We start from the raw sequence: 57,671 nt of genomic DNA, 5'->3' as shown, positions 1-57,671 counted from the left end.
GTACACCGGTCGGTCTACTAGCTGAATCAACGGCTGCTCTTGCATTTGTGCCATTCGGGCCATCTCGAGGTTCTGTACCAGCTGGGAGAGCATGGCTTGGTTCGCCTCCGCAGTAAACTGAGCCTCTTGAGCTGGCACAACACGTTGACTCTGCCGTGTCGGGTTCAGGTTTGGGGTGGCGTCCGAAACCCGGGCCGCCGAGTAAATAGCCCCGGTCATCACGGTTCGTACCGAGTCGACTTTGGCTTCCAAAATGGCAATATTATCTGTAGACTTCTTCGTTTTCGTCCGAATATAAAAATCATTCACCCGCCGCACCAAGTTTTCATTGAGTGCCTTCGAAAATGTTTCATCCGGCGAAGTCACCTCCACTTGGATAATCGACAAGTTCTTATCGGGCTTACTTACGTTCAGCAGGTTATTATTGATGGACGTTACGAATCTAGTAATGATGCTGTCACGAGTCCGCAAATTTTTGGGACTCAATTCCGAAGGATCCTTTCGGAAATCCAAAGTCGCCAATACGGGGTCACCTGCCCAAGCCTCGTCTAATCCATTATAAGCAATGTAGCGCTCAATCAACAGCTCATCGGCATGGGGCGCTGTTTTAGACAATAACGTTTGCTCCAGCATGCTGCGGGATTTGTAGAGTTCCAAGATGTTATCGCCCTGAAAAAGCCCACCACCACCACCAAGACTGATGCCTACCATGGCGGCCATGCCGGCATATTGTGAAAGGCCACTCTTACTATCCCCGCCTTCTAACACAAACGTGGTCGTAGCCGTGTATAATGGCTTTTTCCATAGCGAATAACCCAGACCCGCAATGCTGCCAACGATACCGGCAATAAGCAAGATTTTCCATTTTGACCACAAATAGCGTATCCACTCTTGGATATTCAAAATCAATTCCTTGACTGATAATTCGTCGTCTTCGATATGGGGAGTCGGTTCAGTTGCCATCTTTTCTTACCTTAATAAGCTTACTACCACCGCTGCCAACGACGTCGCCACACTCGCCATACTAAGCCACGCTTGTACACTCAATGGCTCGCGCTCGGGCTTCGCCGGGACAATAATCTCGCTGCCCGGCTGCACACCTGGGTATCCCCAACCGCTGCCTTCTACCGCCCCATTGGCGTGTTGGACAAACGTTTTCTTCTTATGCGCATTGGCCGTAAAGCCGCCGGCTTGGTTGATGTAGTACTTCAATGATTTCCCCGGTTGATATACCACCCGGTTCGGGTTAAGCACCTGCCCCCGTACCATTACCGTACGCAACTGCCGCGGTACGATAATCACGTCTTCGTCTTCCAATGGAATATCGTATTTTTGATTACCGTCGAGTATCTTATCCAACTTGATGCCTACATAGTCACTAAAAAAGAGACTAGTACTCGTTCCTTCCTCTGTTGTATTGGCTAAAACGGCCTCTCGAACGTCGGCCTGCTCCTCTTCCAGCTCGGCCAGTTCGCGCTTCGACTGTCCCGATAAGGCCGTATGACCTTGGGCCACCATGGCATCCGATGCCTTGCGCTGCAGCGATGCCCCGGGTAGGTAAGCAAACTCCGTAACACCACCGGCACGGCGGATAAGGTCCGAAATGGTCTCGTCTTTTTTAAGGATGGCGTATTCACCGGGATACATCACCTCACCCTCAATGCGCACCATGCGCTGCACTTGGTAGCCCGTGCTGGTGTGCACGCTCACGATGTCAAACGGTTGCAGCACGAAGCCCGATTCCAACGCTTCCTCACGACTATCGAAATTCACCCGAACAAGCTCCGAAACCACTGAATCTTGTACGTTGGTGTTACGCCGGATACGCCGGGCAATATCCACCTGCTCAATGTTGGCCGCCTCGGCCAGGCCGCCACTCATCTGGATGAGGCTTCCCAAAGTCATATCTTCAACATACGGGAACTGTCCCGGCCGCCGTACCTGCCCGCTGATTGATACCGTGTACTCCTCGCGGAGGTCGAAAATAGACGAGATAATCACCCGATCCTCCCGCTGCAACACGTGGTTGGCCTGCTCATTGCCGGCCATCAGGTCGTTGAGGTTTACCGTTATCAGCTCTTGGGTATTGTTTGGCTTCAACCGGTTGATGTAAGCCCGGGCCATGAAGGCGTCTTCCTTCAGGCCCTCGGCCTGCTGGATGAGCTGGCGCAACGTAAGGCCCTCGCTAAGGGCGTACTTACCGGGCCGGAATACGGCACCTTCAATCTCCACCCGGTTGGCATACCGGTCTAATACCTCTTCCACAATATACTGGTCGCCGTTCTGCGGGGTGTAGCTGGCGTAATCGTCGGCATAGACATCGGCTACGCTGCGCTCCCGGTCGGTGATCTGCAATACTTTTACCTTGGCGGTATAGGCCTCCGGCGTGAATTCGCCGGCAAAACGCAGTACGTCGGCGAGCGACTCGCTGGGCAACGGCTCAAATATAGCGGGATTGTTTACCAACCCTTCCACGGAAACGTGTCGGTTGAACACGGGCACGTGGATCACATCGCCCTCTTCCAACCGCACATTGCCGGGCTGCAGGCCCTTGGTGAGGAAGTCGTACGTATCGATGGTTTCGATTACCTGGTTATTGCGGATGAGCTGGATATTCCGGTAGGTACCTTTGGCCGATGGACCGCCGGCGGCATACAGCGCGTTGAATACGTTGGCCAGCGAGGGCAGTGTGTAGGTGCCGGGCTTGGTGACGAAGCCGGTGAGCGTAACCTGGATGCTGCGGATGTTGCCCAACGTGAGCGACAGCCGGGTGCCGCCCGAACGTAGCTGCGGGTAGGTACCGCCCATCTGGTTTTTTAGCTTACTGGCAGCATCTTCTATCGTGAGGCCGGCTACGGGGATGATGCCCACGTAATCCACATTAATGGTGCCCTCGGCCGATACTGTAAGGCGGTAGCTCACTTCGTTGTCGCCGGTGAGGTCCAGCAGCAGCTCGTCGCCCGTGCCGATGACGTAGTTCTTCGGGGTGGGGATATTGAGGTTGGGTGTAAACGTGATGTTATTGTTGCGGAAGAGGCTGGAGCCGAACACCACCAGGCCGGTATCAACCGGTTGGGGTTGCGGCTGTTCGACACCATCCAAGAGGTCTACCCCGCCGGTGACGGTCCGGCCCGTATCCTCGGGGCGGGTGGCGATGTCGTTCGCCCGCGCGCCGCCAAGCTTCTGCTGCCGTACCGTGGTGATGCGGTTGCGCAGCTTCTGCTGCTCGCCGGCGGCCATGCCACGCTGGCCGAGTTCCTGGAGGAGCTGGTCGTCGCTTACCCCCCGCTTCTCGGCTTCGGTGATCATCCGCAACACCTGCTCGTCGGTAAGCTGCTCTACACGGACTTTGGAAACGTCTTGGATTTGGGCTTCGGTGGTGGCCAACCAGAAAAATCCTACCAGCAATATGAGGTATCGCTTCATCGATTTGTTCGCTATTAATATGTTATGCAACGTTTGAATGGGGCAAAGGTACATTTTTGCCGCTATTTTACCGCGTTTACAGCGAAAACCAGGCCAATTTTTTTAACCGGCGTTAACCCAGCGAAGCGGTGATGAGCCGCAGGAACTCGTTGCGTGTGCGTTCTTTGGCAAACTCGCCGGTAAATGCCGAGGTGGTGGTTACCGAATTCTGCTTCTGTACGCCGCGCATGCACATGCAGAGGTGTTTGCACTCGATGACCACGGCCACCCCCGCAGGGGTAAGCGTTTCCTGGATGCAGTCGCGGATTTCGTTGGTGAGCCGCTCCTGCACCTGCAGCCGGCGGGCGTAGATATCGACCACCCGCGGGATTTTGCTGAGGCCCACGATATGGCCGTTGGGGATATAGGCTACATGTGCCTTGCCGAAGAAAGGCAGCATGTGGTGCTCGCACATGGAGTACACCTCGATGTCTTTTACCACCACCATCTGGCTGTACTCTTCTTCAAACATGGCACCCCGCAGGATGGACGCCGGGTCGAGGTCGTAGCCGTGGGTGAGGTACTGCAGGGCCTTGGCCACCCGTTCGGGGGTTTTGAGCAGCCCCTGGCGCGTGGGGTCTTCGCCCAGCAGGGCCAGGATCTCGCTGTAATGCGACGCGATGCGGGCCACCTTCTCGGGGTTGTAGCGGTCTATTTTCACATAGCCGTCAATCTCTTCCTCGTTGAGTGGGAAATTATTGTCCATAGTCGTATTTTTAGCTTTTGGCACTACTCATCGCCAAAATATTCCACGGAATTATTTTCAGTTTCAACTAGTTTGACGGCATGCAGCAGGGCCCCGTGTGCTTCAACATGGGGTTTCAGCTGATTGAAAATCTCGATGGCCAGCACTTCGGTGGAGGCCATCTTGCCCTGCATGAAGTCTACATCGAGGTTCACGTTGCGGTGGTCCAGCTTTTCGATCACGTGGGTTTCGATGATGCTTTTGAGTTCTTTCAGATCAATCACGAAGCCCGTTTGCGGGTCTACCTCGCCCTTTACCGTAACGAATAGCTCGTAGTTATGGCCATGCCAATTGGGGTTGGAGCACTTGCCGAAGACGGCCTCATTCTGCTCCTGGCTCCACTCCTTGCGGTATAATTTATGTGCCGCGTTAAATCGTTCGCGCCGTGTAAGGTATATCATAGCGCGCAAAGATACGTTATAATCTGTACTTTTGCGCGGTGGAAACTTCACGCAACCGGTATTTTTTGGAAATCGCTTTCGATGGCGGCGCCTACCACGGCTGGCAGGTGCAGGCCAATGCGCTGACCGTGCAGGAGGTGCTCGACAGGGCGCTGACCACGCTGCTGCGCCAGCCTACCGCCACGGTGGGGTGCGGCCGCACGGATACGGGCGTGCATGCCCGCCAGCTGTTTGCGCATTTCGACTGGGTGGGCACTGCCTTGCCGATGGACGGGCGCAGCTTCATACACCGCCTGAATGCGCTGCTGCCGCACGACATCGCCGCCAAGCGGCTCATTGCCGTGGCGCCGGACGCCCACGCCCGCTTCGATGCGGTAAGCCGGGCGTACGAATACCACGCGCACCTGCGCAAAGATCCCTTCCTGCATGGCCGATCGTGGCTGCTGCGCGATGTGCCGGATGTGCAGGCCATGAATGAAGCCGCCAAGCTGCTGTATGGGTATGAAGATTTCTCGTGCTTCAGCAAGTCAAACACCCAAGTGCATACCAACATCTGCCGCATCACGCACGCCGAATGGCGGTGGGTGGGAACCGACCGGCTGGTATTCCACATCTCGGCCAACCGCTTTCTGCGCAATATGGTGCGGGCCATCGTGGGTACGCTGATGGAAATCGGCCGTGGCGAGCAGCCTCCCCGGCACATGCATACCGTAATCCAAAGCAAAGACCGCTCGGTGGCCGGCGCTTCCGTACCGGCATGCGGCCTCTACCTCTCCGCGGTGGCCTATCCCTTTATCGACATAACCGTATAGATGTGGCCGTAAAATTGTACTTTTGCAGCTGCCCATGAGCGAGCCGAAGGTAACCGGAAAGACGTATGATGCGCAGCTGCTACGCAGAATGCTGCGCTATGTAAGGCCCTACAGGGGTATTTTTGCCCTGTCGGTGGTGCTCACCATCCTGATGGCCGTGGTGGCCCCGGCGCTGCCCATGCTGGTGGAGTATACGCTCGACCGGTTTATCCTCAGCAACGACATCGGCGGCCTGCAGCTGATGCTGCTCTCCATGCTGGGCCTGCTGGTGCTGCAAACTGTGGTGCGCTATTTCCATACGCTGATGACCAACACGCTGGGGCAATCGGTGATCCGCGACCTCCGCATCAACGTGTTTAACCACATTACGGGCCTACGCCTCAAGTATTTCGACCATACGCCCATCGGCCGCATCATTACCCGCACCATCTCCGACCTTGAAACCATCGCCAATATCTTTTCGGAGGGGCTCATCCAGATCATCGGCGACATCCTGCAGCTGGTGGTGATACTGGGCGTGATGTTTTATACCGACTGGAAGCTCACGCTCATCGTGCTGATACCCATGCCGGTGATGATAGGGGCTACCTACGTTTTCAAGGAGGCGATGAAGTCGGCCTTCCAGGATGTGCGCAAGTGGGTCGCTAACCTCAACACGTTCCTGCAGGAGCACATCTCCGGGGTGAGCATCATCCAGTATTTTGCGCGCGAGGCGCAGGAGATGCGCAAGTTTAAGGCGGCCAATGCGGAGCACCGGAATGCCCACATCCGGGCCAACTGGTATTTCTCCATCTTCTTCCCGGTGCTGGAAATCATCATGGCCGTATCGCTGGGGCTGCTGGTGTGGTACGGCTCCAAGCAGGTGCTGGCCGATACGCTCTCGCCGGGGGTGATTGTGGCCTTCATCATGTACATCAACATGATCTTCCGGCCCATCCGAGAGCTGGTGGATAAGTTCAACACGCTGCAGATGGGGATGGTGAGCGCCGAGCGGATTTTTGCGGTGCTGGATACCGACGAGCGGACCCCCAACACGGGCGTGCACCAGCCGGAGCACATCCGCGGCGAGATTGTCTTTGACGGTGTATGGTTTGCCTACAACGATGAGCAGTGGGTGCTGAAAGACATCAACTTTGCCGTGAAGCCGGGCGAGACCCTGGCGCTGGTGGGGGCCACCGGGGCGGGGAAGTCGTCGACCGTAAACATACTGAGCCGCTTTTATGAGGTGAACAGGGGTTCCATCCGGCTGGATGGGGTAGACATCAGGGAGTATGAGCTGAACTACCTGCGCCGCACCATAGCCACGGTGTTGCAGGACGTGTTTCTGTTTTCAGACTCGGTGGCGAGCAACATCAGCCTCAACGATCCGGCCATCAGCCGCGAGCAGATGGTGGAGGCCGCCAAGCAGGTGGGGGCCCACGAGTTCATCATGCGGCTGCCGGGGGGCTATGACTATAAGGTGCAGGAGCGGGGGGCCACCCTCTCATCGGGGCAGGCGCAGCTGATCTCGTTTATCCGCGCGCTGGTGCACGACCCGAAGATATTGGTGCTGGACGAGGCCACCTCATCGGTAGATACCGAGTCGGAAGAGCTCATCCAGCAGGCCATCGACAGGCTGATGGCGGGCCGTACCTGCATCGTGATTGCCCACCGCCTCTCTACCATCCAGAAGGCCGACCGTATCATCGTGCTGGATAAGGGCGAAATGAAAGAAATGGGCACGCACCAGGAGCTGCTGCGCCTAGACGGCTACTACAAGCGGCTGTACGACCTGCAGTTCCACTCGGCAGGGATATGACGCTTGCCGCAGCGACCGCCTGCGGTCAACGCGATTAATCCAATCCACGTTTCCGCATGAGGTGCACCGGATCCGGGTCTGCACCGCGGAATTTCCGATACAGCTCGGCAGGTTTTTCCGTTCCTCCTTTTTCGAGGATGTTGTGGCGGAATGCATCGGCCGTGGCCTTGTCATACAAGCTGGTTTCCTTGAAGGCTGCGAACGCATCGGCATCCAGCACTTCTGCCCAGATGTAGCTGTAGTACCCTGCGGAATAGCCGCCGGAGAAGATGTGGTTGAAGTAGGTGCTGCGGTGGCGGGGGATGATCTCGTCGATCAGCCCGGCTTTGTCCATCGAGGCCTTTTCAAACTCGGCTGCGCTCACGGTGATTGGGCTGGTGATGGTGTGGTAGTCGAAATCGAGGATGGCCGACGCGAGGTACTCTACGGTGGCAAACCCCTGGCCGAACGTGCCGGCACTTTCGAGCTTGGCGATGAGCGCATCGGGGATGGCTTCGCCGGTTTCGTGGTGCTTGGCGTACGACTTCAACACGGTGGGGTCTTCGGCCCAGTTTTCCATCACCTGCGAGGGGAGCTCCACGAAGTCGCGCGATACGGACGTGCCCGACAGGCTTTGGTAGGTGACATTAGACAGCAGGCCGTGGAGTGCGTGGCCGAACTCGTGGAACAGCGTGTTGGCCTCATCGAAGGTGAGGAGTGCGGGCTGGTCGCCCACGGGCGCCGTGAAGTTGCACACATTGACGATGACGGGGGCCATACGCTCGCCGTTTTCGGTATACTGGCGGCGGAAGGAGCTCATCCATGCGCCGGGGCGCTTTGACTCGCGGGGGAAGTAGTCTACGTAGAAGATGCCCACCAGCGTGCCGTCGGCTTCCGACACTTCATACACCTCCACTTCGGGGTGGTAGATGGGCATGCCTTCCAGCTGCTTGAACTGGAGCCCGTAGAGCTTATTGGCCACATCGAAGGCGCCCTGGCGCACGCTGGCGAGGCTGAAATAGGGTTTCAGCTCTTCTTCGCTCAGCGAGAAGCGCTGCTGGCGGATTTTCTCCGAGTAGTAGCGCCAGTCGTACGGGGCGGCCTGGAAATCCTGGCCGCTGGCTTCGATTTCTTTTTGGATATCATAGGCCTCTGCCTTGGCTTTGGCGATGGCGGGCTTCCAGAGGTCGCCCAGCAGTTTCCTTACGTTGTCGGGGTTTTCGGCCATGGCCTCTTCCAGCACGTAGTGGGCGTGGGTGGGGTAGCCGAGCAGGTTGGCCTTCTGCAGGCGCAGGTTGGCTATTTCTACCAGGATATCGCTGTTGTCGTTTTCGTTGCCGTTGGCGCCGCGGTTTTTGTAGCCTTCCCAGAGCTGGCGGCGCAGCTCGCGGTTATCGGCATACTGGAGGAACGGCATGACGCTGGAGTTTGACAGGGTGAACACCCACTTGCCGTCGTGCCCTTTGGCGCTGGCGGTGTTGGCAGCGGCGGCCTTCAGGCCGTCCGACAGGCCGCCGAGGGCCTCTTCGCTATCCACCACGAGCTCAAATGCGTTGGTTTCGGCGAGCACGTGCTGGCCGAACTGGGTGGTGAGTTCCGCCAGTTGGGCGTTGACGTCCCGCAGGGTGGCTTTATCGGCATCGTTGAGGTTTGCGCCGTTGCGCACGAAGTTCTTGTAGCTGCGTTCGAGCAGCATCAGCTGCTCGCTGTCCAGGCCGAGGCTATCGCGCTGGTCCCACACGGCCTTGACGCGGCCGAACAGCTTATCGTTGAGCGTGATGTCGTCGCGGTGGGCCGCCAGCTTCGGCGCCAGCTCGGTATCGAGCGCTTTGAGCACATCGTTGGTGGTGGATGAACTGAGGTTGGAAAACACGTATGATACGCGTGTAAGCAGCCCGCCGGCGTGTTCGAGTGCCAGGATGGTGTTTTCGAACGTGGGAGCTTCGGTGATGTTGGCAATTGAGTCGACCTCGGCGCTGTGCTGCCGGAGGGCCTCTTCATAGGCCGGTTTGAAGTGCTCGTCTTTGATTTTATCAAAGGGGGGTACGCCGAACGGTGTGTCGTAGGCGGTCAGAAACGGGTTGTCCGTTATTTGCTTGGTGTCGTCGCACGACACGATGAATGCGGTTGAGATCATCAGTAGGGGTAAAATTCGCTTATTATTCATGTTGTCCTTGATGGATTGGTGCAAGGGGGCAAAGATAAGGAATTGTTGGGTATTGGGAAAGCGGGTATCACAGACCCTAACTCGGATTTGGTTTCGCCTCAGTGTTTCAGTATCTTTACCGTTCAAAGGAATTAAGATATGTCAATTCAATACGTTTCTGATAGTAAGGGAAAAACGACCGGAGTCTTTATACCTGTTAAGGAATGGGAAAAGCTCAAGGAAAAATATGAGGGCCTTGAAGAAGCGACGGAAGCAATGCCGGGGTGGCATAAGGGCGTAGTGCGAGAGCGTCTTACTGAATATAAAGCAAATCCTCATACTGCTGTCCCTTTTGAAGAAGCGTTGACAGCTTTAGAGAACGAATGAAGCGCTATAGTACAGTCATCCTACCTGCCGCCCTAGACGACATCCGAGAGGCAAAAAATTGGTATAATGAACAACAGCCCGGTTTGGGCGCACGCTTTACAAAAGCGGTACGTGCTTTGGTTAAGCGAGTTGCTCGATACCCGCATCATTATGCCGTTCGGTACAGCCAAACCAGAATGGCTCAGTTAACCGTCTTTCCTTACCTTATCCACTACTATATTGATGAAGCTCGAACGTCGGTGGTAATAATTGCTATCCTAAGCGCGTCAAGAGACCCGAAGGTTTGGGAAACTCGGCTTTAACTAAGCCTGGCGCATAGCTCGGCTTCGTTGAGCTTCCATTGCTCGCCGGTGCGCATGTCTTTCAACGAAAACTGGCTGGCTGCGATTTCTTCCTCGCCGACGAGCACCACGTAGGGGATGCTTTTGTTGTCGGCGTAAGCCAGCTGCTTTTTCAGCTTGGCGGCAGCGGGGTAGAGCTCGGTGGCCACGCCGGCGGCACGTAGTTTCTGGAGCAGCGGTAGGGCATACAGCTCGGCGAGCTTATCGAAGTTGGTGATCAGCACTTGGGTGGACTGCGCGGTGGACTGCGGGAAAAGGCCCAGCTCTTCGAGTACGTCATAGATACGGTCGGCACCGAAAGAGATGCCCACGCCGGTGATGCCTTTAAGGCCGAACATGCCGGTGAGGTCGTCATAGCGGCCGCCGCCGCCGATACTGCCCATGGCCACCTCGTTTGTTTTGACTTCAAAGATGCAGCCCGTGTAGTAGTTGAGGCCGCGGGCGAGGGTGATATCCACTTCCACGAACCGGTTGAGCAGGTCGGTACCGGCCGAGAGCTTCTCGACGTACCCCAGCACGGTCTCCAGCTCGCCGATGCCGGCGAGGCCGATGGCTGAGGGCTGCAGGACCTGCTTCAGCTGCTCGATTTTGGCAGCGTTGGGCCCTTCCAGCTTGATGATGGGCGCCAGCTGCTGCAGATCTTGGGTGGTAAAGCCGCGGGCGAGCAGCTCATTGTTTACGCCTTCGAGGCCGATTTTATCGAGCTTATCGATGGCTACGGTCATATCCACGATGAGCTCGGGCTTGCCCAGTATTTCGGCAATGCCGGCCAGCAGCTTGCGGTTGTTGAGCTTGATGGAGAAGTCGCGCAGCCCCAGTTTGGTGAGGGCTTCGTGGTAGATGAGCACGAACTCGGCTTCGTTGAGCAGGCTATCCGACCCCACCACATCCACATCGCACTGGTAGAACTCGCGGTAGCGCCCCCGCTGCGGCCGGTCGGCCCGCCATACGGGCTGTATCTGGAACCGCTTGAAGGGCAGGGTGAGCTCATGCTGGTGCATCACCACATAGCGGGCGAACGGGACGGTAAGGTCGTAGCGCAGCGCCCGCTCGGTGATATAGGGGATGAGTGGGCCCGAGGCTCGCGCTTCGAGCAGCTCAGCAGGGGCCTTGGCCAGGTAGTCGCCCGAGTTGAGTATCTTGAAAATCAGCTTATCGCCCTCATCGCCGTACTTGCCGGTAAGGGTTTGGAGGTTTTCAAAAGAGGGGGTCTGGATTTCGCGGTACCCGTATTTGACGAACACCGATTTAACGGTATTGAAGATGTGGTTGCGTTTTTCCATTTCCGCGGGCGAAAAATCGCGGGTGCCCTTGGCCAACGAAGGTTTGATTACTGCCATGGGGCAAACTTAGCTATATTTGCGTGTATAGGCAAGGCAGATATGAGATGTGAGATGTGAGACACGAGATATGAGATATGAGACGTGAGACGTGAGACGTGAGATGTGAGACACGAGACATGAGACGTGAGATATGAGATGTGAGATGTGGGATACCGAACAACTCAAAGCACACTGAGTGCTTCGCAGGCCTTTTCGGCGGCGATTTTCTCGGCGCTTTTCTTGTTGTAGTCGCGGCCGGTGCCGCACACTTCGCCATCCACCACGGCATCGATGGTAAATATCTTGACGCTGTCGCCGGCGGCATTTTCGGCTTGGATGAAGCTCACTTCTTTGCCGGCCTGCTGGCACCACTCGATGAGGCGGCTCTTGAAGTTGGTTTCGGTTTGCTCCAGCAGCTGGATATCGACATGGGGCTTGATGATGCGGTTGATGAGGAAGTTTTTCACGAATGCGTAGCCTTTGTCGAGGTAGACGGCCCCGATCAGCGCTTCGAAGGCATCGCCCAGGAGGGATCCCTGCTTATTGGGGTAGTGCACCATGCGTGAGTCGTACTGGATAAGCTCATTGAGGCCCAGCTTGCGCGACAGCTGGTTGAGGTGTGCGCGGCTTACGATTTTGGATCGCATTTCGGTGAGGAACCCTTCCCCTTTGTAGGGGTACTTCTTGAAGAGCAGCTCGGCCACTACCGAGCCCAATACGGCATCGCCCAGGAATTCCAGCCGCTCGTTGCTGTTTTTGGTGCCGTCTTTGACGGGTACGGCCACCGACTTATGGCGGAATGCCAGCTGATAGAGGTGCAGATTGCCCGGAACGAAGCCGAGCATGTTCTTGAGCGCCCTCACATAACGCCGGTGGGGTGAAAAATACAGTTTGTAAATCTTCAAAATAGGCATCTGACTACTAACTGATAACCACGCCAAGGGGATTTTCTCCTGTGGTATGGAATGCCTTTTCTTAAACTATCCTTCGAATTTCTTGAAAACTACCGTAGCGTTGTGGCCGCCAAACCCGAAGGTATTGCTCATGGCCGCATTTATGGTTCGCTGCTGTGCTTTATTGAATGTGAAGTTTAATTTCGGATCAAGATTCGGGTCGTCCGTGAAATGATTGATTGTTGGCGGCACCGTGTCGTTTTTTACGGCAAGGATAGACGCGATGGATTCCACGGCTCCGGCAGCACCCAGCAGGTGGCCGGTCATTGATTTGGTGGAGCTGATATTCAGCTCGTAAGCGTGTTGTCCGAACAGCTCCAGGATGGCCTTGATTTCACTGGGGTCGCCCACGGGTGTGGAGGTGCCGTGCACGTTGATGTAGTCAATGGCATCGCTGGTGAGGCGGGCATCTGCTATGGCATTGCCCATGGCCAGGCGTGCACCCAGTCCGTCGGGGTGCGACGCTGTGATGTGGTATGCGTCGGCGCTCATGCCCGCTCCGGCGAGTTCGGCATAGATTTTTGCTCCCCGTGCCAGGGCGTGTTCCAGACTTTCAAGCACGATGGCGCCTGCGCCCTCACCTGCCACGAACCCGTCGCGGTCTTTATCGAACGGGCGCGATGCGGTCTGGGGGTCGTCGTTGCGCGTAGACAGTGCATGCATGGCATTGAACCCGCCGATGCCGGCTTCATTGATGATGGCCTCGGAGCCCCCGCTGATGATGATATCGGCGTGCCCGGTGCGGATGTAGTTTAGTCCGTCTATCAATGCATGTGTGGACGACGCGCAGGCCGACACGGTTGAAAAGTTGGGGCCATGCAGCCCGTAGCGCATGGAGATATGGCCGGGGGCGATGTCTAAAATCATTTTCGGGATGAAAAACGGGTTGAAACGGGGAGTTCCGTCGCCCGCGGCGAAGTTGGTCACTTCATCCAGGAATGTCTTTAGGCCACCGATACCGGAGCCCCATATCACACCGATACGGTTGGTATCTAATTCATCGAATACGAGCGATGCGTCTGCAACCGCTTCGTCTGTTGCGGCCAATGCGTAGTGTACAAATGGATCTACTTTGCGGGCTTCTTTGCGCTCCATGAAGTCTTCGGCGTTGAACCCCTTCACTTCACAAGCAAAACGCGTCTTGAATTTCGACGCGTCAAACCTAGTAATTGGAGCAGCGCCGCTTACCCCTTTAACGAGGCTGTCCCAAAACTGAGGGACAGTATTCCCGATAGGAGTAAGCGCGCCTAACCCTGTTACTACTACTCTTTTAAGCTCCATTTATAATGATTGGCCTAATGAATTTAGTTAACGTTTTTTTCTAAGTAAGCGACTGCTTGTCCTACCGTGCTGATGGTTTCAGCTTGGTCATCGGGGATGGCGACGTTGAATTCCTTCTCGAATTCCATAATCAACTCCACGGTGTCGAGTGAGTCGGCGCCCAAATCGTTTGTGAATGAAGCCTCAGGGGTTACTTCATTTTCATCTACACCTAGCTTTTCAACGATGATTGCTTTAACTCTTGATGCGATATCAGACATGATTCTATAGTTTAATTGTTTAATAAATCTGTGCAAAGAAAAATAAATTTCGGCAAATAGTAAAACATATTTGATTTTTAGCGCATTATTCAGGTTTTTACGTCGCTATCAATGCATTACCTTTGACATATTTTCCCTGCCTGTTTTTCCTATAACCGGGCAGCGGCGAAACCGGTATAGCTGCTGTGTTTTATGTGCAATACAGCAAATTTACCTAAGTTTGCGCTGAATATAGAAAAATACTTTGAATAAACTTGTATTAAAATATGAATTAGACCTGGATTTTGTGCTGATAGCGATTACCTCGCCGCTCCGCGACTACCGGTTGTGCTACTTTATCAATAAGGCCACGGGGTTGAACCTGCATAAGGTAGCCGACCATGAGATCGGTATGCCGCCGCTGGGGCTGGTATCTTTCAGCCGGTACGCCGATTTTGACGAAGCTGCTGAAACGGAGTACTACCTGCTGGCAAACCGGGGGGTAGAAAGCGGTGTATTGGTACCGGAAATGCGGCACTCGGACTATTTCATGATCATCAAAAATTTTATCGACGACGAGGACCTGGAGATGCTATTGGAGCACATTGTGGCCATCAATGAGGTGGTTGCGGCCAGCGAAATCTCACCGGAAAAATTGAAATCCAAAGAAAATCTAATATTTTAGTGCTATATTTACGTAAAGGGTGGCTTCTTATTATCTGCAATTCGGGTACATGGCATGTAAAAGAATTTATCTAAGTTTGCCGGAGTGTATCAAAGTGTATCAATCACACCATAAGACTAGGAAACAAACAGGGCGCTCCTGAGGGGTACGCCATAGAAACATAATAACAAACAGTAATCAATGGAAAAGGTTCAAAAACGAACTAAAATCGTGGCCACACTGGGGCCCGCATCTGCGAAGAAAGAAATACTCACGAGCTTGATCGCTAAGGGCGTGGATGTATGCCGGCTGAATTTCTCGCACGGCAGCCAGGAAGACCACCTGGAGGTAATCAATACCATCCGCGAAATAAACCGCGAATACAACATGAATGTTGGCATCCTGGCTGACCTGCAGGGCCCGAAAATACGGATAGGCAAGATGAAAGAGGGCGGTGCCGTGCTGCTGAACGGGGCACAGGTGGAGATCACCACCCAGGAGCTGGTGGGCGACGAGCAACGGATTTATATTACGTATACCGACTTCCCGAAGGATGTGAACGAGGGCGAAATCATCTTGCTGGACGACGGGAAGATACAGCTGCGCGTGCTGCAAACCAACCGGAAAGACACCGTAGCCTGCGAGGTGGTGCACGGCGGCGTGCTCACATCGCGCAAGGGGGTAAACCTGCCGAATACCAAGGTATCTATACCGAGCCTCACCGATGAGGACCTGGACAACCTCCGTTTTGTGCTGCAGTATGACGTGGAATGGATAGGGATGTCTTTTGTGCGCCACGCGGAAGATATCATCCGGCTGAAGGACGTGATCCGCGAGGCGGGGAAATCATCGCGCGTGATTGCCAAGATTGAAAAACCGGAGGCCATTGAAAACATCGACGCCATCATTGAGGTTACCGACGGCATTATGGTGGCGCGTGGCGACCTGGGTGTGGAGGTGCCGATGGAGGATGTGCCGGTGCTGCAGAAAATGATTGTAAATAAGTGCCGCAACGCTTCCAAGCCGGTGATCATAGCCACCCAGATGCTGGAGAGCATGATTACCACCCCGCGCCCCACACGGGCCGAGGTGAACGACGTGGCCAACTCGGTACTGGATGGTGCCGATGCGGTGATGCTGAGCGGCGAAACATCGGTAGGTGAGTTTCCGGAAATCGTGATCGAGACGATGAGCAAGATCATCGTACATGTGGAGCGGACTTCCTACCCCTACTACAGCGCCAAGAAGGCGGAGCTGGCCGAAGACTCGGTTATACCCGATGCCATCTGCAGCTCGTCGGTGTACCTGGCCGAAAAAACCAGCGCCTCGGCCATTGTGGCCATGACCTACTCGGGCTATACGGCGTTTGAAATATCGAGCCACCGGCCCGATGCAGACATCTACATCTTTACAGGCAACCGGACGCTGCTCAATACGCTGACCCTGCTATGGGGCGTGAAGACCTTCTACTACGACAAGTTTGAAAGCACAGACGGCAGCATCCACGATGTGAACACGCTGCTGAAATCTAAAAAACTGGTGCAGCCCGGACAGATCGTTATCAACACGGCTTCTACCCCGCTGCATAAAAAAGGGAAGACCAACACGATCAAGGTGACGGAAATGGAATAGCAAATGACTAGACGCGGGGCGCCGCCCTGTTGTTAAAATTTGTTAAAAGCTGGCGTTTGCTTCGTAGCTTATGTATTTTTGTAAGGAATGAAGCACAAAAAAAGTATTGGTTTGATCATCGGCCTGATGACGCTGGCCCTTTTGGGGGTGGTGGCCATGCAGTACTTTTTCATCCGCCAGTCTTATGTGCTGAAAGCCCAGCTCTTTGATGAGTCTGTGAAAGCCGCGCTCAATGCGGTGGCCGCCAAGGCGGAGAAACGGGAGGTGATGGAGCTGGCCCTCGCACAGCGCAAGAACAAGGAAAAGCTGGAACGCGAGCAGCGCAAGCTGGAGGAGCAGCTCCGGCTGAAAACGGAAATCGAGCACCTGCGCGAAAAACAGGCCGACCTGCACCTGGCTTTCCTGCACCAGGAAGAGGAACTCAACAAACAGTTCCCCATTGTTATTCCCATTGAAAACGACTTTTACGAGACGTATATCAACAACCCGCTGCACCGGGACCTGGTTTCCATCAGCTACCAATCGAACGTGGTTATCGATAATGGATTCCAGCGCAATGACAACTCGATAGGGCTCTCGGCGATCCGCAGGGTTCCGATGGTGGGGGCGAAGGACGATAGCGTGCGCTACTTCATCCCGATGGGCCCCGATGCCTTCAACACGACGCGGTTGAAATATGCGATCAAGGCGTTCGGCCCCCGGCAGGACCTCAAGGTGAACCGCGAAATTGCCCGCAAGGAACGGGAGCTGCAGTTGCTGCAGGCCAACACCTTGATGGACACCATAGCCATCATCAGCGGCAAGAACCCCTTGATGGTGCAGGGCTTTGAGGCGGAGATGGAGCTGTATAAACGCCCCCTGAGCGAGCGCATCAATGTAGGCTATATACGTACAGAGATGGAGAAGGAGCTGCAGGCCAGGGACATCAAATCGCCCTTTGACCTCATGATCAAAGACCGGAACACTACGCTGTATGCCTCGTTTGCCAACTTTTCGGATACGGAAGAGCCCGACGCGGAGAGCCTCTACACCACGGAGCTGTTCCGGGCAGACAACAGGAGCTCAACCGGCCGCCTATCGGTTTATTTCCCCAATAAAGACGATCTGCTGATGGGCAACATGACGGTGATGCTGTTCTCGTCGGTAGCCCTGGTACTGGTACTGATCGGGTCTTTTACGTACACCATCTTTACGATGCTGCGGCAGAAGAAAATATCGGAGATGAAGACCGACTTCATCAACAACATGACCCACGAGTTTAAAACGCCGGTGGCCACCATCATGATTGCCAGCGAATCGCTCAAGGATGCGGAGATAGCGGCCGACTCGGCCCGGGCCGCGCGGCTGGCAAACATCATCTACGATGAGAACGTGCGCTTGGGCAACCACATCGAGCGGGTGCTCAACATAGCCCGCCTGGAGAAAGACAACCTGAAGCTGGAGCGCCGCCCGGTAGATATGAACGACCTGGCACAGGCGGTGGTTGACAGCATGGAGCTGCAGCTGCTCAAACGCGGGGCTAAGGTAAACATGCAGCTGGATGCTACGGAGGCCGTGGTATCGGGCGATGAGCTGCACCTGTCTAATGTATTGTTTAACCTATTGGACAACGCGATAAAGTATAGTGAGGAAGCGCCCGACATCACCATCAAAACGAAGAGCGACGGGAAGCAGGTGCACCTTACGGTGGCCGATAAAGGTATCGGGATGAACCGCGACCAGCTGTCGAAAATTTTCGACCAGTTTTACCGTGTGCCCACGGGCAACCTGCACGACGTGAAGGGTTTCGGCTTGGGGCTGAGCTACGTAAACGACATTGTGAAGCGGCTGGGGGGGAAAGTACATGTGAAGAGTGAAAAAGACAGGGGGACAGCATTCGACATCGCGCTACCACTCGAACGATAGAGAGACCATTATGCAGAAGATTTTATTAGCAGAAGACGACCCGAACCTGGGCGATATCCTGAAAGACTACCTGGAGCTGAAGGGCAAATTTGAGGTGGCGCTGTGCAAGGATGGCGAGGAGGCGCTGCGGCAATTCAACAAGGAGCCGTTCGACCTCTGTATCCTCGACGTGATGATGCCCCGCAAGGATGGCTTTACGCTGGGTAAGGAAATACGCAAAATAAATGCGAATATCCCCATCATCTTTGCTACGGCCAAGGGGATGATGGAGGACAAGACCGAGGCTTTCGGCCTGGGTGGCGACGACTACATCACCAAGCCTTTCCGCGTGGAAGAGCTGCTGTTGCGCATCAATGCCCTGCTGAAACGCGCCTCACGCGATAAGCAGGAGGAGGTGTATGCCGATGAGTTTGACATCGGGAAATACCACTTCGACTATGTGTCGCAGCTGATCAGCTACGACGGGCACCAGCAAAAGCTATCGACCAAGGAGGCTGAACTGCTACGACTGCTCTGCATCAAGAAAAACGATGTGCTGACACGCGAGGAGGCCCTGCTGAAAATATGGCACGACGACAACTACTTCAATGGCCGCAGCATGGACGTTTTCCTGAGCAAGCTGCGCAAATACCTACGCGATGACCCCAGCGTGGAAATTGTGAACGTGCATGGCAAAGGGTATAAACTGCTGGTGAGTTAATTAATTTTGGATTTTCCAGTCTAAATCCCGACCTTAGCGGCCGCTTATGGAGAAAGGCAGAGGGAATGGACCCTGTGAAGCCTTAGCAACCTGTCTGCCCGCTGGCAAACAAGGTGCTAAATTCTACTCCCGCCCGCGCGGCAGGAGAAAAATAAGCCGACACAACTTACCCTTGTGCCCTCTCCCCGAAGCATCCAGAAAAAGATTCCCGTTGCCTGCATGGCAGGGGCTTTGATGAGTTGTACATTAATTTATTCATAAAATATCATGTTAAAAACCAACAATTTGGGTTACCCGCGTATCGGAGCCCTTCGGGAGCTGAAAAAAGCTAACGAGGCCTATTGGGCAAAAAAGATCAGCCAACAGGAGCTGCTGGAAGCAGGGCGCACCATCCGCGAGGGGAATTGGAAAACCCAAAAGGAGGCAGGCATCGCACTCATCCCATCCAACGATTTTTCGTTTTACGACCAAGTGCTCGACCTGACGCTTACCGTGGGTGCGGTACCGGCCCGGTATGAGGGCTTTGCCCTGGAAGGCAAATCTTCTTACAACCTCGACCTGTACTTTGCGATGGCGCGCGGTTTCCAGCAAGATGGGCTGGACGTGACGGCCATGGAAATGACCAAATGGTTTGATACGAACTACCACTATATCGTTCCGGAATTTGTAAAAGACCAGCAGTTCCGCCTCACCTCGGAGAAGGTGATCAACGAATTTAACGAAGCCAAGGAGCTGGGCATTGCGACCAAGCCGGTGCTGCTGGGGCCCATTACCTACCTGCTGCTGGGCAAGGAGAAAGAGGCTGGGTTTGACCGGCTGGACCTGATAGAGCGCCTGCTGCCGGTTTATGAAGAATTATTGGGTAAGCTGGCCGCAGCCGGTGCGGAATGGGTGCAACTCGACGAGCCGTTCCTCGCCTTGGATATAGACGACCGGACCCGCGCCCTTTACCAAACGGTGTACAACCGCTTGGCGGCTGCCGCAAAAGGCACCAAGGTGCTTGTGGCCACTTACTTCGAGGCGCTGCGCGAGAATGCACAGACCGCCCTTGGGCTGCCGGTGCAGGCATTGCACATCGACCTGGTGCGTGGCGAAAACCAGCTCGATGAGCTGCTGGGCAGTGTGCCGGCCGGGCTGACGCTATCCCTCGGGGTGGTAGACGGCCGCAACATCTGGAAAAACGACTACGAAGCTTCGCTTGCTAAAATCAAACAGGCGGTTGACGCACTGGGTGCCGACCGGGTATGGGTGGCGCCATCCAGCTCGCTGCTGCATGTGCCGTTCGACCTGGACCTGGAAGACAACGAAGAGTCGCTCCCCGCGGAAGTGAAAAACTGGCTGGCTTTTGCCAAGCAGAAGCTTACGGAAGTAACCGACCTGGCTGCACTGGCGACGGGCGACGCGGACAGCGCCGTAACGGCCCGCTTTGAGGCGAATAAAGCGGCACAGGAAAGCCGCCGCACGTCGGCGCTCATCCACCGCGAAGCAGTGAAAACACGGGTGAAGAACATTACGGACGACGACGCCAAGCGTACCAGTACGTTTGCCGACCGCAAGGCGAAACAACAAGCCAAATTTAACCTGCCTGCTTTTGCTACCACGACGATTGGCTCATTCCCGCAGACCAGGGATGTGCGCAAGTGGCGCGCTGACCTGAAGAAGGGTGCTATTACGCAGGAAGAGTATGATAAGCTCATTGCCGAGGAGACGGAGCGGGCGATACGCCTGCAGGAGGACCTGGACATCGACGTGCTGGTACATGGCGAGTTTGAGCGCAACGACATGGTGGAATACTTCGGCGAGCAGCTCTCGGGCTACGCCTTTACGAAAAACGGCTGGGTACAATCGTACGGCTCGCGCTGTGTGAAGCCGCCCATTATCTATGGCGATGTATCGCGCCCGAGCGACATGACCGTGCGTTGGTCGGCTTATGCGCAAACGCTGACCGACCGGCCGGTGAAGGGCATGCTTACCGGGCCGGTAACCATCTTGCAGTGGTCGTTCGTGCGCAATGACCAGCCGCGGTCTGAAACCACCTACCAGATTGCATTGGCGATTTTGGATGAGGTGCAGGCGCTGGAAAAAGCCGGTATCAAAATCATCCAGATAGACGAGCCGGCGATCCGCGAAGGCCTGCCGCTGCGCAAGGCAGACCATAAAGCTTACCTGGACTGGGCTGTGCGTGCTTTCCGCGTATCTTCATCAAACGTAGAAGACGACACACAGATACACACCCACATGTGCTACTCAGAGTTTAACGACATCATCGAGCACATTGCGGCCATGGATGCCGACGTGATCACAATCGAGACGTCGCGCTCGCAGATGGAGCTGCTGGACGCATTTGCCGACTTCAACTACCCGAACGATATCGGCCCGGGTGTTTACGATATCCACTCGCCGCGCGTGCCGAGCAAGGAGGAGATGGTGAAGCTGCTTGAAAAGGCGAAAGCGGTGATCCCGGCGGCGCAGCTTTGGGTAAACCCCGACTGCGGCCTGAAGACCCGCGCTTGGCCCGAAACGAAGGCCGCGCTGGAAGCGATGGTTGATGCGGCGAAGACGCTGCGCGGCGTAGCGGAGGCCGTGTAGCCAGCTGCACTGATATATTATCAAGCCCCGTTGCCAGCCAGGCAGCGGGGCTTTCTTGTGGAAAAAAAGACGATATTGAGACGGAATAATTGGCACGGTTATGATTATAGTATTCTCCAGGAGTAGATGCCACCGGGGATATCAGAGAACTTACATTACCACGAAGCGGCGTGCCAGGAGTTTACTTGATAACCAATTCGTCCGGATTCTGCTTACAAGGCCATAATGTATGGATGACTAAGTCTTCGTTGATAAATTCGTAAAAGACGATATAATCTTTGACGATTAATCCCCGAACTCCTTCAACAGTAGTTTTGACACCAAGCTCCGGATGCTTAAGAAGTAACTTGGTATTCTTGGTAAAAAGTCTATATAATTTGGTAGAGTAGACTGCATTTCCATTACGCTCAGCATAAAACTCCATAATCTCGTAAAGCTTAGTTCGCGCTTTATGAGACCATATTATCTTCCCTTTAACCATGCATTAATCTCGGTGTCCAAATCAGCCTGTTCAATAAAGCGGCCGGCCGCAATTTCCTCGCGCGAGGCTGCTATCTCTTGAACTTGGGCAGGAGATAATTCCAAGGTCTGGGCTTCGGTCTTGGTATCCAAAATCGTCTTAATCGCTTTGAGAAACTGAATATCATCAATCTCTGCAATGCGGCTAATCAGTATATCTTTTAATTCGAGTGTACCCATGCTAACAGCAAATTTAAAGCTAAATCGCTGAAATAGCAAATTATTCCCAAGCATGCGATGCCAAATACCACATCTTCTTTGGTAAGCAGTGTTCCACCGAAAAGGTGTTTCTTGAATTGACTGGATTAGTCGGCTGATCTTCTTCTGAACGGAAAGGTTACCCGATTTCTTCCAAAAAGCAATGTCTTCCAATGCTTGTTCGGAATAATCTACTTCCATAAGTCTTCGGTCTTTACGGTTTTGAACCGACCTTCTTTATACTCTTGGTCACTTCTCTCAATTTTTTTAACAAATTCCGAGTTGTATGGCCTTTCAGTCGTCCGTTCAAATGTAACATTCAAAGCCTTAAGCACCGCCTTTATGGCGTTCGCTTGCGTTTTATTTTCTGTGTGTACAATAAACGTTTCCATATCCACTACGTTTTGTTTTGACTCACGCAAAGTTAATGATTTATCTGCTTAGAATAAAACCTGCACATTGAAGGGAGTGGCCCGGCACCCCGATTACCGGCAAAACGCTATCTTTGTGCCATGCGGTTTGACATCATCACGGTACTGCCGGGCTTGCTCGAAAGCCCTTTTATGCACTCGATACTGCAACGCGCCCAGAAAAAGGGGCTTTGCGAGATTGTGGTGCATAACCTGCGCGACTATGCTGATAATAAGCATAGAAGCGTGGACGACTACCCTTATGGAGGCGGCAGTGGTATGGTGATGCAGATAGCTCCCTTTGCGGCATGCATTGAAAAGTTGCAGGCCGAGCGGGAATACGACGAAGTGATTTTCATGACGCCGGATGGGGAAACCCTCAACCAGTCGATCGCCAACAACCTCTCGACCAAAGGCAACCTCATCATCCTCTGCGGGCATTACAAGGGCATTGACCAACGCATCCGCGATGTTTTCGTGACCCGGGAGCTTTCCATCGGCGACTATGTGCTTTCGGGCGGGGAGCTGCCGGCGGCGGTACTGGTGGATGCGGTGGCGCGACTGCTGCCGGGGGTGCTATCGGATGAGACATCGGCACTCTCCGATTCGTTCCAAGGGGGGCTGCTGGACGCACCGATTTATACCCGGCCGGCCGACTGGCGGGGGCACAAGGTGCCCGATGTGCTACTCAGCGGCAATGAGGCCGCGATAAACCGGTGGCGCGACGAACAGGCGCTTGCCCGTACCGAAGCCCGGCGGCCCGACTTGCTGGACGACTGAGCAAGCGGCAAATAGCAAGAAAATAAAATTTGTTTCGTTAATTTTTTTCCTATTTTTGCTCTGTATGATTACGGATAGGTTCCTCATCGGATTATGGTGGTGGCTCGATAGCGATAGCGTCGGGCTTGAGGGAACTGTGATACATTCCTAATCAACCAAAGGCTTTGGAATATTTAGCCCGACGTTCTGAGAATCCGTCGGGTTTTTTTATGTGATTTAGTTAACAAGTGAATATGGCATACCGATTTAAAACCGTTTACAAACAATTGCTGGCAGATACGACTACGCCGGTAAGTACATACCTGCGGCTCCGTGATGTGTTTCCCAACAGCCTGCTGCTGGAAAGCTCTGACTACCATAGCCGCGAAAATAACATGAGCTACATCTGCTGCGAACCGATTGGGGGCATCAGGCTAGACCGCGATGCGCTGGAGATTGAATACCCCGGCCAACCGGCGACACGGAAGGCAGCATCAGCGATTAACCTCCGCCAGGAGGTATCGGCTTTCAGGAGTGCTTTTGTGAGCAATAACAGCGACGAGTTCAACTTCATCTCCAATGGTCTTTTCGGTTTCTTCACGTTCGATACGGTTACCCATTTCGAGGATATACGCCTGGAGACCCCGCCGGAGCCACAGCGGGATATCCCGTATCTGCAATACCACGTTTACCGCTACGTGATTGCGATCGACCACTTCCGCAACCAGCTGTATATCTTTGAGCACCAGCTGGAGGGCGACACTAGTCCATCGGGGTTGGAAAAAATCCAATACCTCATCCAGAACAAAAACTTCCCTGAGTATAATTTCTCGCTCAATGGGGCCGAAGCGTCGAACATGGTCGATGCGGATTTCAAGGCGCTTGTAGCTAAGATGAAAACGCATATTTTCCGGGGGGACGTATTCCAGATTGTCCCATCACGGGCATTTTCACGCCCGTTTCTGGGCGATGAGTTCAACGTATACCGTACGCTGCGCTCCATCAACCCCTCGCCATACCTCTTTTACTTTGACTATGGCGACTTTAAGCTTTTCGGCTCATCGCCCGAAGCGCAGCTGACCATCCGCAACCGGGAAGCTACCATTTACCCCATTGCGGGTACATTCAAACGAAGCGGCAACCAGACGCAGGACGAAAAAATTGCGGAGGCATTGAAGGAAGACCCGAAGGAAAGCGCGGAGCATGTGATGCTCGTGGACCTGGCCCGCAATGACCTGAGCCGGCATTGTGAGGATGTGCACGTGAAGACTTACAAAGAAGCGCAGTATTATTCGCACATCATCCACTTGGTATCTAAGGTGTGCGGTACGCTGCGCGAGGGGGTGAACTCGTTCGATGTGGTCGGCGACACGTTCCCGGCGGGTACACTCAGCGGTGCACCCAAGCACATGGCCATGCAGCTCATCGACCGCTATGAAAACTTCCAGCGGAGTTTCTACAGCGGCGCCATTGGCTACATGGGCTTCAACGACGATTTCAACCACGCCATCATGATCCGCTCCTTCTTGAGCCGGAACAATACATTACATTACCAGGCAGGGGCGGGCATTGTGGCCGATTCTGACCCGGAGAAAGAACTACAGGAAGTAAACAACAAGATTGCCGCACTGCGTAAAGCATTGGAGCTGGCACAGGAAATTTGATATTAGGAAAAATGGACAGCGCACAAAATCAATCACCCCGGATACTGGTGATCGACAATTATGATTCATTCACATTTAATCTGGTACACCTCTTACATGAGTGCGGGCACGATGCCACCGTATGGCGCAATGATAAATTCGAGCTGGAAGAGGTTGCTGCTTTTGACAAGATCCTGCTTTCGCCAGGGCCGGGCATACCCAAAGAGGCGGGCCTGCTACTGGACGTGATACGCCAATACGGTGCAACAAAGAGCATCCTCGGCATCTGCCTGGGCATGCAGGCCATAGCCGAGGTATATGGCGGCACCCTGTACAATTTGAGTAAACCGGTGCACGGCACGGCGACGCCGCTGATCATCAAGGTAACCGATGAGCCGATTTTCGGTGGGCTGCCGCAGTCATTCCCCGTAGGGCGCTACCACTCGTGGGCCGTGGCACGCGAAGGGTTCCCGGATGTGCTGCGCATCACCGCTGAAGATGAGCAGGGCGTGATCATGGCCCTCTCGCATACGGCACTCGACGTAAAAGGATTGCAGTTTCACCCCGAATCGGTGCTCACACAGCATGGCAAAGCCATGATCGCTAATTGGTTGGCCCCGGCACAGGAACCGTCGCCGGCTATTGGACACACCTCACAAACCGCAGAACAATGACTATCTTAGATAAAATAATTGCCAGCAAATTTGTTGAAGTTGAACAGGCGAAGGCTGCCACGCGGCATGCCGACCTGGAGCAGAAGCCCCTTTTTGCACGCACTTGCCTCCCGCTACACGATGCTATAAATGACCGTGGGAAGAACGGTATCATTGCAGAGTACAAGCGCGCGTCGCCGTCAAAAGGGATGATCAATGACCGCGCGACGGTGGAAACCGTGGTGCAAGGGTACCAGGAAGCGGGTGTTTCGGCGGTATCCGTACTTACCGACGGCCCTTTCTTTAAAGGCAGCCTCGATGATCTGGCTGCCGCACGGGCGGTATTGCGGGTGCCGCTGCTGCGCAAGGAGTTTATCATAGACGAGTACCAGATTATAGAGGCCAAGGCCTACGGGGCCGACATCATCCTATTGATTGCGGCGGCACTGGATGCGGGCCAGGTAAAAGCACTGTCTGAATCGGCTAAGTCCCTTGGGCTGAATGTGCTGCTGGAAGTACACAACCGCGAGGAGCTGGACCGCAGTGTGATGGATAGCATAGATGCGATCGGCGTGAACAACCGTAACCTGAAAGACTTCACGGTATCGCTCGACCACTCGCTGGAATTGGTGGAGCTGATTCCCGATAAGTTTGTAAAGGTTTCTGAAAGCGGCATCAGCAATCCCGACACGATCCGCCAGTTGCGCGGTGCCGGTTTCGACGGGTTTCTGATCGGCGAGAACTTTATGAAGACCGCCGATCCGGTGAAAGCGGTGAACGAATTTGTGAGCAACATCTAAAAACCCCACCAGAGCCGATTATAAACGGATATAACCGGATATATCCGTTTATTATACGGATAATCCCTTTTGAAGCCCCCATCTTTGTGATGTCGATGGCGGTCAGTAATGCCATCGGTCGTTAATTGAATGTTTCACTCATTAATTTTTAAGCATCATGGCTTCATTAAAGAACAGTGTCCGGCTGACCGGATTTGTGGGCAGGGCCCCCGAACTGAAAACCTTCGGCGAGAACAAGAATCTGGCCCGTGTATCATTAGCCACCAACGAGCGGTACCGCAACGAGCAGGGCGAGTGGGCTACCAACACGCAGTGGCATCACCTTGTGTTTTGGGGGCGGCAGGCGGCTTTTGCGGAAAAGTCGCTGACCAAAGGCTCGGAGATTGCCGTTGAGGGGAAATTGGTAAACCGCCAATATGTTGATAAAGACGGTATAACCCGCTATGTTACGGAGGTAAACGTGAAGGAGGTGCTGCAGCTCAACCGCAGCCCAGAATAAATAGGCTGCTTTTAGGCTTTTTTCCTTAGCTTTGCGGCAGCAATTAATTGTGTGTATTTTATGATAAAAAACACCGCACTTACCGATCTGCACATCGCTTTGGGTGCCAAAATGGTTCCTTTTGCGGGATTTAACATGCCCGTACAGTATTCGGGCATCAACGACGAACATGAGACCGTCCGCAAGGCGGTCGGGGTATTCGATGTAAGCCACATGGGCGAGTTTATCCTCAAAGGAAGCGGTGCGCTCGACCTTATACAGCGGGTCAGCTCCAATGACGCATCCCGGCTCACGGATGGCAAGGTTCAATATGCTTATTTGCCGAATGAAGCCGGGGGCGTGGTAGATGACCTGCTTATTTACCGTATCGATGAAGAAACCTACTTCCTCGTGGTCAATGCGTCAAACATTGAGAAAGACTGGGACTGGATTTCCAAGTACAACACCAACGGTGTGACCATGAAGAACATCTCGGACGAGACCTCGCTGTTCGCGGTACAGGGGCCGAAGTCGGCCGATGTGCTGGACAGCCTCACCGACATGGATCTGGCCACCATGAGCTATTATTCATTTGCCAAAGGTTCTTTTGCCGGGGTAGACAACGTGCTGGTTTCGGCTACCGGCTATACCGGGGCGGGTGGATTTGAAGTTTATGTGGCAAACAAGGATGCCCGGAAAGTTTGGGACGCGATCTTCGAAGCGGGGGCACCACACGGTATTAAGCCCATCGGGCTCGGTGCGCGCGATACGCTACGCTTGGAGATGGGCTTCTGTCTCTATGGCAACGATATCGACGATACGACCTCGCCATTGGAAGCTGGCTTAGGGTGGGTGACCAAATTTACCAAGGACTTCGTCAACGCGGAGGGACTGAAAAAACAGAAAGAAGCCGGGTTGGAAAACAAGCTTGTTGGTTTTGAAATGGTGGAGCGCGGAATACCCCGGCAGGGATACGCGATACAGGATGGAAACGGCAATGTGATCGGCCGGGTTACCTCCGGCACCCAGTCGCCCACACTCAAAAAGTCGATCGGGATGGGATACGTCGCCCTGGCCCATGCCAAGGAAGGAACCGAATTGTACATCGCCATACGCAACAACCCGGTGAAGGCCGTGGTAGTAAAACCCCCATTTGTAAAGTAACAGTACCGGATGACTCTCAGAAGCGTAAACGTATGCCTAAGCCCCGCGTTATTACCTTATTACGACTTGGATGACACGACCGCGGTTGTGATCGATATCTTCAGGGCATCATCTTCCATGTGCTATGGGATAGCCAACGGTGCGCGTGCCATTATACCCGTGGCTGAAATCGATGAATGCTTAGCATACCGGGGCAAGGGCTACCTGCTGGCTGCCGAGCGCGACGGTGAAGTGGTGGATGGGTTCGACTTCGGCAACTCTCCGTTTTCTTATACGCCCGAAAAAGTGGCCGGGAAGACCGTTGTACTGACAACCACGAACGGTACGCGGGCCATCCAGCAGTGCAAAGGTGCGCAGACAATTGTCATGGGTTCGTTCCTCAATATCAGTGCACTGACCGATTGGTTGAAAAAACAGCACGGTAATGTGCTGCTGGTGTGTGCGGGGTGGAAGAACCACGTGAGCCTGGAAGACTCGGTGTTTGCCGGGGCGGTGGTAAACCGGCTCGAAGCGGCCGGGGTGACCTTAGACGACGCGGCTTATACCGCACAGAGCCTTTACGTCAACGCCGAGAGCGACTTGGCGGCATTCCTTACGAAAGCCTCCCACGGCAGGCGGATGCGGCACCTGAAAATCGAACGCGATATCGCGTTCTGCTTACAGGAAGACCTGGTGACGGCCATCCCTGTTATGAAAAACGGGGAGCTGGTTGGCCTGCCGGAATACGTGCCGGCGGCACAGTAGCGTCAGCTGTCTTTTGTAAACTGCCGGACCTGCTTGAGCAGCCGGATTTTCAACCATACCAATACGATAAATATGGCTACCGTGATGGCCAATATGGTGTAATCAGCTAAACGGTAAGCTGCCCAAACCGCCAGACCCATCAGGATCAGCCCGATATTCAGCATAACGTTATACAGGAAGTATTTTTTCATCGGCGACTCATGAAGCGGAATGTGCTAGTATACTTCCATATCCGGATCGAATGTGTCGCGCCATTCCAGGATCCCTCCCTGTAGGTTGTACAGGTTGTCAAAACCTTCCCGTTCAAGCAGCATGATGGCCTGGGCACTCCGCTTGCCGCTGCGGCAGTGGATAATCACGGGTTTATCGCGGGATATTTTATCTTTTTCGAGAACGACATCAGCCAAAGGGATGTGTGTGCCGTTGATGTTAGACGTTTCGTATTCAAACTCTTCGCGTACGTCAATCAACTGGAAGTCTTCGTTGTTGTCAATTTTCGATTTGAGCTCTTCGACGGTAATCTCTTTCATCTGCTTATTTTCATTTAGTGTTATCGGCACCTGCCCGCCGGGACTGGTTGCCTTATTCCTTTTTTGTACTCAAAGATAGCGGTTATCTGCCAAACCGGCGCAAGATAATACTGCTTTTTATTTAGGCGATGGTAGTTTTGCATATCAAACTAACTTTATCTAAGTTTGGGTAATCAAAACGGTTAAGCGATGTTCAGGTGGTTAGGTTCCGGTGTTTTGGCGCTTTGTTTACTGATGGGGTGCGCCTCGCGGCAGTCGCCGCAGCGGCTGGTCGACGCTGATGAAGTGCGGCGGGTACTGCATACCCTTGCGGCCGATGACATGCAGGGCCGGGCAGTGTTTACGCCGGGTGTGGAACGTGCTGCTGATTTCATTGCTTCGGAGTTTACCAAAATCGGGCTGGAGCCTTATGCCGGCGAGCCTGGTTTCAGGCAGACATGGGAGGTTGTACAGATCCGCCCGGCCACGTGGGAGGTAACATTTGACGGGGAGGAGATACCCGAAGACCGTATTATTGTATCGAGTAACAGGCCGGGTGTAAATTGGAATACCGATCCGGATGTCGCGTTGATCCAAATAAAGGCTGGCGATGACTTTGCGCAGCGTTTCAGGGAGGTGGCTACCAGCGGCGGCGATGCCGTGGTGGTGGTCGACACGAGTTTCGCCAACCTGTTCGGCCGGTACCGCAGCTTCTTGATGCGCGAGCGGGTCAACCCGGAACACAGCGGCGCCCCCACGCCCTCGGTGGTGTATGTGTTAGCCGGCAGCGTGCCCACATCATTCCGCGTGGCGTTTACCAACGTCATCGAAAAGCAGCCGCTTTTTAATGTGTTGGCCGTACTGCCTGGCAAATCGCGGCCGAATGAATACGTCATTTTCTCGGCCCACTATGACCATATCGGTATCATCGACCCTGTGGGCCAGGACTCCGTTGCGAATGGCGCTGACGACGACGCTTCCGGCGTATCGGCAGTAATAAGCTTGGCTAATTATTACAAAAAGCTAAATGACAATGCGCGTACCCTAATCTTCGCTGCATTTACGGCAGAGGAGATCGGCCTCGTAGGGTCGAAATATTTTTCGACAACCATCGATGCCGACGAGGTGGTGGCGATGATTAACATCGAGATGATTGGTAAGGATGCCCGGTTCGGGCCCAACTCGCTATACGTAACGGGCTACAGCCAAAGCGACCTGGCGGAAATCATGCAGCGGAATGTGGAGAACACGGGCTTCACGTTCCATCCCGACCCCTACCCCACCCAAAACCTGTTTTACCGAAGTGATAATGCCTCGTTGGCTGCCATGGGCGTTCCTGCCCATACGTTTGCAACGGTGCAGATAGACCGCGACAAGTACTACCACACGGTGGCAGACGAAGTGGAGACCCTGGCAATCGAAAACATTGTTTCGTCTATCCATGCCATCGCTATGGGGGCCGGAAGTATCGTATCGGGTGACGACACGCCCTCGCGGATTCCCAAGCTGGGACAGTAAACGGCAAACTTTTAGCCTGAATTTGCGTTATCATTATAAAGGCGGGCCGTAAAACTAAACTAAGGTGCCCGCATGTAAGATCAGATACCGTGAGTAAAACTATTATTGTATCCAACCGGCTACCGATAAAAATTGCGGAGGATGGAGACGGATATGCGCTGCAGCCGAGTGAGGGCGGTTTGGCAACCGGCTTGGCTTCTATCCATGCAGAGGGTGAGAATATATGGATCGGCTGGCCCGGCGTGATGTTAACCGACCCCGAACAACGGTCTTATTTCACAACGCTGTTGAACGATCGGCGGCTTGTGCCTATTTTCTTGGACGAGGACGAGATAAAGGGGTTTTATGAGGGTTTCTCGAATGAAGTGTTATGGCCGATTTTCCATTATATGCCCAATTATGCCCTTTACGAACTGGAAAACTGGCAAACGTACGTGCGGGTGAACGAAAAGTTCTGCGAGCGGGTGCTTGAGGCCGCAGCACCGGACGACACCATCTGGGTTCATGACTACCAGCTGCTATTGCTTCCGGGTTTGTTGAGGAAGGCGTTGCCCGATGCTTCCATCGGCTTTTTCCAGCATATTCCTTTCCCTTCGCAAGAGCTCTTCCGCCTCATCCCGTGGCGGCGCCAGTTGCTGGGAGGGATGCTTGGGGCTGATTTGCTTGGTTTCCACACGTTTGACGATGTGCGCCACTTCATAAGCTCGGCCACCAGGCTTACCGAAACAAACAACAATTCAAACAAGCTAGAGGAAGATGGGCGTACCATCGTTGTGGAGCCTTTCCCGATGGGGATAGACAGCCATCGGTTTTCCGAGCTATCGTCAGACGGGAACGTGCTGAAGCGGGTGGATGAGCTGAAGGCCAACTTCAGGGACCAAAAGATTGTCTTGTCTATAGACCGCTTGGATTACAGCAAAGGGATCATACAACGGTTGGAGGCATTTGAATTGTTCCTGAAGGAAAACCCGGCTTTCCACAAGTGCGTAACGTTGTACATGGTGGTGGTGCCTTCGCGCGATACGGTGCCCCAATACCGCGAACTGAAGGACCAGATCGACCGATTGGTGGGGTATATCAACGCGCAATTCGGCTCGTACGACTGGTACCCGGTGGCGTATTTCTACCACAGCTATCCGATGGAGGAGATATCGGCATTGTATAATGTAGCCGATGTTTGCCTGGTGACCCCTATGCGCGATGGGATGAACCTGGTAAGCAAAGAATACGTAGCCAGCCGAAACGACGACACGGGCGTGCTTATACTGAGTGAAATGGCCGGGGCGGCCAACGAGCTTATCGATGCGCTGATTGTGAATCCAAACAATGTGCACGAAATCCGGGATGCGCTGCTGCATGCTCTGAATATGCCCCTGGCCGAGGTAAACAAGCGGATGAAAGCCATGCGCCAAATTGTATTTAAATTTACCGTGCAACACTGGGCAACGTTATTTATGAATAGACTTAAAGAAGCGAAAACAATCCAAAGCAACACCAGGGCAAGGTTGGTGGGACCGGCCATCGAGAACCAGATCATCAGCCACTACAAAGCGGCAGACAGCAGGCTTTTGCTGCTCGACTACGACGGCACGTTGGTGGGCTTCCAGGGCGATATAGACAAGGCATCGCCCGACGAAGAGCTCTACCGGCTACTCGATATCCTTGAGGCCGACATCAATAACCACTTGGCCATTATCAGTGGGCGTAAGCACAGTACGCTGGAGAAATGGTTCCAAAACAAGCCGTATAGCCTCATTGCGGAGCACGGTGTGTGGACGAAAGAGCCGGATTCGGAATGGCACCTGAAAAGCGGCCTATCCAACGCGTGGAAGGCTGAAGTGGGCACACTGATGGAGTCTTATGCAGACCGGACGCCGGGTGCATTTGTGGAAGAAAAGAGCTTTTCACTCGCTTGGCATTACCGCAAGGTGCAGCGCGACTTGGGTACGCTGCGGGCACACGAGCTGATTGCGGCGTTGCAAAACTATTCTGCATCTTACGGGCTGCAGCTGCTGGATGGCGACAAGGTGGTGGAAATACGGAGTGCCGAAGTGAATAAGGGCCGGGCCACCTTGGATATCCTCCATGAAAACCACTATGATTTCATCCTCTCGATAGGCGATGACCGCACCGACGAAGATACGTTCAATGCGCTACCTAAAGAGGCGTTTACCATTAAAGTGGGCACGGAAGTATCAGCCGCTAGGTTTTACGTGAAGCACCTCCGGGATGTACGGGCACTGCTCCGGAAGCTCGCTGACGCAACCGCTGCAGCGGCTACGCTATAAATATCGGGCGGTCGAGCTTCATCGAGATACGGTATGCCGCATTCATCAGGCCCACATGGCTATACGCCTGCGGGAAATTGCCCCACTGGCTCCCATCGGATTCGTCCACATCTTCACTGAACAACATCAAGTGGTTGCCGTAGGTGAGCAGCTTTTCAAACGTTGCGATCGCTTCGTCTACACGGCCTACGCAGGCCAGTGCTTCCACGTGCCAGAATGCGCAGATAAGAAACGTTGACTTGGGTTTGCCGAAATCGTCTGAGTGCAGGTAGCGGTAGAAGAGCCCCTGTGGGGTTTTGAGCTCCCGTTCGAGGGCCTTAAGGTGGTTGCGTGCGCGGTCGGATGCGGGGTCGAGGTAGTGCATCATAATGAGCTGCAGCGTGCTGGCATCCAGGTGGGGGCTCCCCACCGCGTTGACATACACCTGCCGCCCGGGGTCATAGCACGACTCTATATAATGCGCTGCGCGCTTCATCAATGCCTCTGCGCGGCTAATCATCTGCTTGTCGCCCGTGAGTTTCCCTATTTTCTGTGCGGCCGCGCTCCCGGCCCACTGAAAGAGGTTGGTATAACAATGGTGGTTGGCAAAACTGCGGAACTCCCAAATGCCGGCGTCCTTTTCGTCGATGGTCTTTTCGATTTTATCGAGTATGTAGTTGACCCAGCGCCCTGCATCGGAGCGCTCGTTGAAAACGAAACGGTAGTCGGTATATAATGGCAGCAGTGCAATCATCGCCTGTCCGTACACATCGTTCTGGATATGCTCGTAGGCCTGGTTTCCTATGCGGACCGGTTTATTGCCTTGGTAGCCTTCCAGCTCATCGAGGATCTGCTCGGTAAGTTTGGTCTGCCCGTTTATTCCGTACAGTGGCTGGAGGCGTCCTGTATCGGCATGGGTGATGTTTGTGATGTAATTGGCATACAGCTCCATCTCCTCAAACTGGCCGATATGGTTGAGTGCCGTGATGACGTAATAGCTATCCCGCAGCCAGCAATAGCGGTAATCCCAATTGCGGCCGCTCCCGGGATACTCCGGCAGGCTGGTGGTGCCTGCGGCGATAATGGCGCCTGTATCTTCATACTGGTGGATCTTCAGGGCCAGCGCCGACCGTATAACGGCCTCTTGGTAAAAGGTGGATATGGTGGCATGCTTAATCCATTTACGCCAATAGTTGATGGTTTCCCTGAGGAAATGTTCTGCCGTGCGTTCCAGCGGGGCCTCAAGGGGTTGGCCATAGGTGAGGGCCAGGTATTTCGTTCCGCCCAATACAAATGCTTCTTCGCCGAAAAAGTGGCTCACCGGGACATCGGTGGTCAACCGCATCTGCTCGATTCCGTTGCTGAACTCCACGTGGTTGCTCCCCCGGAATTTGTTGAACGTTTGTCCGCCATAGCCGCTTACCGGCTCGCATACGATACGGATGCGTGGCCGGCCCGATAGCGGCTCGACCTTCCGCATCAGCATCAATGGCTTGAAATACCGTTCATACTGCCTGAAGCGGGGGGCGAAATCGGTGATTCGGTAAGTGCCGTCGCTGGTTGTTATCTCTGTGCGGAGTACGTTTGTGTTCTCCACGTAATACTGTTTACTTGTGAACTCGCCCACCGGCTGGATAGAAAACCGGCCTCCTTTCTTGCTGTCCAGCAATCCGCCGAATACGAATGAGCTATCAAAAGAAGGCCAGCAAAGCCAAGATACGTTGGTGTCTTTGTGGATGTGGGCTAAGTAGCTGCAGTTTCCAATAATCCCGCTGTGGTATATATGCCGATTTCCCATATGTTTTTAGTTATTTGCATTTCGGTGTACCGAAACGCAAATGCGATGATTTCCAAACTTAGGTAAATTTCTGCTATATGCCATATAAGGGAGCCGCATTTGGGCTCCTTAAATCCTTCTGCATCACATAGTCATTCAATACGTAGCCATGATAGGGGGTATCCACCGTATCGACCACGGTGAACCCCAGCCGTTGGTAAAACGTCACAGCGGGGTTGTTCCGGTTTACATTTAGCTCCAGCTGCGGTCGGCCGCCGGCGAGCGCCGCCTGGGCAACATGGTTGATCAGCAACTTTCCTGTTCCCCTTCCCTGCTCTGAGGGCAGAATGTAGAGTTTTTCGATACGCATGGTGTGTGGTTCAGCCGGTTTAGGCTGGAACCCGGTAAACCCTACCGGGGTATGGCCCCGCATGGCTAGTGTAAAGGATTGCCCCGTTTCGAATTGGGCCAGCAGCGATGCTTCTGAATAGATCAGCTCCAGCATGAGGCTGATTTGGCCGCGGTCGAGGTACCCCCCGTAGGTAGTCCACCAGCTGTCATGTGCCAGCTGCCGAATAGCTGGTGCATCTGCTGCGGTGGCGGCTTTCAACGTCACATCTTCGGAGGTCATGGGTGTAAAATCATGCGTAGCCGAGCCGGCGCAGGGTAACATAAGCCATCAGGCCGGTACTGAGGGCCAATGCGCTTTCATCGATATCGAATGTGGGGGTATGTACGGCCGAGGTTATGCCTTTGGCCTCGTTTCGGGTGCCTAACCGGTAAAAACAGGCATCGGCTACCTGCGAATAATAGGCGAAGTCTTCGGCGGCAAGCCAGAGGTCGAGGTCGACCACATTCTCCTTGCCGAGGAACTCTTCGGCATATCCGCGGATTTCAGCCGTGAGCTTTTCGTCGTTTACCAGGAATGGGTATCCGTTTCGTACTTCGAAATCACACGAGCCGCCCATGCTTTCGGCAATACCTGTGGCCATTTTTACCATCCGTTTATGCGCTTCCTTACGCCATGTCTCATCGAATGTGCGGAATGTCCCTTCGAGATATACGGCATCGGGGATGACGTTGGTAGCTCCGTTGGCAATGACTTTGCCGAAAGACAGTACGCTTGGCATTTTGGGGTCGGCAATACGGCTCACCACCTGTTGCAATGCGGTGATGATGTGCGCGGTGATGACGACCGGATCGATATTTTCCTGGGGCTGGGCGCCGTGGCCGCCGCGGCCCTTGACGGTTACATATAATTCGTCGGTTGATGCCATGTACTTGCCTTCGCGGAACCCGACTTTTCCGGCCGGTATCAGCGGCATGACGTGCTGCCCGATTACTGCCTGCGGAACGGGGTCCTGCAATGCACCGGCTTGGATCATCAGGCTGGCACCGCCGGGCAACCGTTCTTCGCCGGGTTGGAAAATGAGTTTGACTGTTCCCCCGAAATCGGCTTTCAACGATTGGAGGATACGTGCGGTGCCCAAGAGCGAGGCGGTGTGTGCGTCGTGCCCGCAGGCGTGCATCACGCCCGTACGTTTCGACCCGTATTCGCGACCGGCTACTTCCGTGATGGGGAGGGCGTCCATGTCTGCCCGTAGGGCTACCACCTTGTCGGAGGGCTGCTCGCCATGGATATGGGCAACCACGCCGGTGTCGGCCATAGGTACATAGGCGATTCCCATTTGGCTTAGCTGGTCTTTTACAAAGGCTGAGGTTTCGTGCTCCTGGAAAGAAAGTTCGGGGTGTTGGTGCAGGTGCCGCCTCCACCCCACGGCTGCCTCATGGATTTGGGCAGCAAGGGCATGGACTTTATCTTTCATGACGGCTTCCCTTAATGATATACATATATTTCTTCGGTAAAAACAAACACATTATTGAATTGCTTCCGAAGGCCTTGCATGAGGTCTTGGGCTTCACTTCTGTTCCTGAAGTCGCCGACCTTTACCCGATAGTTGGGTTCCTCATAGCTCAGGTAAGTATCGATATCTTTATACAGCCGTTTGAATCGGGCTTGTTCGGCGTATGCCTCGGTGCGGTCTGAGCCGGAATAAATCTGTACACGGAACCCCATGGTGGTGGTACGGGTTGCGTTTTCCTTATCAACCGGGGGCGGGCTGGTAGAGGTGGCCGTAATGTTGGTGCCTTTGCGGCTCCGCTGCATCAAGCTGATCAGTGGGTCTACCACTACCTCTACGGTACCGCGTTGCTGGCCAAACCCGTCCATACAGGAGAACCCCAGGAACAGGATAATGAACATTGCAAAACCTCTTTTTTCCATGACGATATCCGATTTACGCGCCGTGGCAGTTTTTGTATTTTTTGCCGCTGCCGCAGGGGCAGGGGTCGTTTCGGCCTACTTTCTGTTCATTCCGGATGGGCTGGGTGCGTTGTACCTCGCGTGTATCTTCTACGGGAGGAGCGCCCCCGCCCGCCCCTACGAGCTCGGGCTTCGACGTCTTTATACGCGCCTCTTGCCTGGGCGCCGGCCGGGCCTCGCGCACATCCTGCGGCTGCTGCTGGGGTATCTCACCCTTGAACAGAAAACCGACCACGTCCTTATTCATCTCGATCAGCATCTCGCGGAACAGATTGAAGGCCTCCATCTTATAAATGATAATGGGGTCTTTCTGCTCGTAGACCGCATTTTGCACCGATTGTTTCAATTCGTCCATATCGCGCAGGTGTTCTTTCCAGGCCTCATCAATCAGCGCGAGGACCACCCCTTTTTCGAACGACTTGAACACTTCCTTACCTCCGGACTCGACTGCCTTTTTGAGGTTGGTGGCCACCTGAATTCCCCTGACGCCATCAGAAAATGGCACAACGATGTTTTCTATCTGGTTGCCACGGGTGGCAAATACGTCGGTGAGCACCGGTAGCGTTTGCTTGGCGATCCTGTCTGCCTTTTCGTGGTAAAACGCGATGACGCGCTCTGACAACCGCTCGCTGAGCGACGCGATGCCACTATCGGTAAACTCGGCCGCATCGATGCCGGGATCCAACGAGAACACCCGGATTACCTCCAGCTGGAAGTCGTCGTAGGTGCCCGCTTCTTTGTATGTTGCCACGATATCTTCCGCCACATCAACGATTGTGTTGTTCAGGTCGACATCGAGACGTTCGCCAAACAAAGCGTTCTTACGCTTGGCATAGATAACGCTCCGCTGGGAGTTCATCACGTCGTCATATTCGAGGAGGCGCTTACGTATGCCGAAGTTGTTTTCTTCCACTTTCTTCTGTGCACGCTCGATAGACTTGGTAAGCATGCTGTGCTGCATAACCTCGCCCTCTTGCACGCCCATACGTACCATGATGTTGGAAATCCGCTCGGAAGCAAACAGCCGCATCAAAGGGTCTTCGAGCGATACGAAGAACTGGGACGACCCGGGGTCTCCCTGGCGGCCTGCACGGCCGCGCAGCTGGCGGTCTACCCGCCGCGATTCGTGGCGTTCGGTGCCGATAATTGCCAATCCGCCGGCATCTTTCACGCCGGGCCCGAGTTTGATGTCTGTACCACGGCCTGCCATATTGGTAGCAATCGTTACCATACCCGGCTGGCCGGCTTCGGCAACGATATCAGCTTCACGCTGGTGCAACTTGGCATTCAGCACATTGTGTTTAACGCCGCGCAACTTGAGCATACGGCTGAGCAGCTCGGATATTTCTACCGAGGTGGTACCTACCAACACCGGGCGCCCCTGCTGGGTAAGCTGATGGATTTCTTCTGCCACGGCGTTGTATTTCTCACGGGCGGTCCGGTAAATCAGATCATGCCGGTCATCGCGCTGGATGGGTACGTTGGTTGGTATTTCGACTACGTCCAGCTTATAAATCTGCCATAGCTCGCCCGCTTCGGTAACGGCCGTACCCGTCATACCGGCAAGCTTGTGGTACATGCGGAAATAATTCTGCAGGGTAATCGTGGCGTAGGTTTGCGTGGCATCTTCGACCTTTACGTTTTCCTTGGCCTCGATGGCTTGGTGCAGCCCATCCGAATAACGGCGGCCTTCCATAATACGCCCGGTCTGTTCGTCTACGATTTTTACCTTACCCTCGTCGATGATGTACTCGTCATCACGCTCAAACAGTGTGTACGCTTTAAGAAGCTGGTTTACCGAGTGTATCCGCTCTGATTTGACCGAAAAGTCGCGCATCAGCTCCTCTTTCTTGGCCAACTTCTCTTCCGGGCTTGCGTTTGATTTCTCAATCTCCGCGACGTCGCTGCCCACATCGGGCATGATGAAGAAGTTGGGGTCTTCGCCCGACGCGGTAATGAGCTCGATTCCCTTTTCGGTGAGCTCTACCTGGTTGTTTTTTTCGTCGATGACAAAGTAGAGTTCAGCATCTACTTTGGGCATGTTTTTGCTTTGCTCTTGCAGGTAATAATTTTCCGTCTTTTGAAGTACCTGCCGGTTGCTTCCTTCGCTCAGGAACTTAATGAGTGCTTTATTTTTCGGCAATCCGCGATGGGCACGTAGCAGGGCTAGTCCGCCGCTTTCGACTTCTGTATCGCCTGCGGCGATGGCTTTCTTTGCTTCATTGAGCACGCCGTTGATGTAGGCTTTCTGTGTATTGACCAATCGCTCGATACGGGGTTTGAGCTCATAAAACTCGTGCTGGTCGCCGCGCGGTATCGGGCCGGAGATAATCAACGGTGTACGGGCGTCGTCAATCAGCACGGAGTCTACCTCATCGACCATGGCGAAATGCAACTTCCGCTGAACCAAGGCATCTGGCGACTGTGCCATGTTGTCGCGCAGGTAATCGAACCCGAACTCGTTGTTTGTTCCAAACACGATGTCTGCTAAATAAGCATTGCGTCTGGCGGGCGAATTGGGCTGGTGTTTATCTATGCAATCCACGCGCAGGCCGTGGAACTCAAATAACGGCCCGTTCCACTCGGAGTCACGCCGTGCGAGGTAGTCGTTCACCGTTACGATATGGACGCCCTGGCCGGATAATGCATTCAGATAGGCAGGCAATGTACCTACCAGGGTTTTACCTTCACCGGTGGCCATCTCGGCAATCTTGCCTTCATGGAGCACGATACCACCGATCAGCTGGACATCGTAATGGACCATCTTCCACGTTACCTCTGTGCCTGCGGCTGTCCAGGTGTGTTGCCACACCGCTTTGTCACCCTCGATCTTTATATGTGGTTTTGAAGCGGCAAGCTCCCGGTCGAAATCAGTTGCTGTAACGATTAGCTCGCTGTTTTCAGTAAAACGCCGGGCAGTTTCTTTGACCACTGCAAATGCTTCTGGAAGCAGCTGCAGCAACACCTCTTCCAGCTTGCGGTCGCGGTCTTTGCTCAGCTTATCCACCTTGTCATAGATGGCTGTTTTTTCGCTCATCTCAATGCCCTCGCGTTCAGCCTCCGCTTTTAAATCAGCAATTTCCTTGTCGATGTCAGCAAGGAAATCAGTAATGCGCTGCTTGAAATCAATTGTTTTAGCGCGCAGCTCATCATTCGTAAGGGATTCTAATTTCGGATATTCTTCCTTGATTTTATTTACCAGGGGTTGAATATGTTTGATATCCCGCTCTGATTTGCTGCCGAATATTTTACTTAAAAATGTTAACATCTGCTATTGTTTATTTCTGACACACGTCATTGTCAATAATGACACCAAAAACCCATCTCCGCCAATATGGCATACTGGGCAAAGTTAGTCATTACATTTTAGATTGCAGGGGTTAGATTGTAGATTCTAGGAACAAGCTTTTGGAAGTCTGGGGCACCAGCTTCAACTCCCATGCCTTGTTAAAGAGGGTGTATATAGCTGCGCGTCCTTCTTCGCCGAGTTCGACTGAAAACCGGTTGACATACAAATCGATGTGTTTATACATTACCTCGTCGCTCATTTCCTGCGCATGCGAACGGATGAACTCGATACCGGATTGCGGATTGGCCAGGGCAAACGCTACGCTCTTGCGTAGCACCCGGTTAACCTTACGCTTGATGTTATCGGGCAGTTTGCGCCGTGCCACGATGCCCCCCAGGGGAATGGGTGCCCCTGTTGTCTGCTCCCAATAATCGCCGAGGTCCATGACCTTATGCAGCCCTTTGGCCTGATAAGTAAAGCGGTTTTCGTGGATGATGAGGCCGAGGTCGATATGGCCATCGACCAATGCCTGCTCAATTGTTGAGAATACCATCTCCTGCTTACTGGCTAATCCCGGAAAAGCCAGCCCTAGCAGGAAGTTTGCTGTAGTGTATTGGCCCGGAATACCCACGGTGAGCGGCTTACCGGTGTATACCCCTTTGCCTTGTGCTTGCACCTGGCTGGCAAGTGCGGGGTCTTTGCTGATCAGCAGTGGTCCAACGCCAAACCCTAGTGCACTGCCCGCATCGAGCAGCACATAATCGTTTGCGGCGTAGGCATAGGCGTGGTAGCTTAGCTTGGTGATATCCAACTCGGTATTGAACGCTTTATGGTTAAGCGTTTCCACATCTTCATAGTACACATCAAAAGTGAGACCTTCGGTATCAACTTTGTGATGGATGAGCGCATCAAAAATAAACGTATCATTGGGACAGGGGGAAAACCCGAGCGAGAGTTTCATGCTAACAACGGTTTATCAAGAATAATCAGAAATAACAGGGCTACAAACGTAACCAACAGTAGGCCGCGTGCCGTCCGGTCGAGCTCCCGCCGATAGAAAAAGCGGATGAGCAACAGATTGACGACGGCTGCGATAACATATAAGCTTAGCGGATGCATGGTAGCGCCCAATGGTGAGAACACTTTGAGCAGGCATGCTACCGTGGGGGTGATGGCACCCAGAACACCGCCCCAGAAAAATGAATTTTGCTGCACTTACTTATTGTCAAAGCTCCACGAATTGAGTTCGGGTATAGCGTGGTGGGCGGTCATGTCAAACTGGACCGGCACGATGGAAGCGTATCCATTTTGCAATGCCCACACATCGGTATCTTCCCCACGGTCGCGCAGCTCGAATATGCCGGTGAGCCAGTAGTAGCTGCGGTTGCTTGGGTCTGTGCGTTCGTCAAACTCCTCGGCCCATTTTGCGTCGGCCTGTCTACAAATTTTTATTCCTTTTATGCGATCGGCCTTGGGGAAATTCACGTTCAACAGGGTTCCTTTTGCCAACCCATTGGTGAGGACCTGTTTAGTGATGCTCCGGACGTATGGCCGGCAGGCAGTGAAATCGGCGTCGTAGTTCAGGTCGTCATAGGAGAACCCGATTGAGGGGATATCCTCAATTGCACCTTCCACAGCGGCCGACATGGTACCCGAATAGAGCACGTTGATTGAATTGTTAAGGCCGTGGTTGATACCGGAAACACAGATATCGGGTTTTCTGCCTTTAAAGACTTTATTTACGGCTAATTTGACACAATCTACGGGAGTCCCCGAGCATTTATACATTTCGACTCCGGGGTAAATGTAGATGGGATCTATGCGCAGGGGTTTGCCGATGGTTATTGCGTGTCCGGTGCCCGACTGCGGCCCTTCGGGTGCCACTACGGTGACATCACCGATTTGCTGCATCTCTTCGATCAGTACTTTGATGCCGGGGGCCGTGATGCCATCATCGTTCACCACGAGTATAGAAGGCTTTTTATTTACCATGGTGCTAAGTTAAAAAGAAAAAGCGTTATGGGCTGCTGTAACCATAACGCTTTACTTAAATTTTACTTCAACTAAGAAAAACGGCCAATCCGTATGGATTGGCCGTTTTTTATCGGTAGTTTCTTAGAAACTAAACTTAGTTTTTGATTTCTACACGACGGTTAAGTACGCGGCCTTCTTCAGTAGCGTTAGAAGCGATCGGAGCAGATTCACCGAAAGCCTGAACGTTGATTTTAGCTGCGTCTACGCCAGAGTTAACCAAGTATTGTTTTACTGAGTTAGCACGGTCTCTTGACAGGGTCAAGTTGTAAGCCTCAGAACCTTCAGCAGAAGCGTGGCCGTCTAAGGTAACGGTTGCACCGCTTTCGCGCAATTCAGAAGACAACCGATCAAGGATTGAATATGATTCGGTTTTCAACACAGAGCTATCAAACTCGAACTGGATGTTCGGATAAGTACCGGCAACAGCCTTAGTTTGAGCTTCAGGGAATTTGATGGGGCAACCAGCACCGTCAACCTGAGTACCAGCAGGCGTACCTGGGCATTTGTCGAAGCGATCAGAAACACCGTCACCGTCTTCGTCATTGTTCAACTCATCAACAATGCCTTCCAAAGTAGATACGCGTTGTTTCAATGCTTCAAGCTCGTTGCGCAGTGAAGGATCTTTCAACTCGTCATACAAGGTAGACACAGGGTTGTGCCAGGTCAAATCTGGTTTTGAAGAAGAACCCAAAGAGAATTCTAAACCAGCATAGGTGTAAGAGAATTTGTCGTTAGCCGCGCGGTCAACAACTGGGCCGAATAATGCTTTGTCATCAACAAAGTTCATGGTATAACCCAAGTTGAGGGCAACGCGGTCAGACAATTTGAACTTCACGCCAACACCTACAGGAATGTAAGTTTCGCGTTTGAAGTCGCGCGAGTTATCGGGAGTACGCTCACCTGGGAATTCTTCACCCCAAGCACCTTTGTTATCCCAAGCACCGGAAGAACCGTCAGCATCGGTATAACCGATCGGGTTGAAAGCGATTACACCATAACCTACGCTTGCGTAGAAGTTTACAGCGTTTTCACGACGCAGGAAGTCGATGGTGGCCAATTGGAACACGCCATTCAAGCTAGCAGCGTACTGTACAGAAGTTTCTGCTGACTGATAACCTGCAGCACCAGCAGCACCGTTAGCTGCATTATACAAATACGTGTTAGCTGCGCCGTTGTTGTTGTAGGTAAAAATACGACCACGGTTACCAGCAGCCTCCAAGCCAAACCAGCTTGATAGTTGCTTGCGAACAGTGATGCCGTAGTATTCGCGCAATTTGTACTCGCCAAAACCTACTTTTTGGTTGAACGCATTGGATCCACCGATGATTACTGAAGGCGTAGTAAAACCACCATTCACACCGATAGACCATGTCCTGTATTGGGATCTTCCTCCAAATACAGTCGGCTCTTGTGCCTGCACTGTATCTGTGAGCCCGAAGGCCGCTACAAGCGAGCAAGCAACTGCCGTTTTGATTGTAGAATAATTCATACTCTTGTTTTTTTTAAGGTTAAAAATTTTTAATTGTCTAATTTCTCGCAAAAATAACCAATAGTTTGATTCACGCAATATTTGCAAATACTATTCCAGTTTTTTATCTTTTTTGGATTTTCTAAAAAAAAACACTCAAAAAGAGCCTACTGCTTCTGCCAGCCGTCTAATACTCCGCTAACAATCAGCCATTTGTAAAAAAATCACGTTGCTTCACTAAACTTCCATTTTCGGCAGACGTGTCGCATTTATCGGCTCACGGACTACAAAACGGCGCAACTATTTCTTTCTTGTCCACCAGCACCTGATGTCTATTTTTATAGTCAGTCTGGCAAAAGACTGTAAATCTACAGATTAATTCCTTCCATTCCTAAGGAAAAGAAGATTTAATGTTTCACCCCGGCGTGTGGCCCGGTGTGCCAATTAAAAAAGATAATGGATAATTGTATAGGTGATGCCAGCCAATACCGCGGATACTGGGATGGTGAGTACCCAAGCCCAAAGCAGGCTGATGGTAACGCCCCAGCGTACTGCTGAAACACGTTTCACCACGCCCACGCCTATGATAGAACCGGTAATGGTATGGGTGGTGGATACGGGGATACCGAAGTGTTCCGTTATACCCAATGTGATTGCTCCGGCAGTTTCGGCCCCTACGCCTTCCAGCGCATTCACTTTCGTTATCTTGGTGCCCATCGTTTTTACGATTTTCCATCCGCCGCTCATGGTACCCAATGCTATCGCCGAATAACAGGTCAATGGTATCCACTCGGGCATGCTGTCGCCCGACTGCAGGTATCCGCCGGCAACCATAGCCACGAAAATAATACCCATTACTTTTTGTGCATCGTTGCCGCCGTGTGCGAAACTCAGGGCTGCCGACGAGACCAATTGCAGCTTCCGGAACCACCACTCGGCCACGGAGGGCTTGGCCCGCTTGGATATATTAATAATGATGAGCGTGATGATGATGGCGATAATCATTCCGATGGCCGGGGCCAATACAATAAACGAAATGATTTTTAAGGTTGCATTCAAATTGATTGCCCCGATTACACTATCGCCCAAAATAAATGCGTGGGTCATGCCCGCACCTGCGAAGCCCCCTATCAACGTGTGTGACGAGCTGGACGGCACTCCATAATACCAAGTGAACAGGTTCCATCCGATTGCTGCTGCCAGACCAGCAAGTATCACTTCCAGGTTGATGTATTCTTCAAGGACCGTTTTGGCGATGGTATTGGCCACCTTGTGATCGGTGAAATAAAAATATGCGGCAAAATTGAAGGTCGCCGCCCACAGTACGGCTTGGAATGGCGAGAGGACCTTGGTAGACACGATGGTTGCAATAGAGTTTGCCGCATCGTGAAAGCCATTGATATAATCAAATGCGATAGCTAGGATAATAACAACGACCAGTAATGTAGTGATCATATAATCTGACGGATTATGGCTTAGGCGTTTTTCACTAAAATACTCTCCAATACGTTGGCCACATCCTCACATTTGTCGGTAGCGGTCTCCATAGCAGATAGAACCTCTTTGTACTTAATTAACACGATCGCGTCTTTTTCGAACTCGAACAGTTCACCCACCGCTTTGTCAAAAATATAGTCTGCTTTGTTCTCGATACTATTGATGCGCACGCAAGAATCTGTGATGTTCCGGATATTTTTCAGGTTTCGGAGTTCGTGAACTGCCTTGGCCACATCTTCGGTTGCTTCCAGAATCAAATCGGCCATTTCGATGATGGGTTCCGTTATCCGCTCCACCTTATACAGGTCGATGCGGTTTGACGCCCCGTGTATAAAGTCGGCAACATCGTCCAGGGAGCTTGTCAGCGTATGGATATCCTCACGATCAAATGGTGTGATGAAATTCTTCCCCAGCTCCAAGTGGATTTGATGGGAGATATCGTCACCCTTGTGTTCCAGGTCCTCAATCCTCCTGCATATTTCCTTTCTTTTTTGTGAATCTGTGAGGTTTACCAACTCCTTCAATAGCTTTGCCATTTCGATAAGGTTACTGCTGGCTTGTTCAAATAAGGGAAAAAACTTTTTGTCTTTCGGGACAAAATATTGGAATATGCTATTGAGCGACATAAGCAATAATATTTGCACAAAAATATAACGCCAATGTTAACTTAATGTTAATTAACAGCTCTTTTTCGAATTTATTGCTTTCAGGTCATTATTAAGCCTGTCATCGGGTGCGTTACATGGAAGGCTTCACTTTTTCCAATGTGAAAGCGAATGTGGTGCCCACTCCTTCCGTGCTTCGCACGTTGATTGTTTGCTGGTGGGCTTCAATGATATGCTTTACGATGGACAGGCCTAGGCCGGAGCCGCCGACCTTGCGTGACCGGCTTCTATCCGTCCGGTAGAATCGTTCAAAAATCCGCGGCAGGCTTTTCTCGTCGATGCCGATACCGTCATCGGTTACCTCCACCAACACCGTTTCAAAAAGTTCGTAGATCCTTATATCGGTTTGTCCGCCTTTTTTCCCGTATTTTACTGCGTTGCTGACGAGGTTGACGAATACCTGCCGGATTTTCTCACGGTCTGCCCTTACCATCATGGGATAATGGTATTTTTCTTTAAACACCAACCTGATGTGATGGGCAGATGCTTTATCTTCCATCAACTCCATTATTTCCTTAACCAGAATGACCAGGTCGAACTTCTGGTAGTTGATTGGTATCTGCCCACTTTCCAATTTTGATATTTCATCCAAGTCTTTCACCAGAAACGAAAGCCGGTCGAGGTTTGACGATGCTTTCTTCAAAAACTGGTCTGCCATCTCGATATCGTCTTGCATCAAGCCGTCTTGCAGCGCATCGACATAACCCTGCAGCGCAAACAGTGGGGTTTTAAACTCATGGGCCACATTGGAAAGGAATTCACGCCGGAACCGTTCCTGCTCTTTCAGTCGGTCTATTTCCTTTTTCTTCTCTTTTGCCCAGTCCCGCACTTGTTGTTCGACATCGTTGATCGGGTCATCGCTCATCTTCTCGCCCAGCGCATCTTTCAGGTCTTTGCCCAGTTTGAGGTTATGGACAAGCTTATAAATAAGCTTTATCTTACCATAAATATAACGTTGGAATAGGTAGTAAAACGTGAGAAAGCTTATGACAAACGAGATGGCAAACGTAATGAGGAAATGCTGCCAACTATGCTGGAAATAAAAATTAACACAGGCGATAGACAGTCCTACAGCACAGGCGTTGATGAAAACAAGCAGAATAAACCTCATGGCATTAACAAATCATCGGAAGCGGCCAAGGACGGTTAAACCACCGGAAACCTTATCACCGATATTTACGTCTATCTTTGTACCTATCGGAAGGAAAACGTCCACGCGGGAGCCGAATTTGATAAACCCGAACTCTTCACCCTGCGTTACTTCGGTTCCCTCTTCCACGTACCAGACTATGCGCCGGGCCATGGCTCCCGCTATTTGGCGGAAGAGGACTTCTTCGCCGGTTATAGTTTTTACGGCGATACTCGTCCGCTCGTTGAGCGTGGAGGACTTGGGATGCCAGGCCACCAGGTATTTGCCCGGATGGTAACGGAAAAAGCTGACTTTTCCGCTCACCGGGTTACGGTTGACGTGCACATTGACCGGTGACATGAAGATAGATACCTGCACCCGCCTATCGCGGAAATATTCGCTTTCTTCCGTTTCTTCTATGACCACCACTCTACCATCTGCCGGGCAAAGAATGGCATTCCCGTCTGCCGTAATGTGTCGTCGGGGGTTCCGGAAAAACTGCAAAACAGCAACAACTAGCAGAAATGAGAGAACGTATGTTGTCCACACCACGAATGTGTTGTGTGACAACCAGTAATGGACCGCGGCATTGGCTAGGAAAACCACCAATGCGACAATAGCTATGCTCGTATATCCTTCTTTATGGATAGTCATCTTTCTTTTTTAGAAATTAACGGACAAACTTACACAAAATCCATCATATCCCGCCCGCTCGCCGAATAGCGATGTTATAAAACTGCATCTTGCGATACCGGAGATCCAGAAATGCCTCCATGGTCACGGAAAATGTGTCATCAATGTATTCGCCGGCTGCGTATGAAGGAATCCAATAGGTTATGCCGCGCAATGCTTCGTACAACAAATCCGCATATTGTTTATTGTCGAACGTTGCTTTTATATCTATGTTTCTGGGCTCGCCATTACGCCTCACCTGAATCAAAAATTCGATTGGAAACGGCCCGGCTGCTTCTTCTGACAATTGATCGGGGCTGAACCATTCTGATAGGTGGACTGCAAGAAATTCGGTAAACCCGGTATACTCATCTATGGTACAGCCTTTGGCAATCATTGCTTCAGCGCCATTGGAAAAGTCGATCGGTAATATACCGTATCTTGATGTATCGGAAAAGGGCTCATCGGTGTATGCTTCATAGCCCTGTATAAATCGCCCTTTATGATACAACTCGTAGCCGGCATTTCTTTTTTTGCCGTCGTCAAATATATATTCTATGGACCAGTTGCCATGGGGGTATCCATCTACCACCTTCCCTTTGCGGTTATACCTGATATAACCAAACTCGTTGTAGCCGTCTGCCAAAACGGAAAACTCGTAACGCCCTTCTCCGTCGGTAACGCGCTGCCGCCCCTGCCGGTCCCAAAAATTGAGGATACGTGCTCCTCCACCGGTATGCGATACTTGAAGCAGTGGTTTCCCGTCTGGGTAGAAGAAACTAAGGATACCTTGGGCCACACCATTGGAGTAAGAGACCTGCCATTTTAGCTGTCCGTTCGGATGGTATGCTCTAAAATCGCCTTGTTTTCTGCCGTTTTCGTAATACCCCTCCAAAATGACCTTGCCTTGGCTATCGAAATCAGTAAAGCCACCGACGAACATCTGCTGCTGGAAATCATAGCTGCTTACGCGCTCTATGGCCTTGAACTCACAATGCTTATCAACCAAATAGTAGTGGTCGTCGTAAAAAAAGCGAACGGTACCATCAGTCCCGCGTTCATAAAATACGGGGTGTGTGTCGATGGTATCGATATTACTGCAAAGTGCTATCGACGACGACATCACCGCAAGCCATAAAACCGACCAACGTGCCTTGATCATGCCTTTAATCAATGTGCTTCGAGCCAATTCTTTCCTTCGCCAAGTTCCACGACGATGGGTACGGACATATCGAGGGCATTTTTCATGTGTTTTTCAGCAAGCTCTCTGAAAATAGTTACCTCGTCTTTCGGTATGTCAAACACCAACTCGTCATGCACCTGCATGGTCATCTTGCCACGTAGGCCGGCTTTTTTTATCGCCTCGTGGATAGAAATCATCGCCACCTTAATCATATCGGCTGCAGAGCCCTGGATTGGTGCGTTGATTGCATTTCGCTCTGCAAAGCCGCGCACCGTTTGGTTGGCCGAGTTGATATCTCTCAGATACCTGCGGCGCTTCAATAGCGTTTCCACATAGCCGTGTTCTTTCGCAAAATTGATGACATCATTCATGTACCGCTTGATGCCGGGATATTGGGCAAAATACTGCTCAATGATCTGTGCGGCTTCGGTACGGGTGATGCCAAGGTTTTGCGATAGGCCGAAAGCAGACTGCCCATAGATAATGCCGAAGTTCACCGCCTTGGCATTTCTCCGCTGGTCGGGGGTCACCTCGTCCAGCGAGACACCGTACACCCGCGCGGCGGTGGCCCGATGGATATCCAAGCCTTTTTCAAATGCTTCCAACATGCCCTTGTCGCCGCTCATGTGCGCAACCAGCCGTAACTCAATCTGTGAGTAATCGGCCGATAGGATCACATGGCTATCATCCGTCGGGATGAATGCTTTGCGTACTTCGCGCCCACGTGCTGTGCGTATGGGGATATTCTGCAAATTGGGGTTGGTAGAGCTTAGTCGCCCGGTGGCTGCCACCGCTTGGTTGTATGAGGTGTGCACGCGGCCCGTCAATGGGTTAATCATAGCGGGTAGGGCATCCACGTATGTAGACTTGAGCTTCTGCAGTTGGCGGAACTCCAATATGTCTTTAACGATATCACTCTTTGATGCTAGTGCCAGCAAGACATCCTCGCCCGTTTTATACTGCCCGGTTTTTGTTTTCTTGGCTTTGGGATCGAGCTGGAGCTTCTCGAAAAGCACTTCGCCCAATTGTTTCGGTGAGGCAATATTGAACCGCACGCCTGCCTTTTCGTAGATGGTTTTTTCAAGTACCGCCGCATCGGTGGTCAATGATTCAGACAGTTGTTTGAGTACGGGCACATCGACCTTTACACCAGTGCGCTCCATTTCTGCCAATACTTGAATCAACGGGAATTCGACCTCTTCTGCCAGCTTGGCTGCCTCGGCCTGTTCCAGAAGTGGTTCCAAGACCGTTTTCAGCTGGAGGGTGATATCGGCATCTTCTGCTGCATATTCTGTAATAACAGCAACGTCCACGTCTTGCATATTGCCCTGTTTTTTTCCTTTCGGGCCAATCAGGTCACTGATGGGGATGGGGGTATAGCCGAGGTAGTTTTCGGCCAGCATGTCCATGCCGTGGCGGCTGTCGGCGTCGATCAGGTAGTGGGCCAGCATGGTATCAAACAGGGGTCCGTTTACCGCCACCCCATAGCGGGCCAGCAGTAGGATATCATATTTGATATTCTGCCCTACTTTTTCAATCGATGCGTTTTCGAAAACGGCTTTAAAACGGTCCAGTACCTCCTTGGCGCCTTGGCGATCGGGCGGTGCCGGAACGTACCAAGCCTTTCCGGGCTCAATTGCAAAAGAGAGCCCTACCAGATCGGCGGTGTTTGCATCCGTACCGGTGGCTTCTGTATCGAAACAGAAACTACGTTGCCTAGCCAATAACGAGGTAAGCTCTTGCTGCGACTCGGGGGTATCGGCTAATATATAGGAGTGAGGGGTATTGTGTATGTCTTTTCCGGCGGTAGGCGCCTGATATTCGCTGCCTGTTCCCGCACCACCGGCCGTATTTGAGGCAGCCGCGCTGCCAAACAAATCCATTTGCGTGCCGGATGCTGGCTGGGCAGCCAGCACACTGAATTCCTCTCCGAAAACGCGCTTACCTAACGTCCGGAACTCCAGTTCGGCAAACAATGGTTCCAGTACGTCTTTGTTGGGCTGGCCGAGTACAAGCCGCTCTTCATCCAGTTCGATGGGAACATCGAGTTGAATGGTAGCCAATTTCTTTGAAATGAGGCCCTGCTCCGCGAATGTCTCCAAGTTTTCCCGCTGCTTTCCCTTGAGCTGGTCTGTATTGGCCAGTATGTTCTCCATAGAACCGAACTGTTTGATTAGGCTCTTTGCGGTTTTCTCGCCAATGCCGGGAATACCGGGAATATTATCGACTGAATCGCCCCAAAGGCCCAGGATATCGATGACTTGTTTTACATCGGAAACTTCCCATTTTTCCAAGATTTCCTTGACGCCGAGCACCTCGGCCCCATTACCCAGCCGGGCAGGCTTATAAATAAGGATATTTTCTGACACCAATTGGCCGAAGTCCTTATCGGGCGTCATGCAATAGACCGTATATCCCTTTGCCGCTGCCTGCTTGGCTAGCGTACCGATAATGTCATCCGCCTCATAACCATCCAGGGTAATGAGCGGGATGTTGAATCCTTCTATCAATTTGTAGACATATGGGATCGCTGCCGCGAGGTCTTCGGGAATAGCTTGCCGATTGGCTTTGTATGATTCGAATTCGATATGGCGGTTAGTGGGCGCCATCGTATCAAATACAACGGCAATATGCGTGGGCTGCTGTGTGCGCAATAACTCCAGCAAGGTATTGGCAAACCCGAATATTGCAGAAGTGTTGAAACCGGTGGATGTAATTCGCGGATTCTTGCTTAGTGCAAAATAAGCCCTGTAAATCAAGGCCATACCGTCTAAAAGAAATAGTTTCTTCACGCAGCGAGCATATTGGTGTGGCTACAAATATAGGGATATTGTGCCGTTTTTTTCCGACTTTTGCCAATATGGCAATAAGCACTTCTACTAACAATAGGATATTTGGATGAAGGCCCTTGTAACCAAGTCGACCGGCAGCTGGTATGAGGTGCTTACGGATGACGGCAGGGTATACAGCTGCCGTATCAAGGGTAAATTTCGGACGAAAGACATTAAAACCACGAATCCCATCGCGGTTGGCGATTGGGTAGATATCGAAGTGGAATTGGACACGGCGTCACACAGTGCTGTCATCGTCCGATTGCACGAACGGCGAAACTACATTATCCGCAAGTCGATAAACCTATCGAAGCAGGCGCAGATCATTGCGGCTAATCTGGACCAGGCTTTCCTCGTCGTAACCCTTGCCTCGCCGTTCACTTCGCTGGGGTTTATCGACAGGTTCCTGGTTACTGCTGAGGCCTATGATATACCAGCCGTATTGGTCTTCAATAAATTAGACTTGTTTTCTGACGCTGGGTTGGAAGTGCTGGAAGAGTACACAGCGATTTACTCGGTGCTGGGTTACCCATGCTATGAGGTATCTGCGTTGCAGGGTACGAATGTTGAGGTCATCCGTGAACTACTTCGGGGACGGACCACGCTGCTGATGGGCCACTCTGGTGTGGGCAAGTCTACGCTGATCAACGCGATATACCCCGCTGCCGAAATGCGAACAGCCGCAATATCCGACTGGTCTGATAAGGGGCGGCATACGACTACCTTTGCTGAGATGATCCTGCTGCCAGATGGTGGGCGGCTAATCGATACGCCGGGAATACGAGAGTTGGGTATTATCGATATCGAGCCGGAGGAGCTGGGGCATTTTTTTCCGGAGATGCGGGAGCGGATGAATGATTGCCGGTTCAATGATTGCCGGCACATCAATGAACCCGGCTGTGCCGTACTTGCAGCCCTTGAGCGCGGGGAAATTGCACCCGACCGATACGACAGCTATCTGAGTATATACCATGGTAACGACACACGTGCGTAGCGGGGTGAGGCACGTGCCAGGCATGCACCGCTATATTGGGCGGCTTTCGGTTAGTGCAGCGGGAACAATCACTGCTGCCAAACCAAAAGTGACATTAATATTGAAAGAATTGGTAGCTTTGCAAAGATGAATATCCGGCTACACGTCTTGCTGATTTCACTATGTTGCTTTTCGTTCCTGCCGGGACTGCACGCCCAAGTGGAGGACGAATTCAGCAGCGCGCTGGATTCTGCGAGAGCAGCCGAAGACAACAAAGAAGATACGGTAATTTATACGGCAAGATACGTTCGTTATACCACGCTAGCCATGATGAAACAGGGGACATTTACCTACCAGATTGATACCCTTCATAAGAACTTCCAATACTATAGCCCGCAAAACCAACCAAAAAGCCCGACAATTCATTTGGGAAGTTATGGGTTGGCGACGCGTGAAATGCTCTTCGAACCGAACAAGACTATCGGGTTCCAGACTGGCTTTCATAGCTTGGAGCGCTATCTCTACCAACCCGATTCGATCAAGTATTACCGGGCGCGTGCACCGTTTTCGGAGCTATACAATGTAGGCTTTTTCTTTGACGATCAAATCATCCGTGCCAAGGTGACGCAAAACATTAATCCGCGGCTAAACATCGGGGGAGAATTCCATGCAGCGCGGTCAGATGGCTACTACATCAACCAACGGTACAACGATTTGAAGTCGGCGGTGTTTGCCTGGTATGAATCGGGAAACCACCGTTATAACTTACTTGGCAATGCGGTGTTCAACAAGCTGACATCGACCGAAAACGGGTCGATCCTTAACGACACGCTGTTCCGCGACCCCGACCGCGGGCCAAGCGATGCGGAATCGACACGCCTGCGCGGCACCCGCGACAATCGGCCGCGGCACACTTGGCGCGACAACAGTGCTTTCCTTAGACAGAGCTTATTCATAGGGCGGCTGGATACCATCAATGCCAATCTGCCAGAGCAGCAAATCCTTCCGACCAACCGGATATCGCATAGTGCCCAGTTCCGTGTACGGAACTTCCAGTTCTACAAAAACGAAGATGACGTCAATGGCGCCTTCCCCTTTGGAGAAAGCATCCTCTCGGCGGACACGACCCAGCTTACGACCATTACAAACGACTTCGGCTACAGCTTTTACCTGCGGGGTAAATCATTGGCCTTCATCAAAAACGAAGTAAAGCTCGACCTGGGGTACCAACACGATATGCACTGGTATAGCGACCGCGGAATGAGTACATTTCTGCAAAACAGTATCCTCAAGGCAGGTGTTGGCTACCGATTTAGCGACCGGGTTGCGATAACGGGCGACCTGAACCAGATTGTGCAAGGCGCCAACTTCGGGGATTACCTTTATGACGCGAAGGCGGATATCCTATTGGGTAACGCCGTGGGGCGGGTGGTACTTGGCGCTTATACACAGAATAAGTCGCCGGAACAGCTATTCCAGCGGGTCAATTATACTTACCACCAGTGGGACCATGAGTTTGAAAAAACCAAAACGACCAACTTTTCTTTTGCCTATGAAAACAACCGACTTGGTTTTTCTGGTAAGGCTGAATATTTCTTGATTTCAAACCACCTATATTATAAGGAAGTTGATAACCCTACCAATAACCCCAGAATGCTCCGTAGCGTTGAGCCGGCACAGTTGGGCAACAGCATCAACGTCTTAAAGGTATCTGTAGGGCAGAACTTCAAATTGGGTAGGTTCCATCTGGATAATTTTGCGGTGTACCAAAAATCAGATTACAACGAAGTACTGGCAATACCTGAGCTATATACATGGCACAGCTTCTATTACAACGGCCTGCTTTATAAAATTGTTGACTTTAACCTGGGTTTTGACGTTCGTTTCAATACGCCATTCCGGACGCCATCCTATGCCATCAACATAGGGCAGTTTTATAATGATAACGTAGGTATCGAGTTTTCGACGTATCCTATCGTAGATCTATGGGCCACAGCTACACTCAAGCGGGCTAATTTATTCTTTAGCTACAATTTCGCGAATCAGCTTGTGTGGCCATCGGGCTATTACACCGTGCGGCGGTATCCGATGAATAATGCGAACCTGCGTGTAGGCATTGCTTGGAAGTTCTATGACTAGGCGTATGCTACTACCGAGTGGCTCTCCTTTTCTTACGTTATTTTGTATTACCTTTGCCCGTCATGGACGCAATGAATTGGCAACGATTGCTCTCGGCGAAACGATGGGGTTACGAGTCACGGCACATCGGAGACCCGCATGACGCCCGTTCGGAATTTCAACGCGACTACGACAGGCTGATTTTTTCCTCACCTTTCCGCCGTCTGCAAAACAAAACACAGGTATTTCCATTGCCAGGCAGTGTCTTTGTGCACAACAGGCTTACGCATAGCCTCGAAGTGGCAAGTGTGGGCCGGTCGTTAGGCCGCATTTTCTACAACGAGATGCGGAAGTCTTTCCCTGCAATCGACGCCGAGGCTCCTTATTTACAAGAGGTGGGCAACATTGTTTCGGCCGCCTGCCTGTCGCACGACTTAGGGAACCCGGCGTTTGGGCATTCGGGCGAGTCCGCTATCTCCAGTTATTTTACCGATGGCGACGGCCGCAATTTCGAGGGCCGCGTTTCTGAAGCCGAGTGGGCAGACCTGGCCCATTTCGAGGGCAATGCAAACGCCCTGCGTATACTGACCCACGCGTTTGCAGGCAAAGACGAGCATGGGTTTGCACTGACATACAGTACGCTTGGCGCTATTGTAAAGTACCCCTGTGCAGCTATCGATGGCCATGATAAGCAGGTTCACCACCGGAAGAAATATGGTTTTTTCCAATCGGAGCAACCTGCTTTTGAACGGATCGCGGAAGAACTGGGGCTACTTGAAGATAACATGCAGCAACGGGGGTTCAAACGGCACCCCCTAGTATATCTCGTAGAAGCCGCGGATGATATCTGCTATAACATCATTGACCTTGAAGATGCCCACCGGCTTGGCATATTGACGTACGACCAAGTTGCACGCCTACTAATACCTATTTGTGGAGACAGCCAGTTGGAACCCCGCCTGGCAAAACTTGACGACGCAGACAGCCGGATAAGCTTACTTCGGGCTAAAGCGATAAATACATTGATCATAGCCTGCGCCGAGGTGTTTCTACAGCACCAGGAAACCATACTGAATGGGCAGTTCGAAAAGTCGTTGATGGACGCTTTGCCCGCCGGTTTAGTAGATATGATGCACGCAATAGAACGAGTTTCTGTTGAAAAAATCTATAACGCGCAGTCTGTTGTACAAATTGAAGTGGCCGGTTATAAGGTGATGAACGGTCTTTTGGAAGAATTTATCCCTGCTTACTTGAGTGAAAAAAAGACGAAATACCACGGCAAGCTCTTGGCGTTGATGCCTAAACAGTTCCATGCTCAGCAAGAGACCGCTTACGCGAAGATACGTTCAGTACTGGACTTCGTTTCGGGAATGACCGACCTGTATGCTGTGGAGCTTTATAGGAAAATTAAGGGTATTTCGTTCCCTTCACTGGACTGAACAGGTGTTATTTAGGAAAAAAACAACATAACGTTACTATTATATAAATACACATGCATATTGCCACGTACGACCCTTTCGAGGACTTCCGTTTCGACAACACAACCTGTTTCTTAAGCGGACAGCCATTGCAGTCGGCCGGAGAACAGATACAGGTTTTTCCCGATTGGCTAATGCGTAAGTTTGGCATCGAAGATAAACCGTTTAAACTGCTCGACGAGAGCTTCCGTACGTACAAGCAGCTACGCCTCCCCTGTTCATCAGCTGTGGCCGAGTGTATCTCGGTGTTGGACGCCCGTATTGAAAAAGCATTCGAAGTGGGGTATGAAGCGGTGATAGGCTTGGATCAGGTTACATTGTTCCAATGGGTAGCACGTATGGTATACGGCATCGTATTCAATGAGATTCAGGCGGGGGTACGCCAGCAGGAGCTCAGTGGTGAGGCAATGAATTTCTCCCAAGTGCTCGTGCATAAGTTCAAAAACCTTCATCTCATGCTGCAATCATTGATTATTCCAACCGAATTCGATGGAGGAATGCCATTCTCGATTGTTATTACCCGTGTAGACAACCCTACAGATACCTTTAATTACCGTGACGAGATCAATACGTTGGTGTACTCACTCAGGATGAATGATTTTGGCCTGATTGTGTGTTTGCAAGACAATGGGGCAAACAAGATTTATCATGAGACGTTTGTATCGACCGTAGCGGGGCAGCGGCTCCACCCGATTCAGTTTGAAGAGTTATGCGCCCGTTTTTTTTATTCGGCTTATTTATTCAACCGGCTGCCTACCTATACCGTTTTGTGCACGGAAGATCGGGTTTATATCGAGCCGATGCCGTTGGCAGACATGAGTATGAGGCCTGTCTTCGATCATTGGCAGGTGAAAACGTATGGACAGGTCCTTGAGAACTTCTGGAAACCCTGGGGGTTCACATTATTTGAAATCATCAAGGACCCTGAAAATCCGATGTCTTTCCTTTTCGACAGTAACGGCAAGCTTAACAGTGCCGAGGAAATCGGCTTGCCTAACGGCTGAAAGGGCTGAAAGGTATAATATGGGGCGTTTTGTCTCTGCCAGTGAGGTTCTTTTGACGGCAGGTTTCATTTTTTTCATTTTATTTGTATTAATAGAAAAGGTTAGTACCTTTGCAACCCGCTTCTGAGGGGGCGTTTGTTCATTGAGGGCTTTCATTTTCATCATTCCTTTCCCCGGTTGCGGGGTATGGGTTGCGGTTGCAGGGATGG

51 protein-coding genes and 1 riboswitch (1 of these 52 running past the window's edge) are annotated in these 57,671 nt (G+C 52.4%); of the genes, 22 read left to right on the top strand and 29 right to left on the bottom strand.

Translation table 11 applies throughout. The features are described from left to right. From NGM62_RS14350 to NGM62_RS14335, 4 genes are all read right to left on the bottom strand, one after another. Positions 1–963: the 5' portion of a Wzz/FepE/Etk N-terminal domain-containing protein gene (locus NGM62_RS14350; RefSeq protein ID WP_262248939.1), read on the bottom strand. Its footprint begins 150 nt before the window's first position; the window shows 963 of its 1,113 coding nt (coding positions 1–963); it begins with the start codon at positions 961–963; the stop codon falls past the left edge of the window. A gap of 6 nt (positions 964–969) precedes the next feature. Beyond that, positions 970–3,426 (bottom strand): SLBB domain-containing protein, encoded by a 2,457-nt coding sequence (locus NGM62_RS14345; RefSeq protein WP_262248938.1) that lies wholly within the window; start codon positions 3,424–3,426, stop codon positions 970–972. Between the two features lie 112 nt (positions 3,427–3,538). Further along, positions 3,539–4,171, bottom strand: coding sequence for a GTP cyclohydrolase I FolE (gene folE / locus NGM62_RS14340; RefSeq protein ID WP_262248937.1), 633 nt, complete (start codon positions 4,169–4,171; stop codon positions 3,539–3,541). 23 nt (positions 4,172–4,194) lie between these two features. After that, a complete protein-coding gene (locus tag NGM62_RS14335; protein WP_262248936.1) occupies positions 4,195–4,611 on the bottom strand; it encodes a 6-pyruvoyl trahydropterin synthase family protein in 417 nt (138 codons plus the stop codon). A gap of 38 nt (positions 4,612–4,649) precedes the next feature. Here NGM62_RS14335 and truA point away from each other — a divergent pair, with 38 nt between their 5' ends. Together truA and NGM62_RS14325 are read left to right on the top strand one after the other, a co-directional pair. Next, complete coding sequence (gene truA, locus NGM62_RS14330) at positions 4,650–5,423, top strand: tRNA pseudouridine(38-40) synthase TruA (protein ID WP_262248935.1); 774 nt, start codon at positions 4,650–4,652, stop codon at positions 5,421–5,423. Positions 5,424–5,457: 34 nt separating this feature from the next. Next, positions 5,458–7,221, top strand: a complete 1,764-nt coding sequence (locus tag NGM62_RS14325) for an ABC transporter ATP-binding protein (RefSeq protein ID WP_262248934.1) — start codon at positions 5,458–5,460, stop codon at positions 7,219–7,221. Between the two features lie 34 nt (positions 7,222–7,255). Here NGM62_RS14325 and NGM62_RS14320 read toward each other — a convergent pair whose 3' ends face one another. Beyond that, positions 7,256–9,337: a M3 family metallopeptidase gene (locus NGM62_RS14320; RefSeq protein WP_262248933.1), complete on the bottom strand. Its 2,082-nt coding sequence runs from the start codon at positions 9,335–9,337 to the stop codon at positions 7,256–7,258. A 168-nt stretch (positions 9,338–9,505) separates the two neighbouring features. Between NGM62_RS14320 and NGM62_RS14315 the strand changes: the two genes are divergently transcribed. After that, entirely contained in the window at positions 9,506–9,733 is a 228-nt protein-coding gene (locus NGM62_RS14315) for an addiction module protein (protein ID WP_262248932.1), read from the top strand. Then, positions 9,730–10,035 carry a type II toxin-antitoxin system RelE/ParE family toxin gene (locus NGM62_RS22250; protein WP_390937473.1) on the top strand — a complete coding sequence of 102 codons (306 nt, stop codon included), beginning with the start codon at positions 9,730–9,732 and terminating at the stop codon, positions 10,033–10,035. Before NGM62_RS14315 ends, NGM62_RS22250 begins: the two co-directional genes overlap by 4 nt. Here the strand turns inward: NGM62_RS22250 and hisS are convergent. The 4 genes from hisS to NGM62_RS14295 form a co-directional block, all read right to left on the bottom strand. After that, positions 10,032–11,414, bottom strand: coding sequence for a histidine--tRNA ligase (hisS, locus tag NGM62_RS14310; RefSeq protein WP_262248931.1), 1,383 nt, complete (start codon positions 11,412–11,414; stop codon positions 10,032–10,034). The genes NGM62_RS22250 and hisS overlap by 4 nt on opposite strands. A 164-nt stretch (positions 11,415–11,578) precedes the next feature. Further along, a complete protein-coding gene (gene rnc / locus NGM62_RS14305; protein WP_262248930.1) occupies positions 11,579–12,310 on the bottom strand; it encodes a ribonuclease III in 732 nt (243 codons plus the stop codon). A 66-nt stretch (positions 12,311–12,376) separates the two neighbouring features. Further along, positions 12,377–13,630 carry a beta-ketoacyl-ACP synthase II gene (fabF, locus tag NGM62_RS14300; protein ID WP_262248929.1) on the bottom strand — a complete coding sequence of 418 codons (1,254 nt, stop codon included), beginning with the start codon at positions 13,628–13,630 and terminating at the stop codon, positions 12,377–12,379. A gap of 23 nt (positions 13,631–13,653) precedes the next feature. After that, a complete protein-coding gene (locus NGM62_RS14295) occupies positions 13,654–13,890 on the bottom strand; it encodes an acyl carrier protein (protein ID WP_013664647.1) in 237 nt (78 codons plus the stop codon). Positions 13,891–14,134: 244 nt separating this feature from the next. On the opposite strand from NGM62_RS14295, the gene NGM62_RS14290 reads away from it, so the two are divergent. From NGM62_RS14290 to metE, 5 genes are all read left to right on the top strand, one after another. Further along, complete coding sequence (locus NGM62_RS14290) at positions 14,135–14,554, top strand: IPExxxVDY family protein (RefSeq protein WP_262248928.1); 420 nt, start codon at positions 14,135–14,137, stop codon at positions 14,552–14,554. Positions 14,555–14,734: 180 nt separating this feature from the next. Then, positions 14,735–16,165 carry a pyruvate kinase gene (gene pyk / locus NGM62_RS14285; protein ID WP_262248927.1) on the top strand — a complete coding sequence of 477 codons (1,431 nt, stop codon included), beginning with the start codon at positions 14,735–14,737 and terminating at the stop codon, positions 16,163–16,165. 87 nt (positions 16,166–16,252) lie between these two features. After that, positions 16,253–18,070 (top strand): sensor histidine kinase, encoded by a 1,818-nt coding sequence (locus NGM62_RS14280; RefSeq protein WP_262248926.1) that lies wholly within the window; start codon positions 16,253–16,255, stop codon positions 18,068–18,070. 10 nt (positions 18,071–18,080) lie between these two features. Beyond that, positions 18,081–18,770 (top strand): response regulator transcription factor, encoded by a 690-nt coding sequence (locus tag NGM62_RS14275; RefSeq protein WP_262248925.1) that lies wholly within the window; start codon positions 18,081–18,083, stop codon positions 18,768–18,770. A 41-nt stretch (positions 18,771–18,811) separates the two neighbouring features. After that, positions 18,812–18,928, top strand: a riboswitch (SAM riboswitch). A gap of 109 nt (positions 18,929–19,037) precedes the next feature. Beyond that, on the top strand, positions 19,038–21,359 hold the full coding sequence (gene metE, locus NGM62_RS14270) for a 5-methyltetrahydropteroyltriglutamate--homocysteine S-methyltransferase (protein ID WP_315975874.1): 2,322 nt from the start codon (positions 19,038–19,040) through the stop codon (positions 21,357–21,359). Positions 21,360–21,540: 181 nt separating this feature from the next. Here metE and NGM62_RS22245 read toward each other — a convergent pair whose 3' ends face one another. From NGM62_RS22245 to NGM62_RS22240, 3 genes are read right to left on the bottom strand one after another with little or no spacing between them, the layout of a single operon-like run. Next, positions 21,541–21,783, bottom strand: coding sequence for a type II toxin-antitoxin system RelE/ParE family toxin (locus NGM62_RS22245; RefSeq protein WP_390937463.1), 243 nt, complete (start codon positions 21,781–21,783; stop codon positions 21,541–21,543). A 38-nt stretch (positions 21,784–21,821) separates the two neighbouring features. After that, positions 21,822–22,277 carry a type II toxin-antitoxin system YoeB family toxin gene (locus tag NGM62_RS14265; protein WP_262248924.1) on the bottom strand — a complete coding sequence of 152 codons (456 nt, stop codon included), beginning with the start codon at positions 22,275–22,277 and terminating at the stop codon, positions 21,822–21,824. Next, entirely contained in the window at positions 22,268–22,468 is a 201-nt protein-coding gene (locus NGM62_RS22240; protein WP_390937459.1) for a DUF2683 family protein, read from the bottom strand. Before NGM62_RS22240 ends, NGM62_RS14265 begins: the two co-directional genes overlap by 10 nt. A 120-nt stretch (positions 22,469–22,588) precedes the next feature. Here NGM62_RS22240 and trmD point away from each other — a divergent pair, with 120 nt between their 5' ends. The 7 genes from trmD to NGM62_RS14230 all read left to right on the top strand — a co-directional run bounded on the left by trmD (position 22,589) and on the right by NGM62_RS14230 (position 28,727). Further along, positions 22,589–23,266 (top strand): tRNA (guanosine(37)-N1)-methyltransferase TrmD, encoded by a 678-nt coding sequence (gene trmD / locus NGM62_RS14260; RefSeq protein ID WP_262248923.1) that lies wholly within the window; start codon positions 22,589–22,591, stop codon positions 23,264–23,266. Between the two features lie 233 nt (positions 23,267–23,499). After that, positions 23,500–24,909, top strand: a complete 1,410-nt coding sequence (locus tag NGM62_RS14255) for an anthranilate synthase component I family protein (protein ID WP_262248921.1) — start codon at positions 23,500–23,502, stop codon at positions 24,907–24,909. An 11-nt stretch (positions 24,910–24,920) separates the two neighbouring features. Continuing rightward, positions 24,921–25,562 (top strand): anthranilate synthase component II, encoded by a 642-nt coding sequence (locus NGM62_RS14250; protein WP_262248919.1) that lies wholly within the window; start codon positions 24,921–24,923, stop codon positions 25,560–25,562. Continuing rightward, complete coding sequence (gene trpC / locus NGM62_RS14245) at positions 25,559–26,341, top strand: indole-3-glycerol phosphate synthase TrpC (RefSeq protein WP_262248917.1); 783 nt, start codon at positions 25,559–25,561, stop codon at positions 26,339–26,341. Before NGM62_RS14250 ends, trpC begins: the two co-directional genes overlap by 4 nt. A 157-nt stretch (positions 26,342–26,498) precedes the next feature. Continuing rightward, entirely contained in the window at positions 26,499–26,840 is a 342-nt protein-coding gene (locus NGM62_RS14240) for a single-stranded DNA-binding protein (protein WP_262248915.1), read from the top strand. Between the two features lie 63 nt (positions 26,841–26,903). Continuing rightward, positions 26,904–27,983, top strand: a complete 1,080-nt coding sequence (gene gcvT / locus NGM62_RS14235; RefSeq protein ID WP_262248944.1) for a glycine cleavage system aminomethyltransferase GcvT — start codon at positions 26,904–26,906, stop codon at positions 27,981–27,983. Positions 27,984–27,992: 9 nt separating this feature from the next. After that, a complete protein-coding gene (locus NGM62_RS14230; RefSeq protein WP_262248913.1) occupies positions 27,993–28,727 on the top strand; it encodes a 2-phosphosulfolactate phosphatase in 735 nt (244 codons plus the stop codon). A 2-nt stretch (positions 28,728–28,729) separates the two neighbouring features. On the opposite strand, the gene NGM62_RS14225 is transcribed toward NGM62_RS14230, so the two are convergent. Both NGM62_RS14225 and NGM62_RS14220 read right to left on the bottom strand, forming a co-directional pair. Then, positions 28,730–28,918, bottom strand: coding sequence for a DUF6358 family protein (locus NGM62_RS14225; protein WP_262248911.1), 189 nt, complete (start codon positions 28,916–28,918; stop codon positions 28,730–28,732). 24 nt (positions 28,919–28,942) lie between these two features. After that, positions 28,943–29,257 carry a rhodanese-like domain-containing protein gene (locus NGM62_RS14220; RefSeq protein ID WP_262248909.1) on the bottom strand — a complete coding sequence of 105 codons (315 nt, stop codon included), beginning with the start codon at positions 29,255–29,257 and terminating at the stop codon, positions 28,943–28,945. 189 nt (positions 29,258–29,446) lie between these two features. Here NGM62_RS14220 and NGM62_RS14215 point away from each other — a divergent pair, with 189 nt between their 5' ends. Both NGM62_RS14215 and NGM62_RS14210 read left to right on the top strand, forming a co-directional pair. Further along, the gene (locus tag NGM62_RS14215; protein WP_262248907.1) at positions 29,447–30,754 is read left to right on the top strand and encodes a M20/M25/M40 family metallo-hydrolase; all 1,308 of its coding nucleotides are present in this window, start codon (positions 29,447–29,449) and stop codon (positions 30,752–30,754) included. Between the two features lie 89 nt (positions 30,755–30,843). After that, the gene (locus NGM62_RS14210; RefSeq protein WP_262248905.1) at positions 30,844–33,042 is read left to right on the top strand and encodes a bifunctional alpha,alpha-trehalose-phosphate synthase (UDP-forming)/trehalose-phosphatase; all 2,199 of its coding nucleotides are present in this window, start codon (positions 30,844–30,846) and stop codon (positions 33,040–33,042) included. Here the strand turns inward: NGM62_RS14210 and NGM62_RS14205 are convergent. The 15 genes from NGM62_RS14205 to polA form a co-directional block, all read right to left on the bottom strand. Further along, positions 33,032–34,819, bottom strand: a complete 1,788-nt coding sequence (locus NGM62_RS14205; protein ID WP_262248903.1) for a glycoside hydrolase family 15 protein — start codon at positions 34,817–34,819, stop codon at positions 33,032–33,034. The two genes, NGM62_RS14210 and NGM62_RS14205, sit on opposite strands and share 11 nt — an antisense overlap. A gap of 73 nt (positions 34,820–34,892) precedes the next feature. After that, the gene (locus NGM62_RS14200; RefSeq protein ID WP_262248901.1) at positions 34,893–35,429 is read right to left on the bottom strand and encodes a GNAT family N-acetyltransferase; all 537 of its coding nucleotides are present in this window, start codon (positions 35,427–35,429) and stop codon (positions 34,893–34,895) included. A 10-nt stretch (positions 35,430–35,439) separates the two neighbouring features. Continuing rightward, entirely contained in the window at positions 35,440–36,624 is a 1,185-nt protein-coding gene (locus tag NGM62_RS14195; RefSeq protein WP_262248899.1) for a M20 metallopeptidase family protein, read from the bottom strand. A gap of 11 nt (positions 36,625–36,635) precedes the next feature. Beyond that, complete coding sequence (locus NGM62_RS14190) at positions 36,636–37,082, bottom strand: SPOR domain-containing protein (RefSeq protein WP_262248897.1); 447 nt, start codon at positions 37,080–37,082, stop codon at positions 36,636–36,638. A 13-nt stretch (positions 37,083–37,095) separates the two neighbouring features. Then, positions 37,096–40,389, bottom strand: a complete 3,294-nt coding sequence (gene secA / locus NGM62_RS14185; protein WP_262248895.1) for a preprotein translocase subunit SecA — start codon at positions 40,387–40,389, stop codon at positions 37,096–37,098. A gap of 112 nt (positions 40,390–40,501) precedes the next feature. Next, positions 40,502–41,371, bottom strand: coding sequence for a menaquinone biosynthesis family protein (locus tag NGM62_RS14180; RefSeq protein ID WP_262248894.1), 870 nt, complete (start codon positions 41,369–41,371; stop codon positions 40,502–40,504). Then, positions 41,368–41,625: a hypothetical protein gene (locus NGM62_RS14175; RefSeq protein ID WP_262248892.1), complete on the bottom strand. Its 258-nt coding sequence runs from the start codon at positions 41,623–41,625 to the stop codon at positions 41,368–41,370. Before NGM62_RS14175 ends, NGM62_RS14180 begins: the two co-directional genes overlap by 4 nt. Continuing rightward, on the bottom strand, positions 41,626–42,402 hold the full coding sequence (gene surE, locus NGM62_RS14170; protein ID WP_262248891.1) for a 5'/3'-nucleotidase SurE: 777 nt from the start codon (positions 42,400–42,402) through the stop codon (positions 41,626–41,628). Positions 42,403–42,538: 136 nt separating this feature from the next. After that, entirely contained in the window at positions 42,539–43,933 is a 1,395-nt protein-coding gene (locus NGM62_RS14165) for an OmpA family protein (protein ID WP_262248943.1), read from the bottom strand. Positions 43,934–44,356: 423 nt separating this feature from the next. Then, positions 44,357–45,367 (bottom strand): inorganic phosphate transporter, encoded by a 1,011-nt coding sequence (locus NGM62_RS14160; RefSeq protein WP_262248889.1) that lies wholly within the window; start codon positions 45,365–45,367, stop codon positions 44,357–44,359. A 20-nt stretch (positions 45,368–45,387) separates the two neighbouring features. Further along, entirely contained in the window at positions 45,388–46,035 is a 648-nt protein-coding gene (locus tag NGM62_RS14155; RefSeq protein ID WP_262248888.1) for a DUF47 domain-containing protein, read from the bottom strand. A 112-nt stretch (positions 46,036–46,147) separates the two neighbouring features. Beyond that, positions 46,148–47,185, bottom strand: a complete 1,038-nt coding sequence (locus tag NGM62_RS14150; RefSeq protein ID WP_262248886.1) for a sensor histidine kinase — start codon at positions 47,183–47,185, stop codon at positions 46,148–46,150. A 12-nt stretch (positions 47,186–47,197) separates the two neighbouring features. Further along, positions 47,198–47,857, bottom strand: coding sequence for a phosphatidylserine decarboxylase family protein (locus NGM62_RS14145; protein WP_262248885.1), 660 nt, complete (start codon positions 47,855–47,857; stop codon positions 47,198–47,200). A gap of 43 nt (positions 47,858–47,900) precedes the next feature. After that, on the bottom strand, positions 47,901–49,037 hold the full coding sequence (locus NGM62_RS14140) for a toxin-antitoxin system YwqK family antitoxin (protein WP_262248883.1): 1,137 nt from the start codon (positions 49,035–49,037) through the stop codon (positions 47,901–47,903). An 8-nt stretch (positions 49,038–49,045) separates the two neighbouring features. Beyond that, complete coding sequence (polA, locus tag NGM62_RS14135) at positions 49,046–51,850, bottom strand: DNA polymerase I (protein WP_262248882.1); 2,805 nt, start codon at positions 51,848–51,850, stop codon at positions 49,046–49,048. 106 nt (positions 51,851–51,956) lie between these two features. Between polA and rsgA the strand changes: the two genes are divergently transcribed. The 4 genes from rsgA to NGM62_RS14115 all read left to right on the top strand — a co-directional run bounded on the left by rsgA (position 51,957) and on the right by NGM62_RS14115 (position 57,462). Further along, positions 51,957–52,883 (top strand): ribosome small subunit-dependent GTPase A, encoded by a 927-nt coding sequence (rsgA, locus tag NGM62_RS14130; protein WP_262248881.1) that lies wholly within the window; start codon positions 51,957–51,959, stop codon positions 52,881–52,883. A 126-nt stretch (positions 52,884–53,009) separates the two neighbouring features. Then, positions 53,010–55,001, top strand: a complete 1,992-nt coding sequence (locus NGM62_RS14125) for a putative porin (RefSeq protein ID WP_262248879.1) — start codon at positions 53,010–53,012, stop codon at positions 54,999–55,001. A gap of 71 nt (positions 55,002–55,072) precedes the next feature. Further along, complete coding sequence (locus NGM62_RS14120; RefSeq protein ID WP_262248942.1) at positions 55,073–56,419, top strand: deoxyguanosinetriphosphate triphosphohydrolase; 1,347 nt, start codon at positions 55,073–55,075, stop codon at positions 56,417–56,419. Between the two features lie 53 nt (positions 56,420–56,472). Then, positions 56,473–57,462, top strand: a complete 990-nt coding sequence (locus NGM62_RS14115) for a hypothetical protein (protein ID WP_262248878.1) — start codon at positions 56,473–56,475, stop codon at positions 57,460–57,462. Positions 57,463–57,671 lie beyond the last annotated feature (209 nt).

The organism is Parapedobacter soli, assembly GCF_025460835.1.
Classification (GTDB): domain Bacteria; phylum Bacteroidota; class Bacteroidia; order Sphingobacteriales; family Sphingobacteriaceae; genus Parapedobacter; species Parapedobacter soli.
The sequence above is the reverse complement of the archived record's forward strand: the minus strand, read 5'-3'. Positions and strand labels throughout refer to the sequence as shown.

What these genes read in the sequence shown, in the direction of transcription:
- NGM62_RS14345 (WP_262248938.1), bottom strand. Translation starts at nt 3,426, where the DNA reads ATGAAGCGATACCTCATATTGCTGGTAGGATTTTTCTGGTTGGCCACC.
- folE (WP_262248937.1), bottom strand. Translation starts at nt 4,171, where the DNA reads ATGGACAATAATTTCCCACTCAACGAGGAAGAGATTGACGGCTATGTG.
- NGM62_RS14335 (WP_262248936.1), bottom strand. Translation starts at nt 4,611, where the DNA reads ATGATATACCTTACACGGCGCGAACGATTTAACGCGGCACATAAATTA.
- NGM62_RS14325 (WP_262248934.1), top strand. Translation starts at nt 5,458, where the DNA reads ATGAGCGAGCCGAAGGTAACCGGAAAGACGTATGATGCGCAGCTGCTA.
- NGM62_RS14320 (WP_262248933.1), bottom strand. Translation starts at nt 9,337, where the DNA reads ATGATCTCAACCGCATTCATCGTGTCGTGCGACGACACCAAGCAAATA.
- NGM62_RS14315 (WP_262248932.1), top strand. Translation starts at nt 9,506, where the DNA reads ATGTCAATTCAATACGTTTCTGATAGTAAGGGAAAAACGACCGGAGTC.
- NGM62_RS22250 (WP_390937473.1), top strand. Translation starts at nt 9,730, where the DNA reads ATGAAGCGCTATAGTACAGTCATCCTACCTGCCGCCCTAGACGACATC.
- hisS (WP_262248931.1), bottom strand. Translation starts at nt 11,414, where the DNA reads ATGGCAGTAATCAAACCTTCGTTGGCCAAGGGCACCCGCGATTTTTCG.
- rnc (WP_262248930.1), bottom strand. Translation starts at nt 12,310, where the DNA reads ATGCCTATTTTGAAGATTTACAAACTGTATTTTTCACCCCACCGGCGT.
- fabF (WP_262248929.1), bottom strand. Translation starts at nt 13,630, where the DNA reads ATGGAGCTTAAAAGAGTAGTAGTAACAGGGTTAGGCGCGCTTACTCCT.
- NGM62_RS14295 (WP_013664647.1), bottom strand. Translation starts at nt 13,890, where the DNA reads ATGTCTGATATCGCATCAAGAGTTAAAGCAATCATCGTTGAAAAGCTA.
- pyk (WP_262248927.1), top strand. Translation starts at nt 14,735, where the DNA reads ATGGAAAAGGTTCAAAAACGAACTAAAATCGTGGCCACACTGGGGCCC.
- NGM62_RS14280 (WP_262248926.1), top strand. Translation starts at nt 16,253, where the DNA reads ATGAAGCACAAAAAAAGTATTGGTTTGATCATCGGCCTGATGACGCTG.
- NGM62_RS14275 (WP_262248925.1), top strand. Translation starts at nt 18,081, where the DNA reads ATGCAGAAGATTTTATTAGCAGAAGACGACCCGAACCTGGGCGATATC.
- metE (WP_315975874.1), top strand. Translation starts at nt 19,038, where the DNA reads ATGTTAAAAACCAACAATTTGGGTTACCCGCGTATCGGAGCCCTTCGG.
- NGM62_RS22245 (WP_390937463.1), bottom strand. Translation starts at nt 21,783, where the DNA reads ATGGAGTTTTATGCTGAGCGTAATGGAAATGCAGTCTACTCTACCAAA.
- NGM62_RS14265 (WP_262248924.1), bottom strand. Translation starts at nt 22,277, where the DNA reads ATGGAAGTAGATTATTCCGAACAAGCATTGGAAGACATTGCTTTTTGG.
- NGM62_RS22240 (WP_390937459.1), bottom strand. Translation starts at nt 22,468, where the DNA reads ATGGAAACGTTTATTGTACACACAGAAAATAAAACGCAAGCGAACGCC.
- trmD (WP_262248923.1), top strand. Translation starts at nt 22,589, where the DNA reads ATGCGGTTTGACATCATCACGGTACTGCCGGGCTTGCTCGAAAGCCCT.
- NGM62_RS14255 (WP_262248921.1), top strand. Translation starts at nt 23,500, where the DNA reads ATGGCATACCGATTTAAAACCGTTTACAAACAATTGCTGGCAGATACG.
- NGM62_RS14250 (WP_262248919.1), top strand. Translation starts at nt 24,921, where the DNA reads ATGGACAGCGCACAAAATCAATCACCCCGGATACTGGTGATCGACAAT.
- trpC (WP_262248917.1), top strand. Translation starts at nt 25,559, where the DNA reads ATGACTATCTTAGATAAAATAATTGCCAGCAAATTTGTTGAAGTTGAA.
- NGM62_RS14240 (WP_262248915.1), top strand. Translation starts at nt 26,499, where the DNA reads ATGGCTTCATTAAAGAACAGTGTCCGGCTGACCGGATTTGTGGGCAGG.
- NGM62_RS14230 (WP_262248913.1), top strand. Translation starts at nt 27,993, where the DNA reads ATGACTCTCAGAAGCGTAAACGTATGCCTAAGCCCCGCGTTATTACCT.
- NGM62_RS14225 (WP_262248911.1), bottom strand. Translation starts at nt 28,918, where the DNA reads ATGAAAAAATACTTCCTGTATAACGTTATGCTGAATATCGGGCTGATC.
- NGM62_RS14220 (WP_262248909.1), bottom strand. Translation starts at nt 29,257, where the DNA reads ATGAAAGAGATTACCGTCGAAGAGCTCAAATCGAAAATTGACAACAAC.
- NGM62_RS14215 (WP_262248907.1), top strand. Translation starts at nt 29,447, where the DNA reads ATGTTCAGGTGGTTAGGTTCCGGTGTTTTGGCGCTTTGTTTACTGATG.
- NGM62_RS14205 (WP_262248903.1), bottom strand. Translation starts at nt 34,819, where the DNA reads ATGGGAAATCGGCATATATACCACAGCGGGATTATTGGAAACTGCAGC.
- NGM62_RS14200 (WP_262248901.1), bottom strand. Translation starts at nt 35,429, where the DNA reads ATGACCTCCGAAGATGTGACGTTGAAAGCCGCCACCGCAGCAGATGCA.
- NGM62_RS14195 (WP_262248899.1), bottom strand. Translation starts at nt 36,624, where the DNA reads ATGAAAGATAAAGTCCATGCCCTTGCTGCCCAAATCCATGAGGCAGCC.
- NGM62_RS14190 (WP_262248897.1), bottom strand. Translation starts at nt 37,082, where the DNA reads ATGGAAAAAAGAGGTTTTGCAATGTTCATTATCCTGTTCCTGGGGTTC.
- secA (WP_262248895.1), bottom strand. Translation starts at nt 40,389, where the DNA reads ATGTTAACATTTTTAAGTAAAATATTCGGCAGCAAATCAGAGCGGGAT.
- NGM62_RS14180 (WP_262248894.1), bottom strand. Translation starts at nt 41,371, where the DNA reads ATGAAACTCTCGCTCGGGTTTTCCCCCTGTCCCAATGATACGTTTATT.
- surE (WP_262248891.1), bottom strand. Translation starts at nt 42,402, where the DNA reads ATGGTAAATAAAAAGCCTTCTATACTCGTGGTGAACGATGATGGCATC.
- NGM62_RS14165 (WP_262248943.1), bottom strand. Translation starts at nt 43,933, where the DNA reads ATGAATTATTCTACAATCAAAACGGCAGTTGCTTGCTCGCTTGTAGCG.
- NGM62_RS14160 (WP_262248889.1), bottom strand. Translation starts at nt 45,367, where the DNA reads ATGATCACTACATTACTGGTCGTTGTTATTATCCTAGCTATCGCATTT.
- NGM62_RS14155 (WP_262248888.1), bottom strand. Translation starts at nt 46,035, where the DNA reads ATGTCGCTCAATAGCATATTCCAATATTTTGTCCCGAAAGACAAAAAG.
- NGM62_RS14150 (WP_262248886.1), bottom strand. Translation starts at nt 47,185, where the DNA reads ATGAGGTTTATTCTGCTTGTTTTCATCAACGCCTGTGCTGTAGGACTG.
- NGM62_RS14145 (WP_262248885.1), bottom strand. Translation starts at nt 47,857, where the DNA reads ATGACTATCCATAAAGAAGGATATACGAGCATAGCTATTGTCGCATTG.
- NGM62_RS14140 (WP_262248883.1), bottom strand. Translation starts at nt 49,037, where the DNA reads ATGATCAAGGCACGTTGGTCGGTTTTATGGCTTGCGGTGATGTCGTCG.
- rsgA (WP_262248881.1), top strand. Translation starts at nt 51,957, where the DNA reads ATGAAGGCCCTTGTAACCAAGTCGACCGGCAGCTGGTATGAGGTGCTT.
- NGM62_RS14125 (WP_262248879.1), top strand. Translation starts at nt 53,010, where the DNA reads ATGAATATCCGGCTACACGTCTTGCTGATTTCACTATGTTGCTTTTCG.
- NGM62_RS14120 (WP_262248942.1), top strand. Translation starts at nt 55,073, where the DNA reads ATGAATTGGCAACGATTGCTCTCGGCGAAACGATGGGGTTACGAGTCA.
- NGM62_RS14115 (WP_262248878.1), top strand. Translation starts at nt 56,473, where the DNA reads ATGCATATTGCCACGTACGACCCTTTCGAGGACTTCCGTTTCGACAAC.